Genomic DNA, 57,671 nt, shown 5'->3' with positions numbered 1-57,671 from the left:
GGACCTGGTTCTGAAGATCGCGGAGGAACACGATGAACAGCGCTGACCTATCGGGAGCACGGTGGTTCAAGAGCAGCCGCAGCGCGAGCAATAAAGAGTGCGTCGAAGCCGCGCACCTGAGCGGAGGTGTCGTCGGCGTGCGCGACTCCAAGAATCCGACCGGCCCCGCTCTGGTCTTCACACCTGGTGAATGGGACGCCTTCCTCGCGGGCGCGAAGGCCGGGGAGTTCGACCGGCCGTAGCCCTCGATCAATGAAACACCGGCCCGAGGCCGGACACTCGGTCGCCGCAACTGCCTCGAGACGAGGCCGTGACGGCGACCGAGTCGTTTCCGCTTCCGGCCGACCCACCCGTGCACCTCGGCTTCCTCAACCAGCCGAGGCATACGGGATCGTCTCCTGGGTACGCGGAACATACTGGGCCAGTGGGCGAGTCAGAGACTGCGAGTAGTTTCGCAGCCATGCCCGCCCAACCGTCGAACCCGCACGACGCGTATTTCCGGCACGTCCTGGCCCGCCCCGCCGACGCCGCCTCGGAACTTCGCGCCGCGCTTCCGGATACCCTCACTCGGCGGATCGACTGGAGCCGACTACAACTACAACCGGGCAGCTTCGTCTCCACCGAACTACGCTCCCGCTACAGCGATCTGCTCTACCGCACCCACCTCGACGGCCACGCGGCGTACATCTATCTGCTCATCGAACATCAGAGCAGCGTCGACCGGTTCATGCCACTACGCATCCTCGAATACCTGGTCAATATCTGGAACCAGCACCGCGACCACCACCCGCACGCCCGCACCCTGCCGGCTGTCATCCCCTTGGTCGTACACAGCAACAGCACCGGCCATCCCTGGAACGCACCCACCGAGATATCGGACCTTATCGATGTCGACCCCGCGACCCGAGAAATCCTCCGGCCACATCTACCACGGCTGAGGTTCCTCCTCGACGATGTCGCCGCCATCGACCTGGCCGCCCTACGTGCCCGTGACCTCACGCCGGCCACCCGCGTCATGCTGGCGCTGCACAAGATCGCATCCCGTAACACAGACCTCGGCTCCGATATGCTGGAGCTGGTCGACGACCTGCGAGCTCTGTCGGCAGGACCGCACCCGATAAGCGACCTCCAGGCCGTCATGACCTACATACTCATAGTCGGCGAAACCACCGAAGAAGATCTGGACCCGTTGATCGAGCAACTCGGTCCCCGAGCCAAGGAGGCAATAGTGACCACAGCCGAACGGCTCCGCGCCGAAGGCCGCGCCCAGGAGCGCGCCGAAGGCCGCGCCGCAACCTTGATCGAGCTTCTCACCGTCAAGTTCGGCTCGGTGCCCGATACAACGATCCGCACGATCCGCACTGCCGCTCCCGACAGGGTCGACACCTGGCTTCATCGCCTTCTCACCGCCACCACGCTCGACCAGGTCTTCGCCTGACAACCCCACGGAATGTTCTTCTTCTTCGATCCGGCCACGCGTCCGGAGACCGGCGAGGTACAGCACGCCGGTAGTTCCGAGGAAAGCTCGAAAGGTGTTGTCCAGGCCCCGCCCCGCGGCTACGACGGACCTACCGGAGGATCTTCCGCGACGGCGTCCGGCTGCCGGGGTGACGCCACGACGCCACACGCTCGGCATGACAGACCGACGTCGCCGTCTGCCCTATTTGTCCACGCTGAGCGCCTGGGTGCGGGCGCTCAGCGAACGACCGAGCTCGCTCACCTCCGCGTCCATCTCGGGCAGCCAGGTCCGGGTGGCGGTGCCGACGAATCGCTCGACCAGTGGGGTCTGCAGCACCGGTTTCAGCCAGCGCAGCGCGCCCGCCCAGCCGGGCACATTGATCCGCTCGGCACGCCGCTCGATGCCCCGTTCGAAGGCGGCGGCGCACTCCCGCACCGTGACGGTTTTCTGGAACAGGGCCGGTAACGAGGCGAGTGCCCGCGCGGCCGCCGGCAGATCGATGAACGTTTCCCGCACCAGCGCGGTGTCGATCCACAACATATGCGCCGACCCGACCGCGACGCCACGGTAGCCGACCTCCGCGCGCACCGCGTTGGCGAACTGTTCGACTCCGGCCTTCGTCGCGGAGTAACCCGCCAGCCCCGGCATCGCCACATAGGCGGCGACGGAGGATACGAACAGCACGTAGCCGCGACGTTCGATGACCGCGGGCAGGGCGGCGCGCACGCTATTGAAGCATCCGACGAGGTTCACGTCGATCACCCGGCGGAAGGCGGCCGGGTCCACCGCCAGAACCGATCCGTAGCTGCCGATACCGGCATTGGCCACGACGATATCGATTCCGCCGAACCTTTCGACTCCCTGTGCGACGGCGTCCTCCATCGCCGCGAGATCGCACACATCGGCGGTGACCGCCACGACGTACTCGTCGCCGCCCAGTTCCACGGCGAGCTCCCGCAGCGGGGGCGCATCGATATCGGTGAGCACCAGCCGCGCGCCGCGCGCCCGCAGCCGCCGGGCGAGCTCCGCGCCGATACCGCGGGCGCCGCCGGTGATGAGTACGACCTTTCCGGTGAAGGCGGTCATGACGTTGAAGGTTAGACCGGCCGGTCCGGTTCCGGAAGGGTTCCACCGCCGATTCCAGCGCCTGTGAGCGTGCTGTTATCCCGACGCCGGGGTCTGCGCGCCCCGGCGCCGAATCGTGACCGGACGCCCCGCCGCGGGATATGGTGCCGACATCCCGCGCGGGCCGGTCCCAGGCGCTTCGTGAGATGTTTCCCGGATCGCGCCGGGCCCGCAGCGGCACCCGCTAACCGCCGGTGGTCGGCCCCTGTTCCGGGTGGCGGGTCAGTGACGCCAGGATGATCTCCCGGGCCGCGCGGACCGTGGCCGGGTAGCCGGCCGGGTCCCGTCCCAGTCGTTCGGCGCCGGCGCGCATGACACCGGTCAGCAGCTCCACCACGAGGGACACCTCGCCGATATCGCGGAACTCACCGCTGGCCACGCCGTCTCGGACGACGTTCTCCACCTCCACGATGATCGCGTGGAACGGGCCGTCCGGGCCCTTGGGTACCTCGTCGACCAACGGGCCCGAACCCGGCCGGAACATCAACTGCATGGCCTGGTCCGTGGACGCCTCCAGGACCGCCTCGATGATCTCTCCCAGCCGCTGCACGGCCGGATCGCCGGACCGCGCGGCGATCGCGGTCACCCGGTCCAGCATGGGCCGGCTCGCACGCCGGGTCAGCGCCAGGACCAGCGTGCTCTTATCGCTCGCGTAGTTGTACAGCGTGTTGCGGGCGAGCCCGGCCCGGGCCGCGATATGGCCCATTTTGATCGCGTCGTATTCGTATTCGAGCAGGAGCTGCCGCAGCGCCTCGGCGAGGTCGGCCCACACCATCTCGTGGTGCTCCTCGATACTGCTTCCCCGAATCCGCGGCATCCGATCATCCTTCCCCACCCCGTCGAACCGCCGAGCCGTGCACCCGATCACACGCCGCTTCCCGGGAAGTATGTGGCTGTAATGGACCGTGTCCACCCGCCGTCGGCTGCGCGGTCGCGCTATGCGCCGTATCCGCCGTCGATCCTCAGCACTGCGCCGGTGACGTAAGAGGCCTCCGGACTGGCGAGGAAGACAACGCCTGCGGCGATCTCCTCCGGCCTGCCGTACCGCCCCATCGCCGTTGTCGGAAGGAATACGGATGCGGCCGGGCCGTCGGCGGGGTTCATCTCGGTGTCGATGAACCCGGGCTGGATGACGTTGACCGTGATGCCCCGGTGGGCCAGATCGCGGGCCGCGCCGCGGCTGTAGCCCTCGAGGGCCGATTTGGTACCCGCGTAGTCGGTCATCCCGGTAAAACCCACCCGCGTTCCCACACCCGAGCTGATACTCACGATCCGCCCGCCATCGGGCATCAGCGGGAACGCCGCCCGGATCGCGGCCACCACACTGGTGTAGTTGATGGCGAGCTGGCGGTCCAAGGCGGACTCGTCGACGAGCTCGCTGTCGATCGGGCCGGCGACGGTGACGCCCGCGTTGTTGACCAGAATGTCCAGCTTCCCGAACTGCTGGACCACACTGCGGATCAGGCCCGCCGCCTGCGCCGCGTCCGATTGGTCGGCCTGGAAGGCCGCGGCGCGGACCCCTTTTGCCTCCAGGTCGGCGACCACGGCCTCGGCCTGATCCGCCGAGGACGAGTAGCTGATCGCGACGTCGGCTCCTTCGTCGGCCAGCGCCAGCGCCGACGCCGCCCCCACTCCCCGCGATCCGCCGGTCACGATCGCCACCTTGTTGTCCAGCTTTCCCATGTGCTTCCCACTTCCCTGGGGTGCGACTAAGTTATTGACTACGCGGTCCACAATTGCATTTTTGGACCATGCAGTCAAGAATCCGTATTCTGGTTCGCATGGCACGTCCGCGCGCGTTCGACGAGAAGCAGGTACTGGACGCCGTCCGGGAGCAGTTCTGGGACGCCGGTTACGCCGCGACCTCACTGGAAGACCTGATGCGGGTCAGCGGCCTGGGCAAGGGCAGCCTCTATGCAGCGTTCGGCGACAAGCGTCAGCTCTTCCTCCGGGCGCTGCACAGCTACACCGACGACAACCATGGCCATCTCCGGAAAGCCCTTGCCGAGGCTCCACGGGCCGTGGACGCACTACGCATGCTCCTCGAGGCACCGATCGACAACCCGACCGGCGCCGGTACACAGCGTGGCTGCCTGATGGCCAACAGCACCTGCGAACTCGGCAACGCCGATCCGGAAGTCCTCGCCCACGCCCACCGCACCTACGAGACGTCCACCGCGCTGATCGGCGACTGTGTCGCCCGCGCCCAACGCGAGGGCGACCTGCCGGCCGGAGCGGATCCGATCGCACTGGCGCGGGCCCTCCTGGCCGCGCAACAAGGGATCGTGTTCATGAGCAGGACCGGATTGGACACGGCCACACTCACCGCCACGGCACGATCACTCGCGGCCCGCCTCCTGCCGGACCACTCCGGCGACCCATCCGCGGCCGGGCCGCACTGAAGGCGATCGTCACCCGGCTCCGCGCTTCGGGCGACACGCCCTACCGCCCCTGTCCGGTGGCCACGGCAGCCAGATGCGCGTTCTCCTGGTGGGCCGCGGTGAGCTTCACCCGGGTGAGGCGCCAGCCGTCCGCCGTGCGGACCGCCGCGTTGTCGTAGCAGCCGACCACCAGCCACCGGTCGGGCCCACCGTTCGCGATCTCGCTCGGGAGCCAGTGTTCGGCACGAACGTGCGCGTGGATCGTCGCGCGGTCGCCGTCGATCTCGACGACATGGCCGGTGATCGCATGGTGGGTCGCCACGAAAGACGCGAAAGAGGCGCGGAGGATCTCGAGGTAGTCACCGAGCGGCACGATCGTCGGTGGAATGCCGGACACGGACTCGAAGTCGACCGTGACCGGGTCGGTGAACACGCGGCGCGGCAACTCGGTGAACTCTTTCAGGTCCGCAATATCGGCATACCGGCTCAGGAGTTCGATGAGCTCGGCGCGATCACTGAGCGCGTTCATGGGAAAAGCCCTCTCCATACACGACGCCGCCGGCACCGCCACAGGGTTTATACAACATACTGTCGTAAAGATTACGACAGCATGTCGCGAAACTCCAGTACCGTGGTGCACTCCGCGCCCGGCCGGAACCATGATTCGCATTACACGCTAATAGTTGGCGCATTAACTATTAACGGACTACATTCGAGCCCACAGGGGTGTCCGATCGAATGGAGGCGCGTTGACCACGGAAATCGACGATCCACTGCGCCTGGAGCGGCAGGTGTGTTTCGCGCTGGCCGTGGCGAACCGCTCCGTGCTCGCCGTGTACAGGCCACTGCTGGAACCGCTGGGATTGACCCACCCGCAGTACCTCGTCATGTTGGCGCTCTGGGGCGAGGCGCCGATGTCGGTGAAGGCCATCGCCGAGGCGATCCAGCTCGACTCCCCCACGCTGTCCCCACTGCTCAAACGCCTCGAAGGCGCCGGCCTGGTGACCCGGCGGCGCGATCCGCGCGATGAGCGCACCCTGGTCGTCGACCTCACCGACGCGGGGCGCGCGCTACGCCGCGAGGCCGAACGGATTCCGCTCGCCGTCGTCGACCGGCTCGGCGTGGAACTCGACGATCTCGAGGAGTTGCGGGAAGTACTCGGCCGCGTCAACGAGGCGGCCCGCCGGGCGGCACTCGCGTACCCGGACAACGAATCATGAACGCCCCCACGAACCGCCGCGGCGAACCGCGGCTTCCGGACCGTCGACAGGAGGGCCCCGTGACAGACCAGACCCCCGCACCGGCACAGCGCATCCGCTATCTCTTCGGCGAGACCTTGCCGCCCTCGATGCGGCAGTGGGTGCTGCGTGACCAGACCGGCCCGGGCGCCACGCGGCGATATCTCCAGCGCTTCCTGCTACCCCCGATCCCGTTCTTGTGCCTGTTCGCGCTGGTGCCGGGACCGTGGTGGATGGGATTCTCGATGGCCGTGCTGGTGTTCCTTCCGCTGGCCTTCTTCGCGGTCGCCCTGGTGTATGTGCACCGGCGGCACATCCTGGTCAAGCACGGCCTCGATCCCGTACTGGCCGACCCGAACCGGCACCGCCGCGCCGCCGAGGAGCGGGCGAGCTACGAAATGCGCTACCACCGCGGCTGACTCCCGTCCAGCGCGGCGCTGCGGGCACCCGGAGCCGACGCGTCGGTACCTGTGTTCCCGGCCGGGTCCGTGGAGCCGACCGCAACCCCTGTAGCCGCACAGATGCACGCGATCGCGAACCACCGAGGGACCGAGAGCGATTCGCCGAGCACGAGTAGACCGGCCAGCGCCGCGACGACGGGTAGGGACGACGCGACCGACCCGCGCGATCACCGCCGCCACACGACGCGGGGGACGCGCACATCCGCTTGTCGCCGCCGGCCTGGGCGCCGTGACCGCGGTGGCGGAAGAGTTGACGGGCCGTTGACCACAACAGCTGCTCCAGGAATTCGGATAGATCGCGGCCGACCGGCGCAGACCTGCCCGGCGCGTCGCGCCGCTTCCCCCATCCCCCTTCTACGTTATACACGATCCGCGGCCCTCATGAGACGCCGAATTGTGGTCCATAATCGCCCACTGATGCGGAAACCACCAGGTGAGGAGCGGCGGATGAGTTATGTGCTGGGCTTCGAGGAGATCGACCGGACGCAGCTCGCGACCGTCGGCGGCAAGGGCGCGAACCTCGGCGAGTTGTCGCGGATCGAAGGCATCGCGGTACCGGAGGGCTTCTGCGTGACGACGGCCGCCTTCCAGCGGGTCGTTGCCGAAGTGCCGGCGATCGACGACCGGATCGATCGGTTGTCGCAGCTCGAGCCGGACGACCGGGAGTCGATCCGGGTACTGAGCGCGGAGATCCGCGCGGAAATCGAAGAATGCGCTGTACCCAGCGAGGTGGCGGCGGCGATCACCGGCGCACTCGCCCGGCTCGGGCCGCACCAGCCCTGTGCCGTCCGATCCAGCGCGACGGCCGAGGATCTGCCGACCGCGTCGTTCGCTGGGCAGCAGGACACCTTCCTGAACGTCGTGGGACCGGAGGCGATACTGCGGCACGTCAGCCGGTGCTGGGGATCGCTGTTCACCGAGCGAGCCGTCACCTACCGCCTGCGCAACGGCTTCGACCAGCGGAAGGTGCGGATGGGGGTGGTCGTGCAGCGGATGGTGTTCCCGCAGGCGGCCGGCATCCTGGTCACCGCGGACCCCGTCACGTCCAACCGGAAGGTTGTTTCCGTGGATGCCGGCTTCGGCCTCGGCGAAGCCCTGGTTTCCGGTCTGGTGAACCCGGATGTCTACACGGTGCGCGGCGGCGAAGTCGTCTCCGAGACGGTGGCCACGAAACGGGTCGCCGTCCAGGCCGCACCGGAGGGCGGCACGCGCGTCGAGGAGATCGAGCCCGAACGGCAGAATCTGCCGGTGCTCACCGAGGCGCAGATCGTGCGCCTCGAACGACTGGGCCGGCGCATCGAGGCGCATTTCGACAGACCGCAGGACATCGAATGGTGCCTGGTGGACGGCGAGTTCCGCATCGTACAGAGCCGGCCGCTCACCGCACTGTTCCCGATTCCCGAGGCCGACGACGACGAGAACCACATATACATCTCCGTCGGCCATCAGCAGATGATGACCGACCCCATGAAACCGCTGGGGATCTCCGTATGGCAGCTGACGAGCCCGGCGCCCATGCGGCACGCGGGCGGCCGGTTGTTCGTCGATGCCACCCGGGGGCTGGCGACGCCGGCGACCCGCGCGGCCATGGTCGAGGGTTTCAGCAGATCCGATCCGCTGACCGGGGACGCGCTGCGGACCGTCCTCGAACGGGACGACTTCCTCCGGCCGGGGCCGGACGAAGGACCCGGCGGTCCGCTGTCCGGCGCCGGCCCCGACCTGATCGAGGCCGATCCGGCCGTGGTCGCCGAGCTGATCGCGGACAGCGAGGCATCCCTGGAAACGCTGAAACGCGCTATTGGGAGCAAATCCGGGCCGGAGCTGGTCGACTTCGTTCTGGCCGATATCCAGGAGCTGCGCCGGGTGCTGTTCCATCCGCGCAGTCAGCAGGTGATCAAGGCGGGGATGGAGGCCACCTGGTGGCTCAACGATCGGCTGCAGGAATGGCTGGGCGAGAAGAACGCGGCCGACACTCTCACGCAATCGGTTCCGCACAATGTCACCGCGGAAATGGGCCTGGCGCTGCTCGATGTCGCCGATGTGATCCGGCCGCACCCGGAGGTGGTGGCCTTCCTGCGCCATATCGAGGACACGGGTGCCCAAGGGCGCGGTTTCCTGGACGAGCTGGCCCGGCTGCCGGGCGGTGATACGGCACGCGCGGCCATCGACGCCTACCTCGACCGGTACGGAATGCGGTGTGCCGGCGAAATCGATATCACGCGGCCGCGCTGGAGCGAACATCCCGCCGCACTCGTACCGACGATCGTCAACAACATCAGGAGTTTCGCACCGGGCGCCGGCACACGACGCTTCGAGGACGGCCGGTTCCAGGCCGAACGGAGAGCGGAGGAACTACTGGAACGGCTGCGCGCGCTACCGGACGGGGACCGGAAGGCCGCGGAGACCGCGCGGATGATCGACCGGGTCCGCGTCTTCTCCGGATACCGGGAGTATCCGAAATACGGCATGGTCAGCCGTTACTGGGTCTACAAACAAGCCCTGTCACGTGAGGCCGAGCGTCTCGTACGGGCCCGGGTGCTGCGCGAGCCCGACGATATCTTCTTCCTGACATTCGAAGAGCTCCGCGAGGTCGTGCGCACGCACCGGGCGAGCGCGGAACTCGTCCACGAACGCAGGGACGCCTTCCGCTCGTACGGCGCCCTTACGCCGCCCCGCGTACTCACCTCCGACGGCGAGACCGTCACCGGTGCGTACCGGCGCGCGGATCTACCGGACGGTGCGCTACCCGGTATGCCGGTCTCCACCGGGACCGTCGAAGGACGCGCCCGCGTCGTCCAGGATATGGCCCAGGCCGATCTGGAACCGGGCGATATCCTGGTCACCGCCTATACCGATCCGAGCTGGACTCCCCTGTTCGTCGCGATCACGGGCCTGGTGACGGAGGTGGGCGGACTGATGACCCACGGTGCGGTGATCGCCCGCGAGTACGGCCTGCCCGCCGTGGTAGGTGTGGAGGATGCCACCCGGCTGATCCGGGACGGGCAGCGGATCCGGGTGAACGGGACGGACGGGTACATCGAAATCGTGTCCCGGCCGGAGGAGTGAGATTCGAGGCAGCCCCGGCCTCGAACTCGGCATGCCATAGCCCGCACATGTCGAAGCCGTTCTCGGGACACGAATTACTCGGTCGTCGATGTGGTGCGCAGGCCACCGCGGCCCACGAGGTCGAGGACGAGCGCAGCGATATTCCAGGCATCGTCCTCGCCCCGGTGGTGACGTCCCTCCAGGGGCAAGCCCGCGAGGTGCAATGCACCCGCCATCCCCTGCCGGCGTTTCAGGCCGTAGGCCGTCGCGAAGAGCGCCTTGGCGTTGGCGTGTTCGGCGCCGAACGGATACTCCACGCCGGTCGCGGCACACTGCCGGGCGAACTGCTGCCGGTCGTAGTCGCCCCAGCTCGCCCACGGTCGCGTCCGGGCATGATGTTCGGTGACGAGCAGGCGGCAGGCTTCGGCGAAGGGCAGCCCGGTATCGACTTCCTCCTGGGTGAGGCCGGCGAGCTCGGTACAGAACTCACCGACCCGCGACGACGCGGGCCGCACCAGTATCCGGTGTCTCGCGGTGCGTTCGACTCGGTCGAGATCGACCACGGTCAGGCCGATCTCGATGATCTCGCTCACCGCACCGGCCGGGGGCCGCCCCTCCCAGCAGGTGGCCTCGACATCCACCACGTTCAGGAGATGGGACATTTCGTTCGCCGGCCGAGCGTATGAGCGGGCACTCGGGCTGTCGATCGGTTTTCGCGGCGTCGCTCTGCGGCCGGGTCCGGGGCCACCACTTTCCGTCACCACGCCGCTGGGGAGGTGCGGGGTCGGTGCTCGGCACGGATTCCCGCGAAATCGGTGCCCGCGGGCTCAGACGCGTTCTTTGGACCTGGTCCGCACCCGCAGCGCGATCGGCTTCTGGGTTTCGGCGAAGAAATCATTGCCCTTGTCGTCCACCACGATGAACGCCGGGAAATCCTCCACCTCGATCTTCCAGACCGCTTCCATACCCAGTTCGGGGTATTCCAGGACCTCCACCGATTTGATGCAGTCCAGGGCGAGCCGGGCGGCGGGGCCGCCGATGGAGCCGAGGTAGAAGCCGCCGTGTTCCTTACACGCCTTGGTGACCTGCGCAGACCGGTTGCCCTTGGCCAGCATCACGAACGACCCACCGGCCGCCTGGAACTGGTCGACGTAGGAGTCCATCCGGCCCGCGGTGGTCGGGCCGAAGGAACCCGAGGCGTAACCGTCGGGGGTTTTGGCCGGTCCGGCGTAGTACACGGCCATATCGCGCAGGTACCGCGGCATCTCCTCGCCCGCGTCCAGCCGCTCCTTGATCTTGGCGTGCGCGATGTCGCGGGCCACCACCAGCGGACCCGACAGCGAGAGCCGGGTCTTCACCGGGTATTTCGACAGTTCCGCGCGGATCTCGTCCATCGGCCGGTTCAGATCGACCCGCACCACATCGCCGCCGAGGATCTCGTCGGTCTGCTCGGGTAGATACTGCGCGGGTTCGCGTTCGAGCTGCTCCAGGAACACGCCCTCGGGGGTGATCTTGGCCAGCGCCTGGCGGTCCGCGGAGCAGGACACCGCAAGCGCCACCGGGCAACTCGCGCCGTGCCGGGGCAGGCGCACCACGCGGACGTCGTGGCAGAAGTACTTGCCGCCGAACTGGGCGCCGATCCCGAAGGACTGGGTCAGCTTGAAGACTTCCTGCTCGAGTTCGAGATCGCGGAAGGCGTGCCCGGTCATCGAACCCTCGGTGGGCAGGTTGTCCAGGTAGTGCGCGGACGCGTATTTGGCGGTCTTGAGCGCGAACTCGGCACTGGTACCGCCGATCACCACGGCGAGGTGGTAGGGCGGGCAGGCCGCGGTACCCAGCGAGCGGATCTTCTCGTCGAGGAATTCCAGCATCCGGGTGGGGTTCAGGATGGCCTTGGTCTCCTGGTACAGGAACGACTTGTTGGCCGAACCACCACCCTTGGCCATGTACAGGAACTTGTAGGACGGCTGCGCGGGATCACCGGGTGTGGAGTACAGCTCGACCTGCGCGGGCAGATTGGAGCCGGTGTTCTTCTCGTCCCACATGGTGAGGGGCGCGAGCTGGGAGTACCGCAGGTTCAGCTTCGTGTAGGCGTCGAACACACCGCGGCTGATCCACTCGGCATCGTCGACACCGGTGAGCACGCCTTCGGATTTCTTGCCCATCACGATGGCGGTACCGGTGTCCTGGCACATGGGCAGGATGCCGCCGGCGGAGATGTTCACGTTCTTGAGCAGGTCCAGCGCGACGAAGCGATCGTTGCCGCTGGCCTCGGGATCGTCGATGATCCGGCGTAGCTGGGCCAGATGAGCGGGCCGCAGGTAATGGCTGATGTCGTGCATCGCCTCGGCGGTCAGCAGTCGCAGCACCTCGGGGTCGACCTGCAGGAAGGTCCGGCCGCCGGATTCGAAGGTGCTGACGCCCTCGGTGGTGAGCAGCCGGTACGGGGTGTCGTCGGCGCCGATCGGAAGCAGGTCTGAATAACGGAACTCGGGCGCGGTCACCGATCGCACTCCTTTGGAGGTGGGCTGCGGGTCGAACACGACGCAGCCGCCGGTGAAGGCCACTGCGCCGGGGATCTGGCACAGCGAGCCTAGCGACCGGCGGCCTCCCCACCCCGAGTTAGGCAATCCTAAATCGTAACCCGGCGGCCGCTCCGGTGGGCGACCGTCCGAATCCGGCGCACGGTCCGCGACCCGCACACGCCGGCACCGGGCCGTCCGCCACTCCGACGAGGGGATCCGCCGGGTGCCGGTGACGAATGGCCACCGGACTACGAAACCCGCACGGCGACCGCGCTACACCGCTTCCGAGGCCGATTCCGGAAGCCGGAGCTGCGCCGACGCGTCGACGCCCAACCGGCGCTCGAACCCCTCCGGGATGACGATATCGGACCGGTCCAGGTCGGTGATCGCGGTCTTGCGCAGCCCGAGCAGCGCGGAATCGATTCCGCCACGCAGGATATCGAGCACGTTCTCCACCCCGGCCTGACCGTTGGCCGCCAGGCCCCACAGGTACGCGCGGCCGATCATCACCGCCCGCGCCCCGAGCGCCACGGCCTTGACCACATCGCTGCCGCGGCGGATCCCGCCGTCGAGCAGGATCTCGATCTCGTGGCCCACCGCGTCCGCCACCACCGGAAGAGCGCGGATGGAGGCAGGGGTGCCGTCGAGGTTGTTCCCGCCGTGGTTGGACACCGAGATGGCGGCCACACCGGCATCGACCGCGCGCCGCGCGTCGTCCACCCGCATCACGCCTTTCAGCATGACCGGCCCGTCCCACTGTTCGCAGACCCAGGCGACATCGGCCCAGTCCGGCGGGGGCGTACCCATCCACTCCCCGTAGGCGCCGAAGAAGCCCGGCGCGGGCGCCTCACCCAGCGCCATATTGGGCGCGGTGAGATCGGGCAGCGAGCCCGACTTCAGGTAGCGGGTCAGCCACCGCGGTTTCGCCACCACCTGCGGTGCGAAACTCGCCATCGTCTTGAGGTCCAGTTTCTCCGGGATCACCGGGCTGCCCCAGTCGCGGCCGTGCGAGAACGACCAGTCGAGGGTGAGGATCAGACCCACCGCGCCCGCGGCCTTCGCGCGCGCCATCCGCCCGGCGATATCGTCCTTGCTGCCGCACCAGTAGAGCTGGAAGAACGTGGCCGGGTTGGCGGCGACGACCTCCTCGACCGATTTGCTGGCGAACGAGGAGAGCCCCATGGCGGTGCCACGAGCCGCCGCGGCCCGGGCCACCGCGACCTCACCGTCGGGATGTACGGCCTGCACGCCGGTAGGTGAGATGATCACCGGCATGGAGATCGGCTGCCCCAGCACGGTGGTGGACTGGTCGCGTTCGCCGATGGGTCCGGCGACATGCGGCGCGAACCCGAGTTCACCGAAGGCGGCCTGGTTGTCGTCGATGGTCAGCCCACGTTCCGAACCGGCCACCAGCGCGCCGTACACCGATTTCGGCAACCGTTTCCTCGCCCGCCGATGCGCCTCGGCGACGGTTTCGAACCACGGATTCATGGTCGGATCCTTTCCACTGGTTCCGGCCACCACTGCCGGATCTGGTCGTACAACTGGGAGATGAGCAGGTCGAGCAGTCGGGCGCCCTCGGCCGCGGTGGCACCGGTGGGATCGCCGAGTACACCGTTGGCGCTCACCGCCGCGACCCCGCCGGCCCGCAGCCGCGGCAGGATTTCGGCGAGCGGCCGGGTGTCACCGGGTTCGGCGCGTTCGGCGCGGACGCGGTCCGGGTCGAGTGCCAGCTGCAGCGAGGTTTCGGTCCGTCCGGCGTGCGCGTCGCCGTCGTGGCGCGGTAGGAAGAGCCGGATATCGCGGGATTCGCGCCGCAGCAGGTCCACTGCCCGGCGTAAGGCCTCGATATTGCCGCCGTGCCCGTTGACCAGCACGATCCGCTCGAAGGTAGCGGTCGCGGAACGGCACAGTTCCACGATCAGCAGTTCCAGGGCCGCCAGCCCGATCGACAGCGTGCCGGGGAATCCGGCGTGCTCACCGCTGGCGCCGTAGGCGATCGCGGGGGCGACGAGCACTTCGGGACAGCGCGCGGCCGCACCGGCGCACAGCGCGGCGGCGAGATCGGTGTCGGTGGACAGCGGCAGATGCGGTCCGTGCTGCTCGGTCGCGCCCACCGGCACCAGCAGCACCGGCGCGGCCGCGCGCAACGCGGCCACGTCGGGCGATGTGAGGTCCGCCACCTTCATGCGCCGAGATTAACGTCAGTCACTGACATAATCAATAGATTCGCGTTCGGGAATGGCCCGCAGAGTACGACCCGGGAAAACAGAGGGGTACCGTCCCCGAACACCGTGGCAGCAGCGCAGTATTACCGCGTGACACCACAGCACTCCCGCGGGCGCCCGCGGGGAACCACCAAACGCGAGCTCGAGCTGATCGCGATGCGGTTGTTCAGCGAGCAGGGCTTCGACGAGACCACCGTGGAGCAGATCGCCGCCGCGGCCGGGATCAGCGGTCGCACCTTCTTCCGTTACTTCCCGGGGAAGGCGGAGGTGCTCTGGTACTCGTTCGACGACGAGGTCACCGCGCTCCGTGCCGCGTTCGCCACCGTGCCCGACGCCGAACCCATGATGGCGGCGGTCCGGCGGGTAGTGGTGAACGCCAACCGCTACCGCGCCGAGGACGTCCCGGAGTTGCGCACGCGGATGAAACTGGTGGCCGACGTACCGGCGCTGGCCGCCACCGCCGGTACCCATTACGACGCGTGGGAGCGGGCGGTGGGCGAGTTCGCCGCAGGCCGGCTCGGGGAGCCCGCCGATTCGCTCCTGCCGATGGCGGTCGGCCGCACCACGCTGGCCGCCGCCCGGGCGGCCTTCGACGCGTGGCTGGCCCGCGCGGACGCGGACCTCACTGTGTACCTCGATCGGGCGCTGGCAGCGTTGGAACAGGGTTTCACCACCCCCGGCGCGACTCCGCTCACATCGGCGCGGTAGAACCGGACCGGCAGGTTTCGCCAGTATGGGCGCGAGGGTATGACTAGGCTCGGTATCGGCACGACCGCCGGAAAATCTATGATGTACCCGACCGCCGTCGAAAGGGGCACAAGTTACATGTCCGAGGTGTCCATGGGCCTTTCGGCGGACTCATTGGCAGCGGGAGCCGTCGATAATCTGCTCCCACAGCTCGTCGAGCATCTGCGCCAGAACCGCACCGCGCTCCGTGAGGAGTGGGCTCGCCGGATCACCGAGGCCCGCCTGCTGACCGCGATGACGCCGGACGAGGTCTTCTCCGAGGCGACGTCGGTGTACGACAATTACGTCGAAGTTCTCGAAACCGGTAGCGTCGAGGCGCTGCAGGCCTATGCCCGCGACCTGTCCGAACGCATCATTCCCAGGGGCGTCGAAACCGACGAGGTTCTCGGCATGGTGCTGCTGCTGCGCGATGTGCTGGCCCGCTCGCTGTTCGAGAAGTACCAGTCCAATTTCGACCTCCTCAACGCAGTGCTCGATGCCTACGAACCGGCGGCGAACCGAATCGCCAACACGGTGGCGATTTCATTCGTGCAGGAACGCGAGCGCGTCATCCGGCAGCAGCAGGAAGCGATCCGCGAGCTGTCCACCCCCGTGCTGCAGGTGCGCGAACAACTGCTGATCCTGCCGATAATCGGCGTACTGGACAGCCAGCGGGCCCGGCAGCTCACCGAACAACTCCTTCGTGCCATCCGCAACAATCGCGCCAAGGTCGTGGTCATCGATATCACCGGTGTGCCCGATATCGACTCCACGGTGGCCAACCACCTGGTCCAGACGGTCGACGCGTCGGGTTTGATGGGCGCCAGCGTCATCATGACCGGCTTGTCCTCGGAGATCGCGCTGACACTGGTCACCATCGGTCTGGACCTGTCGAAGATGAACGCGGTCGGCGATCTGCAGGGCGGTATCGAGGAAGCGGAGCGGTTACTGGGCTACGAAGTGTCCAGAGTGACCGAGCGCAGCGAACGCGATTCGCGCTGACCGGAAACCACCATGCCAGTACCGATACTCAAACAGGGCACCTATCTGATCGCGTCGGTGCAGTCGGCGCTGACCGATGCCGACACCGAGCGGTTACAGGACGATCTGATGAAGCAGGTCAGCAAATACCGCGCGCAGGGCATCATCGTCGACGTGACAGCCATCGATGTGATGGATTCCTTCGCGGCCAGATCCCTGCGCACCATCGCGCACATGACCCAGCTGCGCGGTGCCGAAACCGTCATCGTGGGCCTGCAACCCGAGGTCGCGTTCGCCATGGTGCAGCTCGGCCTCACCTTCGAGGACATGCACACCGCACTGGATCTCGAGGAGGGCTTGGCCTGGCTGAACCACAAGGCTTCGCGACGCCAGCACCGAGATGGTCGTGACAGTGCCCGCTGAACAGGTGGTTATCGCGGTGAAGATGTCGAACGACATCGTGACCGCACGTCAGGCCGGGCGTGAGCTGGCCGAGGAACTCGGCTTCACACTCACCGACCGGACCATGATCTCCACGGCGATCTCGGAGGTCGCGCGGAATATCACCAGTTACGCCGGTAGCGGCGAGATCCGGCTGCAGGTCGACGAGCGCGACGGCCGCCGCGCCCTGGTGGTCCAGGCCAAGGACCAGGGCCCCGGCATCATCGATATCGCCCGGGCCATGGAGGACGGCTATTCGACCGGTCTGGGCCTGGGGCTCGGTCTCCCCGGTGCCAAACGGCTGATGGACGGTATGGCCATCGAATCCACGCCCGGCCGAGGCACTTTGGTGGAGATGTGGAAGTGGGTACCCCACGGTGCATGAGGACGGGTACATCGGCCGGATCGAATGGGCGATGGCCGGCCGCCCCCTCCCCGGACAGGATGTGTCCGGGGATCGGTGTGTCGTCCTGGACACCGGTACCGGCACCGTATTGTTCGCGGTACTCGACGGTCTCGGCCACGGAGCGGCCGCGGCCGCCGCGGTGGACCGCGCGACCCGGGTGCTCGCCGAGAACCGCGCCGAGCCACTGGACGTGCTGATGGTGCTGTGCCATCGGGCCATGTCCGATACTCGTGGCGCCGCGGTCACCCTGGCTTTGTTCGGCGCGGAGGAAACGCAGTGGCTGGGTGTCGGAAATATCGACTCGATCGTGCTGACCGCGGGCCCCACCGGGCCGCAGGTCAGCGCCACCGCGTTACAGAGCGGGGGGATCGTCGGATATCGCCTGCCGTCCACCTTGCAACCGCAGACCGTTGCGCTGCGGCCGGGCGATCTGCTGCTGATGTCCACCGACGGGGTGGAGGCGGAGCCGGGCCAGGGTGTGGATCTCGCGAAATCCACCGCCGATATCGCCCAAGAGCTCCTGAGCCGGCACGCCAAGGACACCGACGACGCCCTGGTGCTCGCGGCGCGGGCACGGGGCGTACCGAACGGAACCGCCCAGCGAGAAGCGTCGTGATCCGGCGAGGCCGGCCATGAGCGCCGTGCTCGCGGCGTTCCTGGACGCCTACGCCGACGCATTGCGCCGCCATCTCGCCGACCCGGAGGGCGACGGCCTGGCCGAAGGGCACGAGCTGGGCCGCCGGGCGCTGGTCGAGGGCATCAGCCTGCTCGATCTCACCGAGCACCACTTCCGGGTCGTGAAACAGGTACAGGCCGAGACGGCCGGGTCGCAGGACGCGGGCCGCGTGGAGAATCCGCTCGCCGAGGACGCGCTCGAATTTCTGCTGCAGACCCTGATCACGCTGGATGTCGCCACCCGCGGCTACCTGGACGGCACCCGCCGGTACGAGCAGCAGCGCTCCCGGGCCGACGATCTGGCCGGGCGCGACGAGTTCCGTACCGCCCTGGTCGAATCGCTGCAGGACGGGTTCTTCGTCGCCGATGCCCGCGGCACCATCATCGAGGTGAACAAGGCGTTCGGCGAACTCACCGGCTACGGTGCGGTCGGCGTGCCCTATCCGCTGCCGCATCCCTGGTCGATCCCGGAGGGCCCACGCTATCCCGATCTGGGCACCGAGGCGTCCCGTTTCGTGGTCCCGATCCAGCATCGGGACGGCCGCCGCCGCTGGATCGCGGTGAGTACCAGCGCGCTGGTCAAGCCCGACGGCGAGGAGCACATCTTTGTCGGCACCGTCCGCGATGTCACCGCCGAACACGACGCCCAGGCCCGCGACCAGGCCGCGAACCGGCTGGCGACCGCACTGGCCGCGGCCACCACGGTCGCCGAGGTTCTCGAGGTGGGGCTGGACGAGTTGCGGCGCACGGTCGGCGCGGAGACCGCGGTGGTGGCGGTCTGGACCGGTCTCACCGCGCCGGAGGTCTACATTTCCGGTAATCCCCCGGCCGCCGCAGGCGGTTCCCGGCTCGAACCGGCGACAGAGGCGATCCTCAAACGCGCCCGCGTCCGGCCCGGTCGCACGCTCATCGCTGTCCCGGAAGGCGCGGGCAGCGCGCAGGGCATCGTGGCGCCGCTCGGCGAGAAGAGCGATGCCGCGCTATGGCTGCGCTTCGCCGTCCCGCGAGTCGTCGATGCCGCCGACTGGACACTGTTCTCGCTGCTCATCGGGCATCTGAGCCTGGCCGTCCAGCGGGCTCGCAACTTCGATCAGGCGCGTTCCACCTCGCTGACCCTGCAGCGCGCCATGCTGGGCCCCATCGAACTCCCGCCGCGGTTCTCGGTGCACTACGAACCGGCCCTGCCGCCGCTCGAGATCGGCGGCGACTGGTACGACGTGGTACCGCTGCCCGACGGCACCATCGGCGTGGTGGTCGGCGACTGTGTGGGCCGTGGTCTGTCCGCGGCCGTGGTGATGGGCCAGTTGCGTACCGCCGCCCGGGCGCTGCTGCTGCGCGGCGCCGGACCGGCGCAGCTGCTCACCGAACTCGACCCGGTGGCGGCCCGGATTCCGGGGGCGCTGTGCACCACCGTCTGCGCCGCGGTGCTGGATCCGGTGCGCGGGCTGGTGCGGTACAGCAACGCGGGCCATATGCCGCCGATCCTGGCCGATGTGGACAAGACCGGGCGGATGCTCGAGGGCGGCCGGTCGGTGCCGCTGGCGACCTTCGAAACCCCGCGCCGCCCGGAGGCCACCACCCCACTGCCGCCCGGATCGACCCTGGTGTTGTTCACCGACGGCCTGGTGGAACGCCGCGGTGAGGATATCGACGAGGGATTCACCAAGATCGCCACCGTCTTGGCCGACACCGCCGAGAAGTTACCGCGCCAGGTAGCCGACTCGGTGCTGTCGGCGCTGCGGCCCGAAGGCGGCTACGACGACGATATCGCCATGGTGGTCTACCGGCAGCCGCCCGCCCCGCTCCGGCTCGATGTACCGGCCCGCCCGGACCGGCTGGCCATGCTGCGTCGTACGCTGACAGCATGGCTGTCGTCCGCGGCGGTACCGCACAACCTCACCTCGGACCTGGTGGCCGCCACCAACGAGGCGTGCAGCAACAGTATCGAACACGCCTATCGCAACGGCGGCGGTGACGCCGAACGGGTGGTGCTCACCGCCGAATGCGTCGGCGACCGGGTGGTCATCGAGACCACCGACACCGGGACCTGGCGTCCGCGTCCGGCCGATCCGGGACCGCGAGGTCGCGGCATCGATATGATGCGGGCGCTCACCGAAGAACTCGAGATAGATCACCACCTGGGGCCCGGAACCCGGGTACGGATGTCGGTCACGCTTCCGGCGATCACGTTCCCGGTGGCCAGCGCCCTGCGCGGGACCGGAAAACGGCCCGGCGGGGATACGATGCAGCGAGATCGAGAGACTCATGGCAGATTGTGAAGATGTGACCAATACTCCTCCAGACGCGAACCCGCTCACGGATACGATGACGACCTCGGTCGCCGACCACGACGGTGTCACCGTGCTCACGGTGACCGGGGAGGTCGACCTCGCCACGGCTCCTGCCCTGGAGACCGCGATCGACGCCGCCCTCGACGCCGAGCCGGCCGGCCTGGTCGTCGACCTGGCCGCCGTGAGCTTCCTGGCATCGGCCGGGATGGCCGCGCTGGTCGCCGCCCATCAGCGGGCCGGTGACAAGACCACCATCGCCCTGGTGGCCGATGGACCCGCCACCAGCCGGCAGCTCAAGATGACCGCCCTGGACCAGGTCTTCGCCCTGCACACGACACTGGATGCGGCACTGGCCGGCTTCCGGGCGGGCTGAATCGCAGGTAACGGCTCGGGCCGGGCCGGCGGAACGTTCCGCCGGCCCGGCCCGAGCCGCTTCCGTCTGCGGGATCAGTCGCAGATCGCGCGGAACTGTTCGATCAGCTTGACCCGGTCGGCCGGTGTCGCGGCCAGCGGCGCGACATTGAGCACCGTGACCCCCGCTTCGGCGAATGCGGCGACCCGTTCCTTCACATATCCGGCCGGCCCGATCAGCGAGATATCGCGGACCAGCGCATCCGGAACCACCTGTGTCGCTTCGTCTTTCTTGCCCGCCAGGTACAGTTCCTGGATCCGGTCGGCCTCCGCGCCGTAACCGTAACGGGTGGCGAGGGTGTGGTAGAAGTTCTTGCCTTTGGCACCCATTCCACCTATGTAGAGCGCCAGCATGGGTTTCACGAATCCGAGGAGCGGTTCCACGTCCTCCCCGATGGCCAGGGCCGGACCGGCGTAGATATCGAGCGGGCCGAGTTCCGGATCGCGCCGGTCCTTTCCGGTACGCAAGGCGTCACCGAAGACGGCCTCGGCGCGTTCGGGCAGGAAGAAGATCGGCTGCCAGCCCTCGGCGACCTCCGCGGCCAGTGCCACGTTCTTGGGGCCCAGCGCCGCGAGCAGCACCGGAATACGTTCGCGTACTGGATGATTGATCAGCTTCAGCGGTTTGCCCAGACCGGTGCCGGTCCCTTCCGGGAGCGGGATCTGGTAGTACTTGCCCTGGTAGTCCAGCCGTTCCCGGCGCCAGACCTTGCGGCAGATCTCCACGAGTTCGCGGGTCCGTCCGATCGGCGCATCATAGGGCACCCCGTGGAATCCCTCGATGACCTGGGGACCGGAGGCGCCCAGGCCGAGCACGAACCGGCCGTCGGAGACGAAATCCAGACCCGCCGCGGTCATCGCGGTCAGCGTGGGCGTCCGGGTGTAGAGCTGCAGAATCCCCGACGCCAGCTGCAACCGGGAGGTCTTGGCGGCGAGATAGCCCAGGGCGCTCACCGCGTCGAAGGAGTACGCCTCGGGCACGAACACGATGTCGAGTCCGGCGCGCTCCAGATCGGCCACTTCGGCCGCCGCCTCGGTGAAACCACCCGAGTAGTTGATGCTCAATCCGATCCGCATGCCCTCAACATAATCCCGGCTACGGGGTGGCCACGCACCGGCCACGCCGGTCGACGCGGTAGGTTGAACCCGATAGCGCAGCGAACAGTGCAGCAAACTGCTGGCAATTATGATCGAGAAAGGCCGAATCGTGTCGGAGCCCACCCAATCGCCACAGCACACCGCCAGCGGTTTCGCGGGTTCACCGATCGGTGACTACCTGGGCGAACTCGCGGCGAAGGTACCGGCCCCGGGTGGCGGCGCGGTGGCCGCGCTGCACGCCGCGCAGGCAGCCGCACTGGTCGCCATGGTCGCGCGCTACACCACCCGGGCCAAGGACGCCGACCATCGGCCGGCGATCGACCGCATCGTCGCGGCCGCCGATATCGCCCGCGAGCGCGCACTGACGCTGGCCGACGCCGACGCCGAGGCCTTCACCGCCGTCGGCGCCGCCTACAAGCTGCCCAAGAGCACCGACAGCGAAGCCGCCGCCCGGACGGCGGCAATCCACGAAGCGCTACTGGAGGCGGCCCGGGTCCCCGCCGCGGTGATCGACGCCGCCGACCAAATCCTCGCCCTGGCAATCGAATTGCTGCCGATCGGAAATCCGAACGTGGTTACCGATATCGGCGCGGCCGCCGCGGCGGCCCGGGCCGCCGCGGTGACCTCCCAACTCAATATCGAGATCAATGTCGTCTCGCTTCCGGAGGAACACACCACCGCTTTCACCGAGACGCTGGCGCGGATCGAGGAAATCACCGGCCGCGCCGAAACACTGCACCAAGAGGTACTTCGTGCGGTTCGCGGCGGGTGATTCGGGTACACATATCAGCACGCGCGAAATTAACCAGGTTTATGCCGAACTGGGATTATTCGAGATCAAGTGCAGAACGGAGCACGCGTAGAATGGGCTTCGTTCCTGATATTCACACTGCTCCACCGCTCGACCCAGGCTCGAGCAGCTAGACCGGCCGGCGGGGCACCGGCGGCCGGGGAACTGTTTGCCCCAGCTCGACGAGTGCAGGAGGTAACGGTGAGGATCGGGTACACATCGGCTCCGGTCGCGGCGGAACTCCCCGACCCAGGTATCGATGTCATCACCGAACACGGAGTCGTATCCAATATCGCCGACTGTTCGGCGGATCCAGGAGTGTTGACGCTCGGCCAGGCCCGGCGCGCACACGATATCCACCGGCTCTGTTCTCCCGAATGCCAGGTCCGCAGACGGGCCCGTCTCACCTTGGCCATCGCTTCGGCCGCCCCGGATCGTCCCACATTCGGCATTTCGCCCGGGCGGGCCGCGCACTACGGCGATTGATTCCCGCGTGACGGGTGGAAACGGCGACCCGTCACGCCTCTTTCCGGCGCCCGGTATTCCGGCGCGCTTTCGATAGCGGTACCGAACTCGCAACGAATGGTTCTCTAGCAGCTCCACCCATTGGCCGGGTGGCGATTGGCGTATGCCGCGCGGCCACCAGTAGAGGAGGAAGAGTTGAGCACCATATTCACGAATGCGGAATCCGAATCGGATACTCCGGCGCGAAAACCGCGGCGCGCCCGGTTCGGTGGTAACGGCCGGCACCACCCGCTGAACATCGTGTTGGTGGCCCCGCCCTATTTCGATGTTCCGCCGGCCGGTTACGGCGGCGTCGAGGCCGTGGTCGCCGAACTCGCCGACACCCTGATCGCGCGCGGTCACCGGGTGACGCTGCTGGGCGCCGGAAAGCCGGGAACCGAAGCGGAATTCGTCCCGGTCTGGGAGAGTACGCAGGCCGAACGGCTGGGCGATCCCTTCCCGGAAGTGGTCAATGCGCTCAAGGTGCGGCGTGTGGTGGAGAAACTGGCCCGCTCCCGGCATATCGATATCATCCATGACCATACTTTCGCCGGCCCGTTGAACGCCCCCGCCTACGAGGCGCTGGGCATTCCGACCGCGGTTACCGTGCACGGGCCGGTCGACAACGATATGTGGGAGTACTACGGCGCCCTCGACGAACACACCCGCCTCATCGCGATCAGCGATCGGCAGCGTGAACTGGCGCCGAGTTTCAACTGGATCGGCCGGGTGCACAATGCGCTGCGGCCCAGCGAATGGCCCTTCCGGACCGAGAAACAGGACTACGCGCTGTTCCTCGGCCGTTACGCCTCCTACAAGGGCCCGCATCTGGCGTTGCGCGCCGCGCACGAGGCCGGGATCAAGCTGATCCTCGCCGGTAAATGCAACGAGCCGCCCGAGAAGGCGTTCTTCGCCCAGGAGATCCAACCCCTGCTCACCGATTCCGACCACGTCTTCGGGGAAGCCGACGCGGTCGCCAAACGGGAACTGCTCGCGGGCGCCCGCTGCCTGCTGTTCCCCATCCGGTGGGAGGAGCCGTTCGGCATCGTGATGATCGAGGCCATGGCCTGCGGCACTCCGGTGGTGGCGCTGCGCGGGGGCGCGGTCGAGGAAGTGATCGAGCACGGCGTCACCGGCTTCATCTGCGATCACCCCGACGAATTGCCCGCGGCCATCGCCCGCGCCGGCGAACTGGACCCGCACGCCTGCCGGCGCCGCGTCGAAGATTATTTCGGCGTGGATCAGCTGGGTGCCGGGTACGAGACGGCCTATTACCGCATACTCGATGCGTGGGACGAAGCCCACAGCAGGAGCCAGGCATTGACCGCCGTCGGTACGCGCCGCTCTCCGGTACCCGAGATACGCGCCGACGCCGGCACGACACCGGTATGGAGTAGGGCATGAACGCACCGCCGAGAATTCTCAACTCCGGCCAGCCCGCCGCCATCAATGGCGGCGGGGGGACGGTGACCCTGGTCGAGGCGAGCACCTTCTGCTTGTCCGACCCCCTCGGCGATATCCATTCCGGCACTTCACAGGGCCTGTTCTACCGGGACTCCCGGGTGATATCCCGGTGGGAGCTGCGGCTGGACGGGCAACCGGCCGAACACCTCACGGTGCTCACGCCGGAGGCCTTCAAAGCCCGGTTCATCCTGCGCAAACCCCCGCGCGCCGGCGTCGCCGACAGCACCGTGCTGGTGGTACGCCGGCGCCTCATCGGCAACGGGCTCAAGGAGAAGATCGCCGTGCACAACCTCGGGCACGAGGACACGGCGATGACCATCACCCTGTTCGTCGATTCCGATTTCGCCGACCTGTTCGCGGTCAAAGAGGGCCGTAACCACGGCGGCGGGGCCGAACACAACGCCGTCGACGGCGATCTGCACCTGACCGACCATGCCGAACCCGGACGCGGCCTGACGATCAGCGCCACCGCCGGAGCGGTCATGCTGCCCGGCACCATCACCTGGCAGGTGGTGGTGCCGGCCCGAGGCCGCTGGGATACCGAGATCCTGGCCCAGCCGGTCATGTCGCACCGCCGGGTGCAGATGGCGTTCGGCGACAACGAGGACAGCCCGATCAGCCGGTTGAAGGCGTGGCGTGCCACCGCCACCGACCTCACCGCGACCGATCCGGCCCTGTCGGAGGTCCTGCAGCGCACCGAGGGCGATCTCGGCGCGCTGCGCATCGACGGCAGCACCGACGGCGCGCCGGCGTATGTGGCAGCCGGCGCCCCGTGGTTCATGGCCTTGTTCGGCCGGGACAGCCTGCTCACCTCGTGGATGGCGCTGCCACTGGATTCCGCGCTCGCGGTCGGCACCTTGCGTCGGCTGGCGGATCTGCAGGGCAAGAAGGTCAACCCGATCACCGAGGAAGAACCCGGGCGCATCATGCACGAGATGCGGCACGGCCCGGCCAGCGGCCAAGTACTCGGCGGGACGGTCTACTACGGTTCGGTCGACGCGACACCGCTGTTCGTGATGCTGCTCGCCGAATGCTGGCGCTGGGGCGCGGACGACCAGGTCGTCCGCGAACTGCTCCCGGCCGCCGACGCGGCCCTGGCCTGGATCGATGAGTACGGCGACGCCGACGGCGACGGGTTCGTCGAATACCGCCGTAAAACCGATCGAGGCCTGAGCAACCAGGGCTGGAAGGACAGTTTCGACGCGATCAACGACGCAACCGGCCATCTGGCCGAACCGTCCATCGCGTTGTGCGAGGTACAGGGCTATGTGTACGCGGCGCGGCTGGCCCGTGCCCAGCTCGCCGATCATTTCGGCGATACCGGCACCGCCGCGCGGCTGCGGGAGCAGGCCGAAAATCTCAAGGACCGGTTCGACGAGGCGTTCTGGGTCGCCAAGAACGGCTGGTACGCCGTGGCCCTGGACGGCCAGAAGAACCAGGTCGACGCGCTGACCAGCAATGCCGCCCAATGCCTGTGGACCGGCATCGTGTCCGACGAGCGCGCCGCCGAACTCATCGAACGGCTGGCCGATGGGTGTATGGACAGCGGGTTCGGCCTGCGTACCCTCGCCGCCGGAATGGGCGCCTACAACCCGATGAGCTATCACAACGGCTCGGTGTGGCCGCACGACACCGCGATCGCGGTGGCCGGCCTGCTGCGTTACCGGCATATCGCCGGCGCCTCCGACCTGGCCGAGCGCCTCACCACCGGCCTGCTCGACGCGGCCAACGACTTCGGCGGCAGGCTGCCGGAACTGTTCTGCGGCTTCGCCCGGACCGAGTTCCGCTCGCCGGTGCCCTACCCCACCTCCTGCTCCCCGCAGGCGTGGGCGAGCGCGGCGCCGCTGCTGCTGGTGCGGTCTTTCCTCGGATTGTCGCCGTGTGTACCGAATCGTGTCCTGCGGGTGACCCCCCAGTTGCCCCGGGAATGGGGCAAGGTGGGTCTGACCGACCTGCGACTGGGTTCTGCCACGGTGAGCATCCACGCCGAAGGCTCCACCATGCACGTCCACGGGCTGCCCGACGACTGGGAACTCGTCACCGAATAGCAATCACGCGGTGTGTCTACATCCCGAACGGGTGCCGGGACGATATCTTGGGTGGTTGGGTTGATCATGGCCCCTTAGGATGGACGTTTGTCCACCAGTCGTCCGTAAGGGGTGGAACCATGAATATCGTTGCCCGGCACCTTTTTCTAGCGATCGCGATCGCATTCTCGCTGGCCGTCGCCCCCGCCGGGGCGAACGCCATGACGATCGCTCCGCCCGGCCCGGCGCCCGTGGCCTCACTGACGCCCTCCGACGGCGCTCTCGTCGGCATCGCCCACCCGGTCACCGTCCGGTTCGCCGACGCGGTCACCGATCGGGGCCGGGCCCAACAGTCGCTGTCGGTCACCGCCGGCGATCGGCTGCCCGGAACCTACACCTGGCGCGGTGACCGGGAACTGACCTGGACACCCACCGGATATCTGCCGGCGAACAGCACGCTCACCGTGAATTTCGGTGACCACCGCACTCAGTTCCAGACCAACGGCGGGGTGATCGCCGACGCGAACATGTCCACCCACACCTTCACCGTCAGCATGGGCGGCGTGGTGGTGCGCATCATGCCCGCGTCCATGGGCAAGCCCGGTTTCGAGACGCCCACCGGCACCTACCCGGTGCTGGAGAAGTTCCGCAACATCATTTTCGATTCCCGGACCATCGGGATCCCGCTGGACTCCCCGGAGGGCTACCTGATCGACGGAGAGTGGGCCGAGCGACTCACCTGGGGCGGTGTCTTCGTCCATTCCGCGCCCTGGTCGGTCGATCAGCAGGGCAACTCCAATGTGAGCCACGGGTGTATCAATCTGGCTCCCCACGACGCCTCGTGGTACTACGAGAACGTCGGTATCGGCGATCCGGTGAACATCCACTGGTGATCGGGCGCGCCCGGTGCGCCCGGCGCCCGACCCCACGCTGCGGTCCGGTCGCCGATCCACTAGAACAATGAAGAGCGATCGCGCGTCGTGAACCGATGAAGGGGGCCGCGCCATGGACCGACCGCCCTCGGGTCCCACCGGCGGGGAACAGTACCCCCGGGACAACACCGACCCACCCCGGGAGCCGGACTCGCACACCCCACCCGGCTCGGGATACGCGCCCCCGGACCCCGGTTCTCCGGACCACAACACCCGGCCACCCGGCCGACGGGACCCGTACCCGCCACCCACCCCCACAGCCACGGACCCGGATCCGTACGACCGGCACGCCGACCTGTACCGCCCGCACTACGGCGATCCGGCCGACCCGGCGGTACCGGCCGATTCGATGCCGACCGAACCCATACCGGTGCTCCGGCTGCCTGGATGGGACAGCGGCAATGCCCGCTACGAGGGCTCGTGGTCGGACTGGGTCGCCCGGGCGAGCGCCGACGTGCCCGAACCCGAAGGCGTTGCGCCGGAGAATTCCGATGCGATCCCGTTGCCTACCACCGAACAACCGCCCGAGGCCGCCGGCACCACCGGCGTGACCCGGGCCGAACCGGAGGCGCCCACCACGGACACCTCCGCCGCGGGCGCCCGGGAACGCCTGCGTCGGCGGCTGACCCCACCCGGGCCCCCCACCTCGGCGCCGGCCCAGGCCACGGCCGCAACCTCCGCCCGGAGCCGGGCGCTTCCGGTGCTGCTGGGGGTCGCGGGGGTCGCGGCCCTCGGCGCTGCCGCATATGTGCAGTTCGCGGTCATCGGCGGCGACGAACCGCGCGCCCCCACCGCAGCGGCACCCAGCGCTACGGTGCCCGCCGCACCCGGCGCCGACCCGCACTGCGTGGCCGAGCGGGTCGGCAATACCGTGCAGGGCAACGAAGCGGGCGGCACCGATTCGGGGCCCTCGGCCATTTTCGGGTTCCAGCACGCCTACTACGTCGCACGCTCCGGGGAGCAGGCCCGCGCGCTGGTCGCGGGGGACGCCGCCGTCCCGCCGGCCGCCGATATCCAGCGCGGTATCGACACCATCCCGGAGGGGACCACCTACTGCGTCCGGATCGCTCCCGGCGCGTTCGTCGGCCAGTACACCGTCACCGTCACCGAATACCGGCCCGGATCGGCGCCGCTGGGATACAACCCGCAACTGGTCACGACGATGCGAATCGGTGACCGGACCTTGATCACCGGTATCGGCCCCATGCCCTGAGTGCCACGATTCGGCCCGGATCGGCGGACGAGGTGGCCCGGCGCGCTCGCGAGGCGCAGACTCGGAAGATGGACGCCATCGGTACGGCCCGGGTGCCCGATCATCCGACAGTTCAGGCCGCGTTGTCCCTGGCCCGACGCGCGCCGTCGGTGCACAATACGCAACCGTGGCGCTGGGTGTTCGACGGTCATCGGTTGCATCTGCACCGCGATACCAGCCGGCAGCTTTTCTCGGCCGACCCGCAGGGCAGACAACTGACCATCAGCTGCGGGGCCATCCTCGACCACACCCGGATCGCATTCGCGGCGGCGGGCTGGGACACCGAGGTGATCCGGCTGCCCGATACCGCGCCCGACCACCTCGCCACCGTCGGCTTCGCTCCGGCCACCGAGGTCTCCGACACCGCCCGGGCCCGCGCCACGGCCATCGAGCGGCGCTACACCGACCGGCTGCCGATGCTGCCGCCCCGCGACTGGGACCGGATCGAGCCGGGCCTGCGCGCGGCGGCCGGTGCCCGCCGGACCCAGCTCGAGGTGCTGGGCGATTCCGCCCGGCTCCGCCTGGCCGCCGCGTCGGCTCGATCGGCCGCGCTGCGCGAATACGACCCGCAATACCTGAACGAGTTGCACTGGTGGGCGGGCAACAACTCCCCCGCCGACGGGGTGCCGATCTCCGCACTGGTCTCGGCGGCGGAAGCGGCGCAGGTCGGGGTGGGCCGCGCCTTTCCCACCGCGCCGCCCTCGCTACGGCGCGGTGAGCTGACCGATGCCTCGCGGCTGCTGGTGCTCGGTTCGGCAACCGACAGTCCCCTGGACTGGCTGCGGGCCGGGGAGGCCCTGTCCGCGGTGCTGCTGGACTGCACAGTCGCCGGGCTGTCGACCTGCCCACTGACCCATATCACCGAGGTTCCGGTGAGTCGGCGCGCCATTGCGACCCTGCTCCCCGAGCCCGCGATTCCGCAAGTCGTGGTTCGGGTGGGCATCGCGCCCACCGCGGCGGCCCAACCCCCGACACCGCGGCGTACTGTCGCCGATTTCCTGGAACTGCACCGCACCGCCTGACCGGCATAATCGCGAGCACGGCCTCGCCCTTCGCGATCTCGGCGCCGCCGAGCGCCAGAACCTCGACCGCGTAGCGCACCGGGTACTGCTTGTTCGATCGGCGAACTACCGAATGCCGGCCACACTGATCGGCGGGCTCTTGGGGAAGGTAACCGGAAGCGATACCAACGACCGGTTGAACGGCCCGGGCCGCCAGCGCAACTCGTGGGGAGGTACCGCCAATTCCAGCTCCGGAAGCGCGTCCAGCAGTTGATCGATCGCGTCCTGCACGATCAGCAGGGCCCCCGGACGGATAGGACAGGCGTGTGGGCCGGTGCCGAATGCCAGATGGGACCGGTTGTCGGTGAAGTCGCCGGTGCGGATGGCCGGATCGTTATTGCAGCCGGCCATACTGATCAGCACCGGTTGATGTGCGGGCAACCACACGTCCTCGATGAGGATCGGTTGCCGCGGATAACTGATGCAATAGTTGGCCATCGGCGGATCGTTGAACAGCACCTCGTCCAGCGCGTCCCGGGTGGACAGGCTCCCGTCCAGGACGCCTGCCGCGAACCGTTCGTCGGTCAGCATCAGCAGCAGCGTGTTCACGATCAGATTCTGCGTCGGCTCGATACCCGCGCCGTAGAGCGTCACGAGCTGGTGGATCATTTCCTCGTCGTCCAGATTCGCCGAGTGCTCCACCAGCCGGCTGGTCACATCGGCGCCCGGTTCGGCCCGTTTGAGGCGGGTCAGTTCCAGCAACGCCTCGGACAGCATCCGGCTGCCCGCCGCGGCATCGACCGTATCGAACATCGCCGCCATCCCGGTAGCCGCGCGTTGCCCGATTTCGGGCGAACAGCCGATCAATTCGTTGAGCGTGGCGAAGATCAGCGGGAGCGCGAACTGGCTGATCACATCGCAATGACCGTCCGCGCAGAACGAGTTGATCAGCGGAATCGCATGGGCTTCCACAGTCTGGTGCAGCCGGTGCAGGTCGATCTGGTTCAGTGCCGACGCGGCCGCCGACCGATATCGCACATGGTCACGACCGGCACTGCGGAGAGGGTTGGGCCGCCACTCCATCATCGGCCGGATCGGTGAGTCGGCCGGGATATTGCGTTCCCACATTCGCGGATCGGCCGGGAAATGGTCCGGGTCGTTCAGAATTCGCAGGGCGGTGTGATAGCCGATCACCAGGGTGGCGGGCACGCCCGGGGCCAGCTCCACCGGCACCAGCGACCCGAAACGCTGTCGCATTTCCCGGTACACCCGGTGTGGATCGGCGGCGTACTCCGCGGAGTACAGAGGGATACGTGGGCCGTCGAAATCTATCGGCGCTACGGCCGACAGAAGGTCGCTATCGATATTCAACGTCTGCTGGTTCCTGCGGCTGTGGTCTGCGGCCGGCCTGCCGACCGCGGGGGCTGAATTCGCGACTCTACCTCGAACCTTCCATACGCGAACGAGTTTCGCAGCCCCGCACCATGGTCCGACCCGCCCGATGACCGTGGCCCCGCCCGGCCCGCGGCTCGGCACGCACACCGGCCCGGCTCCGTGGTCCGGCCCCGGCCGGGTGGGATCGCCGGAACACGCGGGCGGGGACCACGGTCGTCGGGTCACCCTATCCGGATCGGCGGACTCTCCGGGAAGGTGACCGGCAGCGCTACCAGCGCTCGATGGAACGGCCCGGGCCGCCAGCGCAACTCCGTACGCGGCACCGCGAGCCGCATTTCCGGCACCGCGTCCAGCAGCTGATCGATGGCGTCCTGAACCACCAGCAGAGCCACCGAGCGGGCCGGGCAGCTGTGCTGGCCCACACTGAATGCCAGATGCGACCGGTTGTAGTTCGGCCCGTCGGTTTTGATCACGGGATCGTTGTTGCAGGCTGTCATGCTGATCACTACCGGCTGGTGCGCCGGTAACCAGATCCCGTCGATCAGGATCGGCTGCCGCGGATAACTGATGCAGTAGTTGGCCATCGGCGGATCGTTGAACAGCACCTCGTCCAGCGCGTCGCGCGTGGAGAGGCTTCCGTCGAGCACCTCGGCCGCGAATCGCTCATCGGTCAGAATCAGCAGCAGCGTGTTCACGATCAGGTTCTGCGGCGGCTCGGTGCCCGCGCCGTACAACAGCGCCAGCTGCTGCCGGGTCTCCTCGTCGCTCAACTGCACCGGATGCCGGACCAGCCGGGTGGTGATGTCGTCACCGGGCTGGACCCGTTTCAGCCGGGCCAGTTCCAGCAGCGCATCGGCCTGGGTGGCGTTGCCCTCGGCCGCGTCGACCGTGTCGAACATGGCCGCCAGGCCGCTTGCCGCACGGTGCCCGAGTTCGGGCGGGCAGCCGAGCATGGCGTTGAGAGTGGCGAAGATCAGCGGGGAGGCGTACTGCCCGACCACATCGCAGTAGCCGTCGCCACAGAACGAGTTGATCAGCGTGACCGAGATCTGCTCGATGGTGGAACGCAATTCGTGCAGGTCGATCTCGCCGATCGCCGAGACCGCGGCCGACCGGTAGCGGACCCGCTCCTGCCCTACGGTGCGCAGCGGATTGGGCCGGTATTCCATCATGGGCAGGACCGGGCAGTCCGCGGGGACGCCGCGCTCCCACACCCGGGGGTCGGCGGGAAAATGGTCCGGGTCGTTCAGAATTCGCAGGGCGGTGTGATAGCCGATCACCAGGGTGGCCGGTACGCCCGGGGCCAGCTCCACCGGAGCCAGCGACCCGAAACGCTGCCGCATCTCCCGGTACACCTTGTGCGGATCGGCGGCGAACTCCTCTGAATACAGGGGAACGTAGGGGCCGACGGAATCCACCGGGGAGCCGTGGATCATCCAGCGTGGATCGGAAACGCGGTACTGATCATGTTGTGCTGTGGTCAAGACATCACACTCCGAGGTTCGTATGAATCGGCGAATAGTGCGTTTTCGCAGACCTATCCGCCGACCCATACATCTCGCTCAGCGACGTCCGCGACGAGCCATCAGCATGAAGTTGTAGTAACCAGAACCTTTTACGCTACCGGCTTCAGCCCAGGTACACAGGCAATTCCTGGTGACCGTTGGAAACGAAGCTCACCACCGGCTTCAGTTCGGAGACCTCGACGGCCAGCCGGATATCCGGGAACCTCCGGAACAGTGCGGGCAGCGCCAGCTCGCCCTCCATCCGGGCCAGCGGCGCACCGATGCAGTGGTGCGCCCCGTGGCCGAAGGACACATGATCCTTGACCGACCGGGTCACGTCGAAGATATCGGCGGTGGCGCCGTGGATCTTCGGGTCGCGGCCGGCCGCGGCGTAGGAGGCCAGGATGGCTTCGCCCTTGCCGATCCGCAGTCCCTCGATCTCGATGTCCTCCACGGCGTACCGCAGCGGCAGATGCGCCACCGGAGCCTGGTAACGCAGGGTTTCCTCCACCACCTCCGACCAGCTCACCGCACCGGCCAGGGCGGCCGCGCGCTGCTCCGGATGGGTGAGCAGTGCGACGATGGCCTGATCGAGGAGGTTGACCGTCGTCTCGTGACCGGCATTGATGACGAGCATCAGGGTTTCGACGATCTGCTTCTCGGTGAGCTGCGAACCGTCCTCGTCGCGACTGCTGATCATCACGCTGGTGATGTCGTCACCGGGATTGTCGCGCCGATAGGCGACCAGTTCGGTCACCAGACCGTACATCTCGACGAAGTTGGCCTGCGCCCCCGCCTGATCGATCGTGGTGTCGAAGTACCGGTCCACACAGACGCGCAGACCCGCGCCGAGGGTTTCCGGTACCCCCAGCAGTTCGGTGATCACCTGGATCGGCACGGGATAGGCGTAGCCTTCGCGCAGGTCGACGACCTGGCCCGCGGGCACGGCGGCCAGCCGGTCGAGCAGATCGGCGACGAGCGCTTCCACGCGCGGGCGCAGCGCCGCGGTCCGCCGGTGGGTGAACGCCGGGGAGACCAGCCGACGCAGCCGACGATGGTCTGCTCCGTAGGCGGTGAACATGTTCTCCACCGCGATCCAGGGCAGCAGCGGCCAGTCCTCGGTGATCTCACCGTTCACGAACGCCGCCCAATGCTGGCGCGGATCCTTGGATACCCGCGGATCGGCCAGCAGACTTTTCAGGACCGTCGCGTCGGTGACCGACCACGCGGGCACGTTACCCGGCAACTCGATCAGCGCGGCGGGACCCTGGGCACGCAACCTCGCCGCTTCCCCTTGGGTATCGGCACCGGCCATATCCAGGACGATGGGTTGGCGTTCCAACGACTGTCTCCTTATACGAGTTGCAACGGCGGAGAGGGCGGGAAAACGACCGGCAGTGCGGCCAGCGCCCGGTGGAACGGACCGGGACGCCAGACGAGCTCTTCGGGTGCCACCCCGAGTTCCAGTTCGGGCAGCGCGTCGAGCAGCAGGTCGATCGCCCCTTGGACCACCACGAACGCCGGCGACTGCGCGGGGCATGCGTGTGGTCCGATACTCCAGGCCAGATGGGAGCGGTTGCCCGTGTGGTCGGCGCCCCGGATCGCCGGATCGTTGTTGCACGCGGACAGGCTGATCACCACCGGCTGGTGGGCGGGCAACCAGGTGTTCTCCACGAGAATCGGCTGCCGCGGATAGGTGGTGCAGAAGTTGGCCATCGGCGGGTCGTTGAACAACACCTCGTCCAGCGCGTCGCGGGTGGACAGCGCACCGCCGAGCATGCTTCCGCCGAAGCGCTCGTCGGTCATCATCAGCAGCAGTGTGTTGTTGATCAGGTTCTGCTGCGGCTCCACCCCGGCGCCGTAGAAGCTGATCAGATTGGAGAGCAGCTCCTCGTCGTCGAGTTTCGCCGGATGGTGCACGAGCCGGGAGGTGACGTCGTCGGCCGGATCGGAACGCTTGATGAAGACGAGCTCCATCAGCGCTTCACTGAGATGGTTCATCCCCCATTCGGCGTTCACCGTGTCGAACAACGCGGCCATCCCGTTGGCGACCCGCTCGCCCAGTTCCAGTGAGCAACCGACCATCTGGTTGATCACCTCGAACACCAGCGGAAACGCGTACTGCGTGACGAGGTCGGCTTTGCCCGTCTCGCAGAAGGAGTTGATCAGCGGAACGGCGATCTTCTCCACGGTCTGGTGCAGTTCGTGCAGGTCGATCCCGTCGATCGCGTGCACATACGCCTGGCGGTAGCGCTGATGCAGCTCGCCGCTGTTGCGCAGGGCGTTCGGGTACCACTCCATCATCGGCTTGATCGGCGAATCGGGCGGGATACTCGTCTGCCAGGTACGCGGATCGGCCGGAAACCGGTCGGGATCGTTCAGGATCCGCACGGCCGCGTCGTAGCCGATGACCAGGGTGGCCGGCACGTCCGGGGCCAGATCGATGGGAACCAGCGATCCGTACCGGCTCCGCATCGCGGCATAGGCGCGATGCGGATCACCGGCAAACTCTTCGGTGAAGAGGTTGAATCGGTCGCCGACACCTCCGGTGGGGTCTCCGTGAACGACCGGGCAGCCGGCGAACGGAGGTTGTTGCTGGGAAACCGGAGAGAACTGCGAGGTCAAAGACGAGACTCCAATCGGTGGAACAAGAATTCGACGAGCGTGATCAGCGACTGCAGGCAGGTGCGCCGATCACGGGCATCGAGGGCGATGAGCGGAGTGTCATCGGTCAGGTCGAGTGCCTCGCGCACTTCCGACAGCGGGAAGCGGTTCGAACCCTCGAACTCGTTCACCCCGACCGCGTACGGCACACCGCGTTCCTCGAGTACGGCCAGTACCTCGTCGGCCTTCTCGATACGCCGGGTGTCCACCAGGACCAGGGCACCGAGTGCGCCCTTGGCCAGTTCCTCCCACAACGGAATGAACCGCTGCTGACCCGGTGTACCGAAAAGGTACAGGGCCAGTTCGGGGTTGAGTGTGATACGACCGAAGTCCATCGCGACCGTGGTCTGCGTTTTCGATCCCAGCCCGCCGAGATCGTCGATACCGACGCTGGCCTCGGTGATGGTCTCCTCGGTACGCAGCGGTTTGATCTCGGAAATACTGCTCACGAAGGTGGTCTTGCCGACGCCGAAATTACCGGCTACCAGCAATTTCACCGATCGGGTCACCGTCTCCGGCACATAGTCGACCGCGCGGCCGTATTCCGCGGACCGATCAGGCCGGGAGAGCACGGAGCCCATTGAGTACCTCCTCGAGCAGGGCGATCTCCGGCATTATTTCCGCCGGGGTCGGGATATTGAGATGTCCGCTGTCCAGCAGGTCGGACACGACGATCGTCACCACCGACGGTGGGAGGTCGAGATAGGCGGCGACCTCCGCGATCGACAGGGCGCCGCGGGCGCAGACATCGACCACCCGGCGCGCATCCGGTGTGGAGCCCGGCGCCGGATCTCCGACGGCGACGACCAGGGTGACCAGGCCGAGCTCACGGGTCGGACGGGAGCGTCCGCCGGTCCGCACATACGCGCGGACCAGGTCTGGATCACGCCGCGACCGGCTCATTGCAGATCGCCGCCGTGTGCGCCTCTGCGAGGTTCGCTCCCGAGCTCGTGGCCGACCCGGCCGGCGAGCTCGTTCATCCGGTGGGCGATCAGGCCCACATCGATATCGGTCATGGTCGCCACACCCAGGAGCGCGCCCTCGCCCGCCGCGGTGATCATGATCATGCCCTGGTCGTATTCGGTCATGTTCTGCCGCACATCGTTTCCGTTGCTACCACAGAACTCGCCGAGCGCTTTACCGAGCGAACGCAGGCCGGAGGCGGCGGCGGCGAAGCGCTCGGCATCGTCTTTCGCGATACCCGCCGAATGGGCGATGCGCAGCCCGTCCTCGGACAACAGGACGGCGAATCGGACGCCGGGAACCTCGAGATCGTCCAGTAACCAGCCCAATTTGTTGGTGCTGTCGGATACCACTGTCCTCGGTGAACCCATCAGGATGTCATCCCTTCGGTGTGTTCGGATGCGGCGGCACGGCCGCTCTTGGAGCCGCTCTGCCAGGCAGCGGCGATGTCGGGGCGGGGCTGCCCTGGTTCGGTCCTGTCCTGTCCGGACACGCGATCGTTGATGTCATCAGGGACGGCCGCGGCACGGCGCCGACGCCGGGGCAGACCGCCGCTGGTGATGTCGTGGACTGTCGTACGCTGCTCGCTCTCGGTCTCGTCGATGCCACCTGCCGCCGAAGTCCGCTCGACAGGCCGGGAGCTCTCGGACACGACCGGGATCGCGGCGTGCGCGCCGGTGCTCGTCGCCGAATGTGCTCCGATACCGGACGATACGGCGTTACCGACCAGAGCGTTACCGGAGCTTCCCGATATCGACGAGGCCTGGCCGCCGGGGACCGCGGCGAGTTCGCGCGGCGCCGAGGCGCCGGCCGGTGACGCGGCGTCGTTGTCCTGGTTGCCCTTCGGTGCGACCAGCAGTGCCTCCGGGATGTAGACCATGGCACGCATACCGCCGTAGGCGTTGGGTCCGTCGATGTAGACGGTGAACCCGTAGCGGCGGGCGAGCGCGGCGATACCGGGGAAGCCGACCTTGGGGGCCGGGCCGAGCTGATGGATGTCGATCGAGCGTTCGTTGGCCAGGACCTGGCGGGCCTCTTCCATCTGCTCGGCGTTCATCCGGACGCCGGCGTCGTCGACGATCACGGTCACCCCGTGATGACCTTCCTGGAAGGACACGTCCACGAAGGAGGTCGGCGGCGAGTAGCGCAGCGCATTGTCGATGAGCGAGGCCAGCGTGTGCACCAGCGGTTCCACCGCACGGCTGATGACGACGCGGTCGAGCTGGGACGGGCGCACCCGCAGGTAGTCACGGACACGACCGGTCGCGCCGCCGACGACGTCGGTGAGCGACTGGGCGGGCCAGCGGCGGCCGGGCAGACCACCACAGACGATCACGTAGGACTGCGCCTGGCGGATCATCTGCTGCACGGTGTGGTCGATACGGATCAGGGTCTCGTAGACGCGGTCGTCGCGGTGTTCGCGAAGCGCGGAGCTCACGACCTGGGAGACGTCGGCTCCCAGGCTCACCACGGAGGTGCCGAACGAGCGGACCGCGGCGCTGGTCGCCTCACGGGCAAGGGTTTCCGCGCGTTCGCGGCCGGCGTCGGCCTCGGTGCGCACATTGCGTTCGGCGGCCGAGACGGCGGTACGGACCTGCTCCTCCATCTCCCGGGTGACGGCTTCGCGGGTTTCGCTCTGGACGGTCCGCAGGTCCTCGGTGACCCGGTCGACGATCCAGCGCAGGCACTGGGCGAAGCGCGAGTTCTCCAGTCCCGGGGGCACTTCGGGTGCCACGGAGGTCTGCTCGAACCGGCGGGTGGACTCCGAGAGGGCGGGCAACGTGCTGGCCGCGAGGTGCTCGAGCGCATCCTCGCGTACGGCTAGTTCCCGCTCGAGCACATCGAGTCGTTTCTGTTGGTCTCGCACAGCCCGAACGGCGTACCACGCCACGCCGAGCACCAATATGGGGGCGAGTATCCAGGGAAGCAGCACGGCGGTATTCAGATTCATCAGCTTTCTCGTCGTTGACGGGGCTTCGAGGCGCGCCACGCGGTGCCGTGGCAGGCCACGGCGCTTCGTCTCGCCTTCCTCGCGACGCCGACCATGTTCGCCCCTGGCCGGATGAGGTCCGTGCCGGGCACCGCGGTAACGGTCGGTGACATATCCCTTAGTTACTTTCGACTACCCGAAAGTAACTAAGGGACAAGTCATTCGGCCGATCGATGACCATCGCAGCACATCCTCCGATGGCCCGGAACCCGACGACTCGATCACAGTAGCAGCATTGTGGTGAACTCTCTCAATAACGGCCGATAATCGATTGTCACCTTTCCGTGATAGGGCCGCGACCTCGCAGAATGCGGAAAGGTATTGCGACCGTGAAGATCACGACCCCGGGGTGCCTCGGGGACGGTGCGCGCGACCGGGGGTGCTCCAACGCACACCGTGATCGCATCCCCTATCACCAGGGGCGGAGCACCGGAAGCAGACCGACCGGTCGGTTATTGGCGGCGGGCCCGGAAAATTGATATCAAGACAGGTCCAATACTGCCCGGGGCCACTCGAATCAGGCGCCCCACCCCCGGCCGAAATGCCCAATGCGCTTCCCGGCCGGCGGCGCGAGGATCACCCCGGAGACGTGGAATAGCCGTATTCCAGTAAAGCCCTGGCATTACCGGGCGAAATGCGACCGGGGCCGCGCAACGGCCGATCGGTCCGTACCGGCGACCCGCGTCCGGGCCTACTGCCCGAAACCAATTCGGGTACAGACCAGAACGCGACGGCGACCTTGTCGGTCGCCGTCGCGTCGTGCGCGTGGTCTTCGGTGCGCGGGCCTCAGACCGTGAAGCCGAGCGCCCGCAACTGTTCCCGGCCGTCCTCGGTGATCTTGTCGGGGCCCCACGGCGGCATCCAGACCCAGTTGATCTTCAGATCGTCGACCAGTCCGCTGCGCACCAGGGCGTTACGGGACTGATCCTCGATCACATCGGTGAGCGGGCAGGCGGCGGAGGTCAGCGTCATGTCCAGCACCGCCGTGGTCTCCTCGACACGCATTCCGTAGACCAGACCCAGATCCACTACGTTGATGCCCAGTTCGGGATCGACCACATCGCGCATGGCCTCCTCGAGGTCGGCGAGCTGCGCCAGATCCTCGGCCGAGAGATCGGCTTCGGGGCCGGCCGCCGGCTCCGGCGTGGTGGCCTCGGTGGCAGAAGTATCGGTCATGCTGTTTCCCCGTTCCGTGATCGGTCGGTAGCGGACGCACCGGGCCCCGGGGCGGCATCGGCCGCGCCGTCGACCCGCAGCACCGCGTCCTTGAACGCCATCCAGCCCAGCAGCGCGCATTTCACCCGAGCCGGGTACTTGGCGACACCGGCGAAAGCGATTCCGTCGCCGATGATGTCTTCATCGCCCTCGACGGTACCCCGGCTGCCGATCATCTCGTTGAACGAGTCGACCACACCCAGCGCCTCCACCACCGGCAACCCGATCACCTGATCGGTCAGCACCGATACCGAGGCCTGGCTGATCGAGCAGCCCTGGCCGTCGTAGGACACATCCTCGACCTCGCCGTTGTCCCCGAGCCGCACCCGCAGCGTCACCTCGTCACCGCAGGTGGGGTTGACGTGGTGCACCTCGGCGCCGAACGGTTCCCGCAGGCCGCGGTTGTGCGGATGCTTGTAGTGATCCAGGATCACTTCCTGGTACATCTGCTCCATGCGCATGTTCTAGGCAACCCCGAAGAAGCTCTGGGCCTTCCGCACCGCGGCGACCATCTTGTCCACCTCGTCCACGGTGTTGTACAACGCGAACGAGGCGCGGGCGGTCGCGGCGACACCGAAACGCCGGTGCAGTGGCCAGGCGCAGTGGTGACCCACCCGGATCGCCACGCCCTCGTCGTCGAGAATCTGACCCAGGTCGTGGGCGTGGATCCCTTCCGCGACGAAGGCGACCGCGCCACCGCGGTCGACGTTCTCGGTCGGGCCGATGATCCGCACACCCGGTACGGCGCCCAGCTCGGCGAGCGCGGCGTCGACGAGGGTGTGCTCGTGCGCGGCCACCGCGTCCATCCCGATCTCCTCGAGATAGCGCACGGCGGCGCCCAGCCCGATCACCTGCGAGGTCATCGGGACGCCGGCCTCGAAACGCTGTGGCGGCGGCGCGTAGGTGGTCTGCTCCATGGTGACGGTCTCGATCATGGAACCGCCGGTGATGAAGGGCGGGGTCTCCTCGAGCAGCGCTCGTTTCCCGTACAGCACACCGACGCCGGACGGACCGAGCATCTTGTGCCCGGAGAAGGCCGCGAAGTCGACGTCCAGGGCGCGGAAGTCGACCGGTGCGTGCGGTACCGACTGGCAGGCGTCGAGCACCACCAGCGCGCCCACGGCCCGGGCCCGGCGCACCAACTCGGCGACCGGCGCCACCGCACCGGTGACATTGGACTGGTGGCTGAAGGCCACGACCTTGGTGGCCGGCGACAGTCCGAGCGAGTCGAGGTCGATGCGACCGTCGTCGGTCACGCCGTACCAGCGCAGGGTGGCGCCGGTACGGCGGGCGAGTTCCTGCCAGGGCACCAGATTCGCGTGATGCTCCAGTTCGGTGATCACGATCTCGTCGCCCGGGCCCACGTGGTACGGGAACCGGTCGTCGGAGAACGCGTAGGTCACCAGATTGAGCGATTCGGTCGCGTTCTTGGTGAACACGATCTCCTCGGCGACGGCACCGACGAAGCGGGCGATCTGCGCCCGGGCGTCCTCGTAGGCGTCGGTGGCCTCCTCCGACAGCTGATGGGCGCCGCGGTGGACGGCGGAATTGCTCGCCAGCAGGAAGTCACGTTCGGCGTCCAGTACCGCCAGCGGCCGCTGCGCGGTAGCCCCGGAATCCAGGTACACCAGCGGCTTCCCGTCCCGGACCGTACGGTTCAGGATCGGGAAGTCGGCCCGGATCCGGGCGACGTCGAAGGCGGGAAGGGTCGCGGTCATCTCAGGCTCCGGCTCCGGCTGTCTGGGTGAATTTCACGTAGCCGTTGGCGTCGAGTTCCTCGGCGAGTTCCGGGCCGCCCTCGGCGACGATGCGGCCGCCCACGAAGACGTGCACGAACTGCGGCTGGATATAGCGCAGGATCCGGGTGTAGTGGGTGATCAGCAGGACTCCGCCGTTCTCCCGCTCCTTGTAGCGGTTCACACCCTCGGAGACGATCCGCAGCGCGTCCACGTCCAGGCCGGAGTCGGTTTCGTCGAGGATGGCGATCTTCGGCTTGAGCAGACCCAGCTGCAGGATCTCGTGCCGCTTCTTCTCACCACCGGAGAAGCCCTCGTTCACGCTGCGGTCGGCGAAGGCGGCGTCGATATCGAGTTCGTTCATCGACTCCTTCACCTCCTTGACCCAGTGCCGCAGCTTCGGCGCCTCACCGCGGACCGCGGTCGCCGCCGTACGCAGGAAGTTCGACATCGAGACGCCGGGGACCTCCACCGGATACTGCATGGCCAGGAACAGTCCGGCCCGCGCCCGCTCGTCCACCGACATCTCCAGCACGTCCTCACCGTCGAGGGTGATCGACCCCGAAGTGACGGTGTACTTGGGATGCCCGGCGATGGCATAGGACAGCGTCGACTTACCGGAGCCGTTGGGGCCCATGATGGCGTGCGTCTCGCCGGATTTCACGGTGAGGTTCACACCGTTGAGAATCTTGACGGTGTCCCCGTCGGGGGTGGCGACCTCGGCGTGCAGGTCCTTGATTTCCAGGGTGGTCATAGGGTGTCGAATTCCTTCGGTGGTCTGGGAGTCCGGGTGGTCGGTCAGGCGCCGATCGCGGCGAGTTCGGCTTCGATGGCCGCCTCGAGCCGCTCGGCGACCTCACCGACTCCGATCTTCTGGATGATCTCGTGGAAGAACCCGCGCACCACCAGGCGGCGGGCGGCGTCTTCCGGGATACCGCGGGCGCGCAGATAGAACAGCTGCTCGTCGTCGAACCGGCCGGTCGCCGAGGCGTGGCCCGCGCCGACGATCTCACCGGTCTCGATCTCCAGGTTCGGCACCGAATCGGCACGGGCGCCGTCGGTGAGCACCAGGTTGCGGTTGATCTCGAACGTATCGGTGCCCTCGGCCGCGGCCCGGATCAGCACATCGCCGACCCAGACCGTGCGGGCATCGCCCTTCGGCGAATGGGGATCGCCCTGCAGCGCGCCCTTGTACAGCACGTTCGATTTGCAGTGCGGCACCGCGTGGTCGACCAGCAGGCGCTGTTCGAAATGCTGGCCGGCGTCGGCGAAGTAGAGACCGAGCAATTCGGCGTCACCGCCGGGGCCCGCGTAGCGGACATTGCCGGTGAGCCGGACCAGGTCGCCGCCGAGGGTGACCGCGGTGTGCCGCAGTACCGCGTCGCGCCCCACCAGCGCGTGGTGCGCGGTGGCGTGTACGACGTCGTCGGCCCAGTCCTGGACCGCCACCACCGTCAGCTTGGCGCTGTCGCCGAGCACGAATTCGACGTTCTCGGCGTAGGTTCCGCTGCCCCGCTGGTCGATCACCACGGTGGCGACGGCGAATTCCGCCAGCCGTACCTGCAGATGACCGTAGGCGGTCTTTCCCTCGCCCGGTCCGGTGATCCGTACCACGACGGTTTCGGGGATCTCGGTCTCCTTGCCCACCGAGACGATCGTCGCCTGCTCGAAACCGGAGTACGCCTGCGCGGCGACCCGATCGGACGGGGTGCCGCCCTGTCCGAGCCGGGCATCGTCGCGGCCCACCGTTTCCACGGTGACCCCGGCGACCTGCCCGACCTCGACCTCGGCCCGCCCGTCGGCGGTCGCGGTGCCGTTGTGCAGGCCCCGCAGGCGGCGCAGCGGGGTGAACCGCCACGCCTCGTCCTTACCGGAGGGGATCTCGAAGGCGTTCACGTCGAAGGACGTGAACACCTCCCCCTTGTTGATCGCCGGAGTACGAGCCTCGGCGGCCTCGGCAACGTTGTCCAATGCCATCAGCCGACGGCTCCTTCCATCTGCAGTTCGATCAGGCGGTTGAGTTCCAGCGCGTACTCCATCGGGAGTTCCTTGGCGATGGGCTCGACGAAGCCGCGCACCACCATGGCCATCGCCTCGTCCTCGGTCATCCCACGACTCATGAGGTAGAACAGCTGATCCTCCGACACCTTGGAGACCGTCGCCTCGTGGCCCATGGTCACGTCGTCCTCGCGGATGTCGACATAGGGGTAGGTATCGGAGCGGCTGATGGTGTCGACCAGCAGCGCATCGCATTTCACGGTCGACTTGGATCCGTGGGCACCCTTGTTGACCTGCACCAGCCCGCGGTAGGACGCGCGACCGCCGCCCCGGGCCACCGACTTCGACACGATGGTCGAGGAGGTGTGCGGGGCCAGGTGCACCATCTTGGCGCCGGTGTCCTGGTGCTGGCCCTCACCGGCGAAAGCGACGGAGAGCACCTCGCCCTTGGCGTGCTCACCGGTCATCCACACGGCCGGGTACTTCATGGTGACCTTGGAGCCGATATTGCCGTCGATCCACTCCATGGTGGCGCCCGCTTCGGCCTTGGCCCGCTTGGTGACCAGGTTGTAGACGTTGTTCGACCAGTTCTGGATGGTCGTGTAGCGGCAGCGGCCGCCCTTCTTCACGATGATCTCGACGACCGCCGAGTGCAGTGAATCCGATTTGTAGATCGGCGCGGTGCAGCCCTCGACGTAGTGCACGTAGGCGCCCTCGTCGACGATGATCAGGGTCCGCTCGAACTGGCCCATGTTCTCGGTGTTGATCCGGAAGTAGGCCTGCAGCGGGATGTCGACGTGCACACCGGGCGGCACGTAGATGAAGGAGCCACCCGACCACACCGCGGTGTTCAGCGCGGAGAATTTGTTGTCCCCGGCCGGGATGACCGTGCCGAAGTACTCGCGGAAGATCTCCGGGTGCTCCTTCAACGCCGTATCGGTGTCGAGGAAGATGACGCCCTGCTGCTCCAGATCCTCGCGGATCTGGTGGTAGACGACTTCGCTCTCGTACTGGGCGGCGACACCGGAGACCAGCCGCTGCTTCTCCGCCTCGGGGATACCCAGCTTGTCGTAGGTGTTACGGATGTCCTCGGGCAGATCTTCCCAGCTCTCGGCCTGCTTCTCGGTCGAGCGCACGAAGTACTTGATGTTGTCGAAGTCGATACCGTCGAGGTTGGAGCCCCAGTTCGGCATGGGCTTGCGGTCGAAGATGCGCAGTGCCTTGAGCCGGTTCTCCAGCATCCAGGCCGGCTCGTCCTTCTTGGCCGAGATATCGCGAACGACCTCCTCGGACAGACCACGCTGCGCGCTGGCTCCCGCCACATCCGAGTCGGCCCAGCCGTAACCGTATTTACCCAGTGAGGCAATGGCCTCCTCCTGGGTGAGCGGTGGCACCTGGTCGGTGGTGGTCGTCATTCGGCGCTCCTTCCGGAGTCGTTCGGTGCGTCCGTTGCGGGCTGCGCAACGGTTGAAGGTGAAGCGTTCGTGGGTCGATCGGCGGCCGCGGTCGGCAGCACCGTCAGTGGTACATGGGTGGTGCAGGCGCAGTCACCGTTGGCGATGGTGGCCAGACGCTGCACATGGGTACCGAGAACTTCCCGGAAGGCCTCGAGTTCGGCCTCGCACAGTTCGGGGAATTCCTCGGCCACATGGGAGACCGGGCAGTGGTGCTGGCAGATCTGTACGCCCGCTCCCACCCGGCGGGTACTCGCGGCGAACCCCGCGTCCGAGAGCGCCGTGGCGATCTCCTCCGCCTTGGCCGCCGTACCCGACCGCGCGGTGTCGCCGGGTGCGTCATCTTCGGCCGCCGGCGTCTCCACATCGTGTGCGGGGATCGGTTCGATCCCGTCGACCAGGGTGCGGGCGCGTTGGCGGGCGAATTCGGTGACCGCCGCCTCGCCGCCGATTTCGCGCAGCTGCCGGATGGCCGCACCCGCGAGATCGTCGTAGGCGTGCCCGAGCATGCCGCGCCCGGCAGCGGTGAGCTGGTACTGCTTGGCCGGCCGGCCGCGACCCTTCTGCTGCCAGGGCGCCGACCGCCCGGCGCGTGCCTGACCCGATTCGATGAGCGCGTCCAGATGCCGGCGCACTCCGGCGGGGGCCAGGCCCAGCGCACTGCCGATCGCGGTCGCGGTGATCGGCCCCTCCTCCAGCAGCAGCCGGACGATGGCGGCGCGCGTATGGCCCTCGCCACCGGTCGCGGGCACGCCGACGGACCCGGTACCGGCCCGGTGACCAGCCCTTTCGTCCACATTCGGCAAACCCATAGTTTTCACAACATCAGTGTGGCGGAATTCGTTCCCGAAATCTAATAAGGGTGCCCTGAGCAGGCGGGTCGCCCGATCCGACGCGGTCCGGCCGGAATCGCCGAAATCGCCTGTTCGGGAGAGAAACAGCCACGCACGACTTCTCCGCCGGATGAGCGCAGTGATGTGCTTCACTGCGCCGGAGGACAGAGCGGATCACGCGATGGGGAGCCGGAGAATTTGCTGCCCGGCTGCGCCCGCGCCCCGCACTCCACCGCACCCGGACGAGCCGCCGGGCCCTGCGGAGCGCGTGCAGCGAGCCGTTCGCGCATCCATCGACGTGGTACACCGCGCGCCGGGCACTGTAGATCCACGGTAGCCAGGAGATGTCCGGCTCGGAAGCGGTGCGGCGCCAACCCGTCGGCGCGCGTCCGGCCCACGACCCCGACCGCACGCGATGCCGCGGCCCGGACACCGGCGGCGCCCCCGGCGAACTAGTCTCGGTGACCGTGGCAGGACAGGCAGGCGCCCCGGGCGCAGTGGCGTCGCGCGGGCAGCGCGCACTGAAACTGGTGCGGCGCGCCCTCGGACTCGATGTCCCGCCCTCGGATCACACCATCGCGATTCTGCACCGCGACGAATCCGAGGTCCCGGGGCTCGACCGCCGGGAGCGAGCGCAACTGGACCGGATCCGGCTGATGGGTGCCACCGGCACCGTGCTCATGGCGATCAGCGCCCTCGGTATCGGCGCGCAGCCGGTGCATCAGAATCCGACCTCGGGCATGCGGGTCCTGGGCATCTTCGCGCGGGCGCACACCGGATCACTGGCCATGTGCATGGTTGGCACGGTGACCGTGGTGCTGGCGTGGCTGCTGCTGGGGCGGTTCGCCGTCGGCGGGATCGGCGGTTCGCCGCGGCACCGGCTCACCCGGCGCCAGTTCGACCGGACACTGCTGCTGTGGATCATCCCGCTGTGTGTGGCGCCGCCGATGTTCAGCAACGACGTCTACTCCTATTTGGCGCAGAGCGAGATCGCCGCCCGCGGGATCGACCCGTACCAGGAGGGGCCCGTCGCCGGGCTCGGTATCGACAATGTGCTCACCAACAATGTTCCCAATATCTGGCGCGAGACACCCGCACCCTACGGACCGCTGTTCTTGTGGATAGGCCACGGGATCGCCGAGCTCACCGGGGAGAACATTCTGGCCGGGGTGTGGGTGCATCGGCTGCTGGCGCTGGCCGGGGTGGCGCTGATCGTCTGGGCACTGCCGCGTTTGTCCGTGCGCTGCGGGGTCGCGCCGGTGAGCGCGCTGTGGCTGGGTGTGGCGAATCCGCTGGTGCTGTTCCACCTGGTCGGCGGGGTGCACAACGACGCGCTGATGCTCGGTCTGATGCTCGCGGGCCTGGAGTTCATGCTGCGCGCGATCCACGGAATCCCCGGCGACGGTGGGCCGCCCCCGTTGGACGGTCGCGGCTGGACACTGCTGGTGGGTGGCGCGGTCGTCATCAGCCTGTCGTCCTCGGTGAAGGTCACCTCGATCATCGCGCTGGGCTTCGCGGGGATGGCCTTGGCCCGCCGCTGGGGGCCGGGGCTGCGGCCGGTCCTGGCCGCGGCCGGGTTGCTGGGCCTGATCGCGGTGGTGGTGACCGTGGTGATCAGCACGGTCAGCGGTCTCGGCTTCGGCTGGCTCTACACCTTGAACACGGCGAACGCGGTGCGCAGCTGGATGTCGCTGCCCACCGCGCTGGGCATCGTCACCGGTTTCGGCGGCGTCCTGCTCGGCCTCGGCGACCACACCACCGCGTTGCTCAGCATCACCCGGCCCATCGCCGCCGTGGTGGCGGGTTTCATCACCGTGCGGATGCTCGTCGCCACCTGGACCGGACGCCTGCATCCGGTGGGGGCGCTCGGGGTATCGCTGGGCGCGATCGTACTGCTGTTCCCGGTCGTCCAGCCCTGGTATCTGCTGTGGGCCATCGTGCCGATGGCGGCCTGGGCCACCCGGCCCGCATTCCGCGGCCCGGCGATCGGCATCTCCGCGGTGGTCAGTGTGATCCTCATGCCGCGCGGCGCCGACCTCGAGGTGTTCCAGATCGTCGGGTCGGCGGTGGCCACCGTGATCGTGTCGCTGCTGTTCATCGTGGTCACCCGGAACTCCCTGCCCTGGCGGGCACAGCAGGGGGTGTCGGCCCCGTCACAGCCGGCCGGGGCCTACGGTGGGACCTCGTGACCGCTTCCCGGGTGCCCGCCGTACAGGTGGACCACGTCGCCAAACGCTACGGCGAGACGATCGCGGTGGACGGTATCGGTTTCACCATCGAACCCGCACAGGTTTTCGCCCTGCTCGGTCCGAACGGCGCCGGTAAGACCACCACGGTGGAGATGTGCGAGGGCTTCGTCCGCCCGGATTCGGGGCGGGTGCGGGTCCTGGGCCTGGACCCGATCGCCGATTCCGAGCGACTGCGCCCGCGGATCGGGGTGATGCTGCAGGGCGGCGGCGCCTATCCGGGCGCGCGCGCCGGGGAAATGCTGGATCTGGTCGCCTCCTATTCGGCGCACCCGCTGGACCCGGGCTGGCTGCTCGGTGTGCTGGGTCTGGCCGATCACCGCCGCACCCCCTATCGGCGGCTCTCCGGTGGCCAGCAGCAGCGGCTGTCGCTGGCGTGCGCACTGGTCGGCCGCCCGGAGATCGTCTTCCTCGACGAACCCACCGCGGGGATGGACGCACAGGCCCGGATCCTGGTGTGGGAATTGATCGACGCGCTGCGGCGCGACGGGGTCAGCGTCCTGCTCACCACCCATCTCATGGACGAGGCCGAGGAACTGGCCGATCATCTGGTGATCATCGACCACGGGCGCATCGTCGCCTCCGGCACGCCGGCCGAGGTCACCGCGCACGGGGCGGCCGGGCAGCTGCGTTTCGCCGCGCCACCGCATCTGGACCTGGATCTGCTGCAATCGGCGCTGCCGGAGGGTTTCGCCCCGAAGGAGACCAGCCCCGGCTCGTATCTGGTGGAGGGCGAGATCAACCCGCAGGTGCTGGCCACGGTGACCGCCTGGTGTGCCCGGGTGAACGTGCTCGCGACCGATATCCGGATCGATCAGCGCCGGCTCGAGGACGTGTTCCTGGAACTGACCGGACGGGATCTGCGCGCATGAGGCGATACCGCGATACCTCCGCCAACGCTGTGCATCCATCGGCTTCGAGGGAGGCCTTGTGACCAAGCCGGAGCCGACGGCCAACCGGTTCGAGCCGGGTACTTTCGCGCCCGCGCCCCGGCCCGCGCCGCGGGCGGCCATGTTGCTCGCGCAGACCCGGCTCGATCTGGTGCTGCTCCTGCGCAACGGCGAACAACTCCTGCTCACCATGTTCATTCCGGTGACCCTGCTGATCGGCCTGGCGCTGCTGCCCTTCGGCGATATGGGGCCGGACAAGATCGACAAGATCGTGCCCGCCGTCATGATGGTCGCGGTGATGTCGACCGCGTTCACCGGTCAGGCCATCGCCATCGGTTTCGACCGCCGCTACGGCGCGCTCAAGCGACTGGGTGCCACTCCCCTGCCGCGCTGGGGGATCATCGCGGGTAAGAGCGGGGCAGTCCTGCTGGTGGTTATTCTGCAGGCAGTGCTGCTGGGCCTGATCGGGGTGGCACTGGGCTGGCGGCCGACACCGCTGGGACTGCTGCTGGGCGCGGTGCTGATCGCGCTGGGCACCGCCACATTCGCGGCGATGGGCCTGCTGCTCGGCGGCACGCTCAAAGCCGAAGTGGTGTTGGCGCTGGCGAATATCCTCTGGTTCGTCATGCTCGGTATCGCCAGCGTGGTCTTCGCCTCCGACGAACTACCCACCGCGGTCCACACCCTGGTGCGATTGGTCCCCTCGGGTGCGCTCGCGGTCGCGCTGGAACATGCGCTGAGCGGCGGCGTCGACTGGCTGGGAGTGGGCGCGCTGATCGTCTGGGGTACCGGCGCGGGTCTGCTGGCGGCCCGCTGGTTCCGCTTCGAATGATCTTCCACGACACGTTGTAGTAGTCCGGGTGCCGACCGGCGGTGTCCGCCCGCTACCATCGGGACGTGCTGTATCGCGCATTTCTGCGACTCGTCGACCGGCTGCCGCTACCCTCGCGGCGCACCCAGCTGCTGATCGCGCTGGCGGTGATCGCCTCCCAGGCCGGCATCGCCGTGACCGGCGCCATCGTCCGCGTCACCGCGTCCGGTCTGGGCTGCCCAACCTGGCCACAGTGCTTCCCGGGCAGTTTCACCCCGATCGGGGTCTCCGAAGTGGCCGTGCTCCATCAAGCTGTGGAGTTCGGCAACCGCATGCTCACCTTCGTGGTGACGCTGTGCGCGGCGCTCATAGTCTTGGCCGTCACCCGCGCCCGGCGGCGGCGCGAAGTGCTGATCTATGCCTGGCTGATGCCCGCCGGCACTGTACTGCAGGCGGGCATCGGCGGTATCACGGTGCTGTCCGGTCTGCTCTGGTGGACCGTCGCGCTGCATCTGCTGGCGTCGATGCTCATGGTGTGGGTGGCCGCGGTGATGTACGCGAAGGTCGCCTCCCCCGACGACGGTGTCGACACAGTCCGCGCGCCCGCGCCACTACGGTGGCTGACCGCGCTGAGCGGAGTCGCGCTGGCCGGGGTCCTCGTCGCGGGCACGCTGGTGACCGCCGCAGGTCCCCATGCGGGCGACAAGAGCATCGATCGGCCGGTGGCCCGGCTCGAGGTGGAAATCGTGACGCTGGTGCATCTGCATTCGCAGCTGCTGGTCGGCTACCTCGCCCTCCTGGTGGGACTCGCCTTCGGACTCTTCGCGACCGGTATCACCAAACCGGTACGGGACCGCCTGTTCGTCCTGCTCGGGCTGGTACTCGCGCAGTCGCTGATCGGAATCGTCCAGTACTTCACCGATGTCCCGGCGGCGCTGGTCGCGATCCATGTCGGCGGCGCGGCCCTGTGCACCGCCGCGACCGCGGCGCTGTGGGCGTCCCTGCGTACCCGGGAACGCCTGCCCGCCCCGGTCGTGGAATCGAGCACCCAGCCGGCCTGAGGCGACCGTGCCGGATGGCCGGCCGGACCACTCGCCTCGTGACACCTCCGCGGACCAGCGGCGCCGCCGGCCCGCCTCAGGTCGCGTTCGGCCCGTTCTGGTAGCTGCGCGCGACCAGCGCCGAGGTCAGATACCACAGCCCGGTGGGGATCGCGGGATCGAACCCGGTGAGCATCCGGACTCGTTTGAGCCGGTAGTCCAGTGTATTGGTGTGCATATGCATCAGCCGGGCGGTGCGCTGGCGATTGAAGTTGTTGGCGATGTGCTGGCGCAGCGTTTCCAGTAGTTCGGGATGTTCGTCGAGCGGGTCCAGTATGGCGCTCAAATGCTCGCGGGCCGGACCGGGCCGGGTGATCTGGAATTCCAGGGCCAGATCGGTGAACCGGTGCAGGCCGCCGCCGTCGGTGATGCGCTGCACGGTGTCGAGGAGTTCGTGGGCACGGTCGGTGGCATCGGGGATCTCGGCGGTGGCCGCGGTGACCACGGTGCCCGTGACGGGCACCTGCGCCGCCTGCGCGAGGCGCGCGATCAACTCGTCCAAGGTGTCCTCCGGGAAAGCGTCCGCGGGCAACAACACCGTGCCACCGTCGATGCTGAGCAGCGACAGCGCCTTCTCCCCGCAACTGCGGGCGAGTTCGGCCTGGATCCGGCGCAGTTTGCGCCGCGCGACGATCCGGCCGTCGACCTGCGGTGCGGATTCGTCCGGGTGCGGCGCCACCGCCAGCGCCAGCACCTGATACGCCTGCGCGATCTCGATCCCGCATTCCCGGGCCATGGTGGCGGTACTGTGCCCGCCGAGCAGCGCCGAGGTCAGCGTGTGCACCGCGGTGTGGTGTTCGGAGACCACTCCCCGGTATTCGCCGACATAGGCCAGCGCCACCTCCGAGGTGATCGTGTCCAGGATCTCCAGCATCCGGCGCGCGGTGGCGACCAGGTTCGCCGAATCCGCCGGTCCCGCGGTGGCCATGATGCGGTCGAAACCGAGTTTGAAACCCTCGTGGATGGCGTGGTTGATGGTGTCGATCGGGATACCCTCGCGCGCCCATTCGGCGGCGGCTTCCCGCACCTGCTCGATCTTCTCCGGCAGCTCGCGGCCGTCGAGCCGACTCACCGTGAGTTCCAGGCAGAGCCGGGTCACCGCCGTGACATCACCCTGGAGCGCGTCACCCGGGAGCGTCCCGCACGGTGCCACGTGCTCGACGAAATGACCGACCATCTGACGCGACAGGGACGATACGTCCCGCAGGTGGTTCGAGATCGGACGGCCGGACACCGTGAGTCTGGAACGGGTCGGACTGCTGACCGTCATATCGGCTCCTTCTACCCCGGGGCTGACGCTCGAGGCACTAACGGTAGCGCGAACCGGTTACTCGTCAGTAGTTTTTGGCCGGGAAACTGTTCGAGCTACCTGCGGCCCGGGCGGGCCACCTGTGAGCACCCACAGGCGTCAATTCTCGTTGCGAGCCTTCGGGAATCGGGTCTGACCGGCGACCCAGCCGGCCATCTTCGCCCAGTGTCCGGTACGCGGTGTGGTCCGGGCCACCAGGTCACGTTCCCAGCCCTCGGCGGCGGTGAGCCCGTCCACCGCGTCGATCACGGCCTGCGCGGTGGCGGCATCGGCCACCATCCGATCTCCGAGGACACCGTCGGAACCGACCAGGGTGAGTCGCACGCCCCGGCGGCCCACCGGCTGCGGCACGGCCTCGGCCGAACCCCCGTGCGCGGCGACGAACTTACGCACCGAATCGACGATCTCACGCGGAGCGGCGACGGTGGCGGTGGCGGAATCTGCACTCATGCCGAGGAGTTTACCGGCGAGTAGGACAGCACTCCGGGACCCGGTCGGAACCACCTGGTCGCGACGACGGCGACATCGGGCACCGCCATGCCGGACCCCTGCGCTGGGTGTACGGGCACCGGTGTAGAACTGGACCCATGCGCGCGATCCAGGTAGACCGGCACGGCGGTCCGGAAGTGCTGACCCTCGCCGAGGTTCCCGATCCGGAGCCCGGACCCGAACAGCTACTGGTCGATATCGACGCCGTCGGCGTCAATTTCATCGACACCTACTTCCGCACCGGCACCTACCCGCGCCCGGTGCCCTATATTCCGGGTTCCGAGGGCACCGGAGTGGTGGCCGAAATCGGTTCCGCGGTTACCCGATTCGCCGTCGGCGACCGGGTGGCCTGGGCGGCGGCCCCGAACAGCTACGCCCCGCGCACGGTGGTGGACGAGGCGGTCGCCGTGGCAGTACCCGGCGATGTCGACACGGCGGTGGCGGCCTCGGCTCTACTGCAGGGTATGACGGCGCACTATCTGATCGAATCGGTCTACCGCCCCGAACCGGGCGAGACGGTCCTGGTGCACGCGGGCGCGGGCGGGGTCGGGCTGCTGCTCACCCAACTGGCCGCGGCACGCGACATCCGGGTGATCACCACGGTGTCCACCGACGAGAAGGAGGCGCTGTCGCGCAGCGCCGGCGCCTGGAAGGTGCTGCGCTACGGCGACGACCTCGCCGAGCAGGTCCGCGAGCTGACCGGCGGCGAGGGTGTCGCGGCGGTCTACGACGGCGTGGGCGCGGCCACCTTCGACGCCGGCCTGGCCTCGCTACGGGTCCGCGGCACGCTGGCACTGTTCGGCGCGGCCAGCGGCCCGGTGCCACCGGTGGACCTGCAGCGGCTCAACGCGGCCGGGTCGGTGTTCGTGACCCGCCCCAATATCGCCCACTACACCCGCGATCGCGCCGAACTGGACTGGCGGGCCGGCGATATCTTCGAGGCCGTCGCCGACGGCTCGCTCACGGTCCGGATCGGCGCGACCTACCCGCTGGCCGAGGCCGCACAGGCACATCGCGATCTGGAGAGCCGTAAGACCACCGGATCGATCGTGCTGCTGCCCTGATCGGTCCGGCCGGGCGCGGTCAGTAGTCGCGCCCGGTCAGCCCGCGGTAGACGAAGCGCGTCAGGCTCTCGACGGCTTCGTCATCCGACAGCACTACCGTGCCCTCCCTGGGTTGGAAGCTCGCGGCCGCGCTGGACGGCGACGCGGGGCCGCCGGCGACCTACGGATCGGAGCGCCGGACCGTGTACTCGGCCTCAGCTCGGAACTGCTCGGCAAACTGGTCGACGGCGCGGAGGACGCGATGGTGCGCGGCGCGCAGAACCGCCAGCTGGATATCAGCTACCGTCACCCGGCCGACAGCGGTCCCGTCGCGCCCGGCGATCGCGCCCCCGACGCGCCGCTGAAGGATTCCGACGGGCGGGCGCCGTGGCTCAGCCGAAGAAGACCTCGCCCAGCGTGGTCCAGCCGAGTACCGAATCGACGGCCAGACCGCAGAACACCACCGCGAGGTAGTTGTTGGACTGGAGGAACAGGCGCAGTGGTTTGACCGATTCGCCCCGGCGCACCCCGGCGTAGAGCTGGTGGGCCATCAGCAGGAACCAGGCGCCGGCGACCAGAGCCACCGCCGTGTAGATCACCCCGGTGGCCGGGACCAGTGCCAGCGTGGTGAGCACGGTCAGCCAGGTGTAGACGACGATCTGCTTGGTGACGGCCTGTTCGGTGGCGACCACCGGCAGCATCGGCACCCCGGCCGCGCGGTAGTCCTCCTTGTAGCGCATGGCCAGCGCCCAGGTGTGCGGCGGCGTCCAGAAGAAGATCACCCCGAACAGCGCAAGGGCGGGCCAGCCGATGGTGCCGGTGACCGCCGACCAGCCGACGAGCGCGGGCATACACCCGGCCGCGCCGCCCCAGACCACGTTCTGCGAGGTACGCCGTTTGAGACCGAGGGTATAGACGAAGACGTAGAAAAGGATGGTCACGACGACCAGCACACCGCTGAGCAGATTGGCCTGCCACCACAGCCACGCGAACGAGCCGATACCCAGGACGACACCGAAGACGAAGGCATGCGAAGTGGGGACCGCGTCGCGGGCCAGCGGCCGGGCGGCGGTCCGCTTCATCACCTTGTCGATATCGGCGTCGGCGACACAGTTGAGCGTATTGGCGCTGGCCGCGCCCATCCAACCGCCGAACAGGGTCGCCAGGATCAGCCGGATATCGACCTGGCCGCGGTCGGCCAACAGCATGGTGGGGATGGTGGCCACCAGTAGCAGTTCGATGACGCGCGGTTTGGTGAGCGCGATATAGGCGAGCGGGCGGCGCGTGACACGGGCGAGCTTCTCGCTGCCGAGGACGCGGTCCGCGGGTGCCGGAGCGGAATCGTGGGCGCCGCCGACCCCCGTGTCATGACCGATCCGCACTATCTCTCCTCGCACGCTGTGCTTCCGCATCCGGTTTGGGAAGGAGCAGCGCGCGGCTGCGACGCGGCTACTACTACACACGATGGTAGACCCACGCACGGTGCCCCTTGCCGGTCGCCCCTGTGTGCTCGGCCGGGCGCCGCGTTCCATGGTGTGCCATGGCACGGCCGGACAGCGCGGCCATCGGCGAACGACCGGCTCGCGGTCCTAGCCGGGGGGCGTGCACGGGGGCGGCCGGTCGCAATTAGGGTAGGGGGTGTATGCGGCGCCACAGTCACCGCGCCGTACCGGTTCGCCACCCAGCCCGCCCCCAGTTTCGACGCCTCGAAATGTCAGGAGAAACACGGTCGTGTCAGTGACAGACGACATCCACGCCCTCACCCAGCCGAACCTTCCGCAGGACTGGACGGATCTGGACACCAGGGCTGTCGACACCGTCCGGGTCCTGGCCGCCGACGCGGTACAGGCCGCGGGCAACGGCCACCCCGGTACCGCCATGAGCCTGGCTCCGCTGGCATACACCCTGTTCCAACGGACCATGCGGCATGACCCCGCCGATCCCGAATGGGTGGGCCGCGACCGGTTCGTGCTGTCCTGCGGCCATTCCAGCCTGACCCTCTACATCCAGCTGTACCTGGCGGGTTTCGGCCTGGAACTCGACGATCTGCGCAACCTGCGCAAATGGGGTTCGCTGACCCCCGGCCACCCGGAGTACCGGCACACCAAGGGCGTGGAGATCACCACGGGCCCGCTGGGCCAGGGCCTGGCCTCGGCGGTGGGTATGGCCATGGCCGCCCGCCGTGAGCGTGGCCTGTTCGATGCCGAAGCCGACGCCGGGACCAGCCCGTTCGATCACCACATCTACGTGATCGCCTCCGACGGCGATATGGAAGAGGGCGTCACCTCCGAGGCCTCCTCCCTGGCCGGCACCCAGCAGCTGGGCAACCTGGTGGTGATCTACGACGACAACAAGATCTCCATCGAGGACGACACCACCATCGCCTTCACCGAGGACGTGGCGGCGCGGTACGCCGCCTACGGCTGGCATGTGCAGGTGGTGGAGGGCGGCGAGGACGTCGTCGCGATCGAGGCGGCGCTGGCGGCGGCCAAGGCCGAGATCGGCAGGCCGTCGCTGATCCTGCTGCGCACCATCATCGGTTACCCGGCCCCGAACAAGATGAACACCGGTGCCGCGCACGGCGCCGCGCTCGGGCCCGACGAAGTGGCCGCCACCAAGCGCGCCCTCGGTTTCGATCCCGAGCAGAGTTTCCAGGTCGCCGACGAGGTCATCGCGCATACCCGCAAGGCCGCCGAACGCGGCGCGAAGGCGCACGCGGACTGGACCGTCGAGTTCGACGCCTGGGCCCAGCGCGCGCCCGAGGCCAAGGCGCTGTTCGACCGGTTGTTCAACGGACAGCTGCCCGAGGGCTGGGACGCGGGCCTGCCCACCTGGGAGCCCGATGCCAAGGGCCTGGCCACCCGGAAGGCCTCGGCCAAGGTGCTGAGCGCCCTGGGCCCGGTACTGCCGGAGCTGTGGGGCGGTTCGGCCGACCTCGCCGAATCCAACAACACCACCATCCCGGATTCGCTCAGCTTCGGCCCCGAGGCCATTTCGACCGGTATGTGGAAGGCGAGCCCCTATGGCCGGACCCTGCACTTCGGCGTCCGCGAGCACGCCATGGGCTCCATCCTCAACGGCATCGCCCTGCACGGCCCCACCCGCCCCTACGGCGGCACCTTCCTGGTGTTCAGCGATTACATGCGCCCGGCCGTCCGCCTGGCCGCGCTGATGCGGGTGCCGGTCACCTACGTCTGGACCCACGATTCGATCGGTCTCGGCGAGGACGGCCCGACCCACCAGCCCATCGAGCACCTGGCCGCGCTGCGCGGTATCCCGGGCCTGTCGGTGGTGCGTCCCGGCGACGCCAACGAAACCGCGTACGCCTGGCGGACCGTGATCGACAAGCACAGCGGTAAGCACAATTCACCGTTCGTCTCCAGCGACGCCGTCGGTACCCGCGGCCCGGCCGCACTGGCCCTGACCCGCCAGGACCTGCCGGTCCTGGAGGGCACCAGCCTCGAGGGCGTCGCCAAGGGCGGCTACATCCTGGCCGAGGCCTCCACCGGCGTACCGCAGGTGATCCTCATCGGTACCGGCTCCGAGCTCCAGCTCGCCGTCGCCGCCCGCACTACGCTGGAGGAGCAGGGCATCGGCACCCGGGTGGTCTCGATGCCGTGCGTGGAGTGGTTCGACGCGCAGGACAAGGCGTATCGCGACGAGGTGCTGCCCCCGGCGGTTGCCGCCCGAGTCGTCGTCGAGGCGGGTATCGCGATGCCGTGGTACCGGTTCACCGGCGACGCGGGCGAAATCGTATCGATCGAGCATTTCGGCGCCTCGGCCGATTACAAGACCCTGTTCCGCGAGTTCGGCTTCACGCCGGAGGCCGTCGTCGCCGCTGCGCAGCGCACGCTCGACAATGTGAAGGGATAAGGGCTCATGGCACAGAACGAGAACATCGCCGCCCTGGCCGCGGCCGGGGTATCGGTGTGGCTGGACGATCTGTCCCGCGACCGGATCAATTCCGGCAACCTGGCCGAACTGATCGCCACCCGCGGGGTCGTCGGAGTCACCACCAACCCGACCATTTTCCAGGGTGCACTCAGCAAGGGTCACGCTTACGACGCACAGGTTCGTGAGCTGGCCGCCCGCGGCGCCGATGTGGACGCCGCGATCCGCACCATCACCACCGACGACGTCCGCGCGGCCTGCGATGTGCTGGCCCCGGTGTTCGAACGGACCGGCGGGGTGGACGGCCGGGTCTCCATCGAGGTGGATCCGCGCATGGCCTTCGACGCCGACAAAACCGTCGCCCAGGCGGTCGAACTGTGGAAGATCGTCGACCGGCCGAATCTGTTCATCAAGATCCCGGCCACCGAGGCGGGCCTGCCCGCCATCACCGCGGTGATCGAGGAGGGCATCAGCGTGAACGTCACGCTGATCTTCTCGGTGCAGCGGTACCGTGCGGTCATGGGCGCCTACCTCGACGGGCTGCGCAAGGCACGGGTCGCCGGGCACGATCTGGGCAAGATCCATTCGGTGGCGTCGTTCTTCGTCTCGCGGGTGGACACCGAGATCGACAAACGCCTCGAGGCGATCGGCACCCCGGAAGCACTGGCCCTGCGCGGT

The 57,671-nt window shown here is 68.0% G+C and carries 55 protein-coding genes (2 of these 55 cut by a window edge); 28 read left to right on the top strand and 27 right to left on the bottom strand.

Annotation, left to right across the window (positions count from 1 at the left end):
- The 3 genes from NS4_RS20860 to NS4_RS20850 all read left to right on the top strand — a co-directional run.
- On the top strand, positions 1-46 hold the 3' end of the coding sequence (locus tag NS4_RS20860) for a helix-turn-helix domain-containing protein (RefSeq protein ID WP_157106148.1). The gene continues 842 nt to the left of window position 1, outside the view; the window shows 46 of its 888 coding nt (coding positions 843-888); its start codon lies beyond the left edge, outside the window; its stop codon occupies positions 44-46.
- On the top strand, positions 33-242 hold the full coding sequence (locus NS4_RS20855) for a DUF397 domain-containing protein (protein WP_063061199.1): 210 nt from the start codon (positions 33-35) through the stop codon (positions 240-242). Before NS4_RS20860 ends, NS4_RS20855 begins: the two co-directional genes overlap by 14 nt.
- Positions 243-460: 218 nt before the next feature.
- Positions 461-1,438 carry an Rpn family recombination-promoting nuclease/putative transposase gene (locus NS4_RS20850; RefSeq protein ID WP_063061198.1) on the top strand — a complete coding sequence of 326 codons (978 nt, stop codon included), beginning with the start codon at positions 461-463 and terminating at the stop codon, positions 1,436-1,438.
- Between the two features lie 222 nt (positions 1,439-1,660).
- Here the strand turns inward: NS4_RS20850 and NS4_RS20845 are convergent, their stop codons facing one another.
- From NS4_RS20845 to NS4_RS20835, 3 genes are all read right to left on the bottom strand, one after another.
- A complete protein-coding gene (locus tag NS4_RS20845; RefSeq protein WP_063061197.1) occupies positions 1,661-2,545 on the bottom strand; it encodes an SDR family oxidoreductase in 885 nt (294 codons plus the stop codon).
- 223 nt (positions 2,546-2,768) lie between these two features.
- Complete coding sequence (locus tag NS4_RS33685) at positions 2,769-3,401, bottom strand: TetR/AcrR family transcriptional regulator (protein ID WP_063061196.1); 633 nt, start codon at positions 3,399-3,401, stop codon at positions 2,769-2,771.
- A gap of 119 nt (positions 3,402-3,520) precedes the next feature.
- Positions 3,521-4,267 carry an SDR family NAD(P)-dependent oxidoreductase gene (locus tag NS4_RS20835; RefSeq protein WP_063061195.1) on the bottom strand — a complete coding sequence of 249 codons (747 nt, stop codon included), beginning with the start codon at positions 4,265-4,267 and terminating at the stop codon, positions 3,521-3,523.
- Positions 4,268-4,365: 98 nt separating this feature from the next.
- On the opposite strand from NS4_RS20835, the gene NS4_RS20830 reads away from it, so the two are divergent.
- The gene (locus NS4_RS20830; RefSeq protein ID WP_063061194.1) at positions 4,366-4,986 is read left to right on the top strand and encodes a TetR/AcrR family transcriptional regulator; all 621 of its coding nucleotides are present in this window, start codon (positions 4,366-4,368) and stop codon (positions 4,984-4,986) included.
- Positions 4,987-5,026: 40 nt separating this feature from the next.
- On the opposite strand, the gene NS4_RS20825 is transcribed toward NS4_RS20830, so the two are convergent.
- Positions 5,027-5,494 carry a nuclear transport factor 2 family protein gene (locus NS4_RS20825; RefSeq protein ID WP_063061193.1) on the bottom strand — a complete coding sequence of 156 codons (468 nt, stop codon included), beginning with the start codon at positions 5,492-5,494 and terminating at the stop codon, positions 5,027-5,029.
- Positions 5,495-5,714: 220 nt separating this feature from the next.
- Here NS4_RS20825 and NS4_RS20820 point away from each other — a divergent pair, with 220 nt between their 5' ends.
- The 3 genes from NS4_RS20820 (at position 5,715) to rph (ending at position 9,730) form a co-directional block, all read left to right on the top strand.
- A complete protein-coding gene (locus NS4_RS20820; protein WP_063061192.1) occupies positions 5,715-6,185 on the top strand; it encodes a MarR family winged helix-turn-helix transcriptional regulator in 471 nt (156 codons plus the stop codon).
- Between the two features lie 59 nt (positions 6,186-6,244).
- Positions 6,245-6,622 (top strand): DUF5313 family protein, encoded by a 378-nt coding sequence (locus NS4_RS20815; RefSeq protein WP_063061191.1) that lies wholly within the window; start codon positions 6,245-6,247, stop codon positions 6,620-6,622.
- Positions 6,623-7,111: 489 nt separating this feature from the next.
- Entirely contained in the window at positions 7,112-9,730 is a 2,619-nt protein-coding gene (rph, locus tag NS4_RS20810) for a rifamycin-inactivating phosphotransferase (protein WP_063061190.1), read from the top strand.
- A gap of 74 nt (positions 9,731-9,804) precedes the next feature.
- Here rph and NS4_RS20805 read toward each other — a convergent pair whose 3' ends face one another.
- The 4 genes from NS4_RS20805 to mftE all read right to left on the bottom strand — a co-directional run bounded on the left by NS4_RS20805 (position 9,805) and on the right by mftE (position 14,423).
- Positions 9,805-10,371, bottom strand: coding sequence for a 3'-5' exonuclease (locus NS4_RS20805; RefSeq protein WP_063061189.1), 567 nt, complete (start codon positions 10,369-10,371; stop codon positions 9,805-9,807).
- 165 nt (positions 10,372-10,536) lie between these two features.
- Complete coding sequence (locus tag NS4_RS20800) at positions 10,537-12,213, bottom strand: fumarate hydratase (RefSeq protein ID WP_063061239.1); 1,677 nt, start codon at positions 12,211-12,213, stop codon at positions 10,537-10,539.
- A gap of 294 nt (positions 12,214-12,507) precedes the next feature.
- Positions 12,508-13,725: a pre-mycofactocin synthase MftD gene (gene mftD / locus NS4_RS20795; protein ID WP_063061188.1), complete on the bottom strand. Its 1,218-nt coding sequence runs from the start codon at positions 13,723-13,725 to the stop codon at positions 12,508-12,510.
- On the bottom strand, positions 13,722-14,423 hold the full coding sequence (gene mftE, locus NS4_RS20790) for a mycofactocin biosynthesis peptidyl-dipeptidase MftE (RefSeq protein WP_063061187.1): 702 nt from the start codon (positions 14,421-14,423) through the stop codon (positions 13,722-13,724). The genes mftD and mftE overlap by 4 nt, the downstream gene beginning before the upstream one ends.
- Before the next feature lie 129 nt (positions 14,424-14,552).
- Between mftE and mftR the strand changes: the two genes are divergently transcribed.
- From mftR to NS4_RS20755, 7 genes are all read left to right on the top strand, one after another.
- Entirely contained in the window at positions 14,553-15,170 is a 618-nt protein-coding gene (gene mftR / locus NS4_RS20785) for a mycofactocin system transcriptional regulator MftR (RefSeq protein WP_063061186.1), read from the top strand.
- A gap of 117 nt (positions 15,171-15,287) precedes the next feature.
- Positions 15,288-16,190 carry an STAS domain-containing protein gene (locus NS4_RS20780; protein ID WP_063061185.1) on the top strand — a complete coding sequence of 301 codons (903 nt, stop codon included), beginning with the start codon at positions 15,288-15,290 and terminating at the stop codon, positions 16,188-16,190.
- 12 nt (positions 16,191-16,202) lie between these two features.
- Positions 16,203-16,592, top strand: a complete 390-nt coding sequence (locus tag NS4_RS20775) for an STAS domain-containing protein (protein ID WP_030521383.1) — start codon at positions 16,203-16,205, stop codon at positions 16,590-16,592.
- Positions 16,570-16,995, top strand: coding sequence for an anti-sigma regulatory factor (locus tag NS4_RS20770; protein ID WP_063061184.1), 426 nt, complete (start codon positions 16,570-16,572; stop codon positions 16,993-16,995). The genes NS4_RS20775 and NS4_RS20770 overlap by 23 nt, the downstream gene beginning before the upstream one ends.
- Positions 16,988-17,632, top strand: coding sequence for a SpoIIE family protein phosphatase (locus tag NS4_RS20765; protein WP_084487548.1), 645 nt, complete (start codon positions 16,988-16,990; stop codon positions 17,630-17,632). The genes NS4_RS20770 and NS4_RS20765 overlap by 8 nt, the downstream gene beginning before the upstream one ends.
- Before the next feature lie 16 nt (positions 17,633-17,648).
- Entirely contained in the window at positions 17,649-19,970 is a 2,322-nt protein-coding gene (locus tag NS4_RS20760) for a SpoIIE family protein phosphatase (protein ID WP_063061183.1), read from the top strand.
- A 46-nt stretch (positions 19,971-20,016) separates the two neighbouring features.
- Positions 20,017-20,355 carry an STAS domain-containing protein gene (locus NS4_RS20755; protein ID WP_030521387.1) on the top strand — a complete coding sequence of 113 codons (339 nt, stop codon included), beginning with the start codon at positions 20,017-20,019 and terminating at the stop codon, positions 20,353-20,355.
- 74 nt (positions 20,356-20,429) lie between these two features.
- Here the strand turns inward: NS4_RS20755 and NS4_RS20750 are convergent, their stop codons facing one another.
- Positions 20,430-21,470, bottom strand: a complete 1,041-nt coding sequence (locus NS4_RS20750; RefSeq protein WP_063061182.1) for an LLM class F420-dependent oxidoreductase — start codon at positions 21,468-21,470, stop codon at positions 20,430-20,432.
- Between the two features lie 130 nt (positions 21,471-21,600).
- On the opposite strand from NS4_RS20750, the gene NS4_RS20745 reads away from it, so the two are divergent.
- The 7 genes from NS4_RS20745 (at position 21,601) to NS4_RS20715 (ending at position 29,482) form a co-directional block, all read left to right on the top strand.
- Entirely contained in the window at positions 21,601-22,263 is a 663-nt protein-coding gene (locus NS4_RS20745) for a cyclodeaminase/cyclohydrolase family protein (RefSeq protein ID WP_063061237.1), read from the top strand.
- 219 nt (positions 22,264-22,482) lie between these two features.
- Entirely contained in the window at positions 22,483-22,767 is a 285-nt protein-coding gene (locus NS4_RS20740; RefSeq protein ID WP_157106147.1) for a hypothetical protein, read from the top strand.
- Between the two features lie 270 nt (positions 22,768-23,037).
- Positions 23,038-24,189: a glycosyltransferase family 4 protein gene (locus NS4_RS20735; RefSeq protein WP_245665595.1), complete on the top strand. Its 1,152-nt coding sequence runs from the start codon at positions 23,038-23,040 to the stop codon at positions 24,187-24,189.
- The gene (locus NS4_RS20730; RefSeq protein WP_063061179.1) at positions 24,186-26,297 is read left to right on the top strand and encodes an amylo-alpha-1,6-glucosidase; all 2,112 of its coding nucleotides are present in this window, start codon (positions 24,186-24,188) and stop codon (positions 26,295-26,297) included. Before NS4_RS20735 ends, NS4_RS20730 begins: the two co-directional genes overlap by 4 nt.
- Positions 26,298-26,416: 119 nt before the next feature.
- A complete protein-coding gene (locus tag NS4_RS20725) occupies positions 26,417-27,169 on the top strand; it encodes a L,D-transpeptidase (RefSeq protein WP_063061178.1) in 753 nt (250 codons plus the stop codon).
- Between the two features lie 112 nt (positions 27,170-27,281).
- The gene (locus NS4_RS20720; protein WP_063061177.1) at positions 27,282-28,421 is read left to right on the top strand and encodes a DUF8176 domain-containing protein; all 1,140 of its coding nucleotides are present in this window, start codon (positions 27,282-27,284) and stop codon (positions 28,419-28,421) included.
- A 68-nt stretch (positions 28,422-28,489) separates the two neighbouring features.
- Positions 28,490-29,482 (top strand): Acg family FMN-binding oxidoreductase, encoded by a 993-nt coding sequence (locus NS4_RS20715; protein ID WP_063061176.1) that lies wholly within the window; start codon positions 28,490-28,492, stop codon positions 29,480-29,482.
- 105 nt (positions 29,483-29,587) lie between these two features.
- Here the strand turns inward: NS4_RS20715 and NS4_RS20710 are convergent, their stop codons facing one another.
- From NS4_RS20710 to NS4_RS20640, 15 genes are all read right to left on the bottom strand, one after another.
- Positions 29,588-30,832 (bottom strand): cytochrome P450, encoded by a 1,245-nt coding sequence (locus NS4_RS20710; protein WP_063061175.1) that lies wholly within the window; start codon positions 30,830-30,832, stop codon positions 29,588-29,590.
- Positions 30,833-31,077: 245 nt separating this feature from the next.
- The gene (locus tag NS4_RS20705) at positions 31,078-32,292 is read right to left on the bottom strand and encodes a cytochrome P450 family protein (protein WP_063061174.1); all 1,215 of its coding nucleotides are present in this window, start codon (positions 32,290-32,292) and stop codon (positions 31,078-31,080) included.
- Between the two features lie 193 nt (positions 32,293-32,485).
- A complete protein-coding gene (locus NS4_RS20700) occupies positions 32,486-33,703 on the bottom strand; it encodes a cytochrome P450 family protein (RefSeq protein ID WP_063061173.1) in 1,218 nt (405 codons plus the stop codon).
- Between the two features lie 11 nt (positions 33,704-33,714).
- Positions 33,715-34,986: a cytochrome P450 gene (locus NS4_RS20695; RefSeq protein WP_063061172.1), complete on the bottom strand. Its 1,272-nt coding sequence runs from the start codon at positions 34,984-34,986 to the stop codon at positions 33,715-33,717.
- Positions 34,983-35,606, bottom strand: coding sequence for a GTP-binding protein (locus NS4_RS20690; RefSeq protein WP_051164821.1), 624 nt, complete (start codon positions 35,604-35,606; stop codon positions 34,983-34,985). Before NS4_RS20690 ends, NS4_RS20695 begins: the two co-directional genes overlap by 4 nt.
- Entirely contained in the window at positions 35,581-35,928 is a 348-nt protein-coding gene (locus NS4_RS20685; protein WP_030521401.1) for a DUF742 domain-containing protein, read from the bottom strand. Before NS4_RS20685 ends, NS4_RS20690 begins: the two co-directional genes overlap by 26 nt.
- A complete protein-coding gene (locus NS4_RS20680; protein WP_030521402.1) occupies positions 35,925-36,359 on the bottom strand; it encodes a roadblock/LC7 domain-containing protein in 435 nt (144 codons plus the stop codon). Before NS4_RS20680 ends, NS4_RS20685 begins: the two co-directional genes overlap by 4 nt.
- Positions 36,359-37,939, bottom strand: a complete 1,581-nt coding sequence (locus tag NS4_RS20675) for an ATP-binding protein (RefSeq protein ID WP_063061171.1) — start codon at positions 37,937-37,939, stop codon at positions 36,359-36,361. The genes NS4_RS20680 and NS4_RS20675 overlap by 1 nt, the downstream gene beginning before the upstream one ends.
- Before the next feature lie 825 nt (positions 37,940-38,764).
- Positions 38,765-39,154: a metal-sulfur cluster assembly factor gene (locus tag NS4_RS20670; protein WP_063061170.1), complete on the bottom strand. Its 390-nt coding sequence runs from the start codon at positions 39,152-39,154 to the stop codon at positions 38,765-38,767.
- Complete coding sequence (sufU, locus tag NS4_RS20665; protein ID WP_063061169.1) at positions 39,151-39,654, bottom strand: Fe-S cluster assembly sulfur transfer protein SufU; 504 nt, start codon at positions 39,652-39,654, stop codon at positions 39,151-39,153. Before sufU ends, NS4_RS20670 begins: the two co-directional genes overlap by 4 nt.
- Positions 39,655-39,657: 3 nt before the next feature.
- Positions 39,658-40,911, bottom strand: a complete 1,254-nt coding sequence (locus tag NS4_RS20660; RefSeq protein ID WP_063061168.1) for a cysteine desulfurase — start codon at positions 40,909-40,911, stop codon at positions 39,658-39,660.
- Position 40,912: 1 nt separating this feature from the next.
- Positions 40,913-41,683 (bottom strand): Fe-S cluster assembly ATPase SufC, encoded by a 771-nt coding sequence (sufC, locus tag NS4_RS20655; RefSeq protein WP_063061167.1) that lies wholly within the window; start codon positions 41,681-41,683, stop codon positions 40,913-40,915.
- Positions 41,684-41,727: 44 nt separating this feature from the next.
- Positions 41,728-42,906 (bottom strand): Fe-S cluster assembly protein SufD, encoded by a 1,179-nt coding sequence (sufD, locus tag NS4_RS20650; protein ID WP_063061166.1) that lies wholly within the window; start codon positions 42,904-42,906, stop codon positions 41,728-41,730.
- On the bottom strand, positions 42,906-44,342 hold the full coding sequence (gene sufB, locus NS4_RS20645; RefSeq protein WP_063061165.1) for a Fe-S cluster assembly protein SufB: 1,437 nt from the start codon (positions 44,340-44,342) through the stop codon (positions 42,906-42,908). Before sufB ends, sufD begins: the two co-directional genes overlap by 1 nt.
- Entirely contained in the window at positions 44,339-45,193 is an 855-nt protein-coding gene (locus tag NS4_RS20640; protein WP_063061164.1) for a helix-turn-helix transcriptional regulator, read from the bottom strand. The genes sufB and NS4_RS20640 overlap by 4 nt, the downstream gene beginning before the upstream one ends.
- A 488-nt stretch (positions 45,194-45,681) precedes the next feature.
- Between NS4_RS20640 and mptB the strand changes: the two genes are divergently transcribed.
- From mptB to NS4_RS20620, 4 genes are all read left to right on the top strand, one after another.
- Positions 45,682-47,403 carry a polyprenol phosphomannose-dependent alpha 1,6 mannosyltransferase MptB gene (mptB, locus tag NS4_RS20635; RefSeq protein WP_439955798.1) on the top strand — a complete coding sequence of 574 codons (1,722 nt, stop codon included), beginning with the start codon at positions 45,682-45,684 and terminating at the stop codon, positions 47,401-47,403.
- On the top strand, positions 47,400-48,332 hold the full coding sequence (locus NS4_RS20630) for an ABC transporter ATP-binding protein (RefSeq protein ID WP_063061163.1): 933 nt from the start codon (positions 47,400-47,402) through the stop codon (positions 48,330-48,332). The genes mptB and NS4_RS20630 overlap by 4 nt, the downstream gene beginning before the upstream one ends.
- 58 nt (positions 48,333-48,390) lie before the next feature.
- Positions 48,391-49,182, top strand: coding sequence for an ABC transporter permease (locus tag NS4_RS20625; protein WP_063061162.1), 792 nt, complete (start codon positions 48,391-48,393; stop codon positions 49,180-49,182).
- A gap of 65 nt (positions 49,183-49,247) precedes the next feature.
- Positions 49,248-50,222, top strand: coding sequence for a COX15/CtaA family protein (locus tag NS4_RS20620; RefSeq protein ID WP_063061235.1), 975 nt, complete (start codon positions 49,248-49,250; stop codon positions 50,220-50,222).
- Positions 50,223-50,298: 76 nt separating this feature from the next.
- On the opposite strand, the gene NS4_RS20615 is transcribed toward NS4_RS20620, so the two are convergent.
- A complete protein-coding gene (locus NS4_RS20615) occupies positions 50,299-51,531 on the bottom strand; it encodes a PucR family transcriptional regulator (RefSeq protein ID WP_063061161.1) in 1,233 nt (410 codons plus the stop codon).
- Between the two features lie 138 nt (positions 51,532-51,669).
- Positions 51,670-52,020 (bottom strand): hypothetical protein, encoded by a 351-nt coding sequence (locus tag NS4_RS20610; RefSeq protein ID WP_063061234.1) that lies wholly within the window; start codon positions 52,018-52,020, stop codon positions 51,670-51,672.
- A gap of 137 nt (positions 52,021-52,157) precedes the next feature.
- Between NS4_RS20610 and NS4_RS20605 the strand changes: the two genes are divergently transcribed.
- A complete protein-coding gene (locus tag NS4_RS20605; protein ID WP_063061160.1) occupies positions 52,158-53,123 on the top strand; it encodes a quinone oxidoreductase family protein in 966 nt (321 codons plus the stop codon).
- A 371-nt stretch (positions 53,124-53,494) separates the two neighbouring features.
- Here NS4_RS20605 and NS4_RS20600 read toward each other — a convergent pair whose 3' ends face one another.
- On the bottom strand, positions 53,495-54,484 hold the full coding sequence (locus tag NS4_RS20600; RefSeq protein ID WP_063061159.1) for a heme o synthase: 990 nt from the start codon (positions 54,482-54,484) through the stop codon (positions 53,495-53,497).
- Positions 54,485-54,833: 349 nt separating this feature from the next.
- Here NS4_RS20600 and tkt point away from each other — a divergent pair, with 349 nt between their 5' ends.
- Entirely contained in the window at positions 54,834-56,975 is a 2,142-nt protein-coding gene (gene tkt, locus NS4_RS20595; RefSeq protein WP_063061158.1) for a transketolase, read from the top strand.
- Between the two features lie 6 nt (positions 56,976-56,981).
- Positions 56,982-57,671: the 5' portion of a transaldolase gene (tal, locus tag NS4_RS20590; RefSeq protein ID WP_063061157.1), read on the top strand. It continues 450 nt past the right edge of the window; the window shows 690 of its 1,140 coding nt (coding positions 1-690); its start codon is at positions 56,982-56,984; the stop codon falls past the right edge of the window.

Source organism: Nocardia sienata NBRC 100364 (genome assembly GCF_001613205.1).
Lineage (GTDB): Bacteria > Actinomycetota > Actinomycetes > Mycobacteriales > Mycobacteriaceae > Nocardia > Nocardia sienata.
The sequence above is the reverse complement of the archived record's forward strand: the minus strand, read 5'-3'. Positions and strand labels throughout refer to the sequence as shown.

What these genes read in the sequence shown, in the direction of transcription:
- NS4_RS20855 (WP_063061199.1), top strand. Translation starts at nt 33, where the DNA reads ATGAACAGCGCTGACCTATCGGGAGCACGGTGGTTCAAGAGCAGCCGC.
- NS4_RS20850 (WP_063061198.1), top strand. Translation starts at nt 461, where the DNA reads ATGCCCGCCCAACCGTCGAACCCGCACGACGCGTATTTCCGGCACGTC.
- NS4_RS20845 (WP_063061197.1), bottom strand. Translation starts at nt 2,545, where the DNA reads ATGACCGCCTTCACCGGAAAGGTCGTACTCATCACCGGCGGCGCCCGC.
- NS4_RS33685 (WP_063061196.1), bottom strand. Translation starts at nt 3,401, where the DNA reads ATGCCGCGGATTCGGGGAAGCAGTATCGAGGAGCACCACGAGATGGTG.
- NS4_RS20835 (WP_063061195.1), bottom strand. Translation starts at nt 4,267, where the DNA reads ATGGGAAAGCTGGACAACAAGGTGGCGATCGTGACCGGCGGATCGCGG.
- NS4_RS20830 (WP_063061194.1), top strand. Translation starts at nt 4,366, where the DNA reads ATGGCACGTCCGCGCGCGTTCGACGAGAAGCAGGTACTGGACGCCGTC.
- NS4_RS20825 (WP_063061193.1), bottom strand. Translation starts at nt 5,494, where the DNA reads ATGAACGCGCTCAGTGATCGCGCCGAGCTCATCGAACTCCTGAGCCGG.
- rph (WP_063061190.1), top strand. Translation starts at nt 7,112, where the DNA reads ATGAGTTATGTGCTGGGCTTCGAGGAGATCGACCGGACGCAGCTCGCG.
- NS4_RS20805 (WP_063061189.1), bottom strand. Translation starts at nt 10,371, where the DNA reads ATGTCCCATCTCCTGAACGTGGTGGATGTCGAGGCCACCTGCTGGGAG.
- mftD (WP_063061188.1), bottom strand. Translation starts at nt 13,725, where the DNA reads ATGAATCCGTGGTTCGAAACCGTCGCCGAGGCGCATCGGCGGGCGAGG.
- mftE (WP_063061187.1), bottom strand. Translation starts at nt 14,423, where the DNA reads ATGAAGGTGGCGGACCTCACATCGCCCGACGTGGCCGCGTTGCGCGCG.
- NS4_RS20780 (WP_063061185.1), top strand. Translation starts at nt 15,288, where the DNA reads ATGTCCGAGGTGTCCATGGGCCTTTCGGCGGACTCATTGGCAGCGGGA.
- NS4_RS20775 (WP_030521383.1), top strand. Translation starts at nt 16,203, where the DNA reads ATGCCAGTACCGATACTCAAACAGGGCACCTATCTGATCGCGTCGGTG.
- NS4_RS20770 (WP_063061184.1), top strand. Translation starts at nt 16,570, where the DNA reads ATGGTCGTGACAGTGCCCGCTGAACAGGTGGTTATCGCGGTGAAGATG.
- NS4_RS20760 (WP_063061183.1), top strand. Translation starts at nt 17,649, where the DNA reads ATGAGCGCCGTGCTCGCGGCGTTCCTGGACGCCTACGCCGACGCATTG.
- NS4_RS20755 (WP_030521387.1), top strand. Translation starts at nt 20,017, where the DNA reads ATGACGACCTCGGTCGCCGACCACGACGGTGTCACCGTGCTCACGGTG.
- NS4_RS20750 (WP_063061182.1), bottom strand. Translation starts at nt 21,470, where the DNA reads ATGCGGATCGGATTGAGCATCAACTACTCGGGTGGTTTCACCGAGGCG.
- NS4_RS20730 (WP_063061179.1), top strand. Translation starts at nt 24,186, where the DNA reads ATGAACGCACCGCCGAGAATTCTCAACTCCGGCCAGCCCGCCGCCATC.
- NS4_RS20725 (WP_063061178.1), top strand. Translation starts at nt 26,417, where the DNA reads ATGAATATCGTTGCCCGGCACCTTTTTCTAGCGATCGCGATCGCATTC.
- NS4_RS20720 (WP_063061177.1), top strand. Translation starts at nt 27,282, where the DNA reads ATGGACCGACCGCCCTCGGGTCCCACCGGCGGGGAACAGTACCCCCGG.
- NS4_RS20715 (WP_063061176.1), top strand. Translation starts at nt 28,490, where the DNA reads ATGGACGCCATCGGTACGGCCCGGGTGCCCGATCATCCGACAGTTCAG.
- NS4_RS20705 (WP_063061174.1), bottom strand. Translation starts at nt 32,292, where the DNA reads ATGATCCACGGCTCCCCGGTGGATTCCGTCGGCCCCTACGTTCCCCTG.
- NS4_RS20690 (WP_051164821.1), bottom strand. Translation starts at nt 35,606, where the DNA reads ATGGGCTCCGTGCTCTCCCGGCCTGATCGGTCCGCGGAATACGGCCGC.
- NS4_RS20685 (WP_030521401.1), bottom strand. Translation starts at nt 35,928, where the DNA reads ATGAGCCGGTCGCGGCGTGATCCAGACCTGGTCCGCGCGTATGTGCGG.
- NS4_RS20680 (WP_030521402.1), bottom strand. Translation starts at nt 36,359, where the DNA reads ATGGGTTCACCGAGGACAGTGGTATCCGACAGCACCAACAAATTGGGC.
- NS4_RS20675 (WP_063061171.1), bottom strand. Translation starts at nt 37,939, where the DNA reads ATGAATCTGAATACCGCCGTGCTGCTTCCCTGGATACTCGCCCCCATA.
- NS4_RS20670 (WP_063061170.1), bottom strand. Translation starts at nt 39,154, where the DNA reads ATGACCGATACTTCTGCCACCGAGGCCACCACGCCGGAGCCGGCGGCC.
- sufU (WP_063061169.1), bottom strand. Translation starts at nt 39,654, where the DNA reads ATGCGCATGGAGCAGATGTACCAGGAAGTGATCCTGGATCACTACAAG.
- NS4_RS20660 (WP_063061168.1), bottom strand. Translation starts at nt 40,911, where the DNA reads ATGACCGCGACCCTTCCCGCCTTCGACGTCGCCCGGATCCGGGCCGAC.
- sufC (WP_063061167.1), bottom strand. Translation starts at nt 41,683, where the DNA reads ATGACCACCCTGGAAATCAAGGACCTGCACGCCGAGGTCGCCACCCCC.
- sufD (WP_063061166.1), bottom strand. Translation starts at nt 42,906, where the DNA reads ATGGCATTGGACAACGTTGCCGAGGCCGCCGAGGCTCGTACTCCGGCG.
- sufB (WP_063061165.1), bottom strand. Translation starts at nt 44,342, where the DNA reads ATGACGACCACCACCGACCAGGTGCCACCGCTCACCCAGGAGGAGGCC.
- NS4_RS20640 (WP_063061164.1), bottom strand. Translation starts at nt 45,193, where the DNA reads ATGGGTTTGCCGAATGTGGACGAAAGGGCTGGTCACCGGGCCGGTACC.
- NS4_RS20615 (WP_063061161.1), bottom strand. Translation starts at nt 51,531, where the DNA reads ATGACGGTCAGCAGTCCGACCCGTTCCAGACTCACGGTGTCCGGCCGT.
- NS4_RS20610 (WP_063061234.1), bottom strand. Translation starts at nt 52,020, where the DNA reads ATGAGTGCAGATTCCGCCACCGCCACCGTCGCCGCTCCGCGTGAGATC.
- NS4_RS20605 (WP_063061160.1), top strand. Translation starts at nt 52,158, where the DNA reads ATGCGCGCGATCCAGGTAGACCGGCACGGCGGTCCGGAAGTGCTGACC.